Source organism: Pseudosulfitobacter sp. DSM 107133 (genome assembly GCF_022788695.1).
In the GTDB taxonomy this organism is placed as follows: domain Bacteria; phylum Pseudomonadota; class Alphaproteobacteria; order Rhodobacterales; family Rhodobacteraceae; genus Pseudosulfitobacter.
The window spans coordinates 114,406-158,961 of record NZ_CP085157.1; the positions used below are offsets into that span (position 1 = coordinate 114,406).

At 59.6% G+C, this 44,556-nt stretch carries 41 protein-coding genes and 3 pseudogenes (1 of these 44 only partly in view); 10 read left to right on the top strand and 34 right to left on the bottom strand.

What is annotated here, in order from left to right; translation table 11 throughout:
• The 3 genes in view from DSM107133_RS21705 to DSM107133_RS21715 are tightly spaced (at most 16 nt apart) and all read left to right on the top strand, a layout consistent with a single transcriptional unit that may run on beyond the window.
• Positions 1-456: the 3' portion of an enoyl-CoA hydratase/isomerase family protein gene (locus DSM107133_RS21705; RefSeq protein ID WP_053079188.1), read on the top strand. The gene continues 333 nt to the left of window position 1, outside the view; 456 of the gene's 789 nt are visible here — the last part of the coding sequence; its start codon lies off the left edge, out of view; its stop codon occupies positions 454-456.
• A 16-nt stretch (positions 457-472) separates the two neighbouring features.
• Complete coding sequence (locus DSM107133_RS21710) at positions 473-1,711, top strand: thiolase family protein (RefSeq protein WP_047998143.1); 1,239 nt, start codon at positions 473-475, stop codon at positions 1,709-1,711.
• 15 nt (positions 1,712-1,726) lie between these two features.
• Positions 1,727-2,893 (top strand): acyl-CoA dehydrogenase family protein, encoded by a 1,167-nt coding sequence (locus DSM107133_RS21715; RefSeq protein WP_114294362.1) that lies wholly within the window; start codon positions 1,727-1,729, stop codon positions 2,891-2,893.
• A 1,237-nt stretch (positions 2,894-4,130) separates the two neighbouring features.
• Here DSM107133_RS21715 and DSM107133_RS21720 read toward each other — a convergent pair.
• Positions 4,131-4,274: pseudogene (locus DSM107133_RS21720) on the bottom strand (acyl-CoA dehydrogenase); the annotation flags it as partial.
• Between DSM107133_RS21720 and DSM107133_RS21725 the strand changes: the two are divergent.
• Positions 4,269-4,631: pseudogene (locus DSM107133_RS21725) on the top strand (nitronate monooxygenase); the annotation flags it as partial. The pseudogenes DSM107133_RS21720 and DSM107133_RS21725 sit on opposite strands and share 6 nt — an antisense overlap.
• A 110-nt stretch (positions 4,632-4,741) precedes the next feature.
• Here DSM107133_RS21725 and DSM107133_RS21730 read toward each other — a convergent pair.
• The 10 genes from DSM107133_RS21730 to DSM107133_RS21775 form a co-directional block, all read right to left on the bottom strand.
• Positions 4,742-5,938, bottom strand: a complete 1,197-nt coding sequence (locus DSM107133_RS21730; RefSeq protein WP_231582207.1) for a phenylacetate--CoA ligase family protein — start codon at positions 5,936-5,938, stop codon at positions 4,742-4,744.
• A gap of 27 nt (positions 5,939-5,965) precedes the next feature.
• Positions 5,966-6,775, bottom strand: coding sequence for an enoyl-CoA hydratase/isomerase family protein (locus DSM107133_RS21735; RefSeq protein WP_047998057.1), 810 nt, complete (start codon positions 6,773-6,775; stop codon positions 5,966-5,968).
• Between the two features lie 28 nt (positions 6,776-6,803).
• Positions 6,804-7,955: an acyl-CoA dehydrogenase family protein gene (locus DSM107133_RS21740; RefSeq protein ID WP_047998058.1), complete on the bottom strand. Its 1,152-nt coding sequence runs from the start codon at positions 7,953-7,955 to the stop codon at positions 6,804-6,806.
• Positions 7,952-9,079, bottom strand: coding sequence for an acyl-CoA dehydrogenase family protein (locus DSM107133_RS21745; protein ID WP_047998059.1), 1,128 nt, complete (start codon positions 9,077-9,079; stop codon positions 7,952-7,954). Before DSM107133_RS21745 ends, DSM107133_RS21740 begins: the two co-directional genes overlap by 4 nt.
• Complete coding sequence (locus tag DSM107133_RS21750) at positions 9,066-9,515, bottom strand: MaoC/PaaZ C-terminal domain-containing protein (protein WP_047998060.1); 450 nt, start codon at positions 9,513-9,515, stop codon at positions 9,066-9,068. The genes DSM107133_RS21745 and DSM107133_RS21750 overlap by 14 nt, the downstream gene beginning before the upstream one ends.
• A complete protein-coding gene (locus DSM107133_RS21755; protein ID WP_047998061.1) occupies positions 9,512-10,231 on the bottom strand; it encodes a transglutaminase family protein in 720 nt (239 codons plus the stop codon). Before DSM107133_RS21755 ends, DSM107133_RS21750 begins: the two co-directional genes overlap by 4 nt.
• A 66-nt stretch (positions 10,232-10,297) precedes the next feature.
• A complete protein-coding gene (locus DSM107133_RS21760) occupies positions 10,298-11,434 on the bottom strand; it encodes a CaiB/BaiF CoA-transferase family protein (RefSeq protein ID WP_047998062.1) in 1,137 nt (378 codons plus the stop codon).
• Between the two features lie 10 nt (positions 11,435-11,444).
• Entirely contained in the window at positions 11,445-12,302 is an 858-nt protein-coding gene (locus tag DSM107133_RS21765) for a MaoC/PaaZ C-terminal domain-containing protein (RefSeq protein ID WP_197089319.1), read from the bottom strand.
• Between the two features lie 23 nt (positions 12,303-12,325).
• Positions 12,326-13,477 carry a thiolase gene (locus tag DSM107133_RS21770; RefSeq protein ID WP_047998063.1) on the bottom strand — a complete coding sequence of 384 codons (1,152 nt, stop codon included), beginning with the start codon at positions 13,475-13,477 and terminating at the stop codon, positions 12,326-12,328.
• 3 nt (positions 13,478-13,480) lie between these two features.
• Positions 13,481-13,864: an OB-fold domain-containing protein gene (locus DSM107133_RS21775; protein ID WP_047998064.1), complete on the bottom strand. Its 384-nt coding sequence runs from the start codon at positions 13,862-13,864 to the stop codon at positions 13,481-13,483.
• A 96-nt stretch (positions 13,865-13,960) separates the two neighbouring features.
• Here DSM107133_RS21775 and DSM107133_RS21780 point away from each other — a divergent pair, with 96 nt between their 5' ends.
• On the top strand, positions 13,961-15,127 hold the full coding sequence (locus DSM107133_RS21780; protein WP_047998065.1) for a CaiB/BaiF CoA-transferase family protein: 1,167 nt from the start codon (positions 13,961-13,963) through the stop codon (positions 15,125-15,127).
• A complete protein-coding gene (locus DSM107133_RS21785; RefSeq protein WP_047998066.1) occupies positions 15,124-16,290 on the top strand; it encodes a CoA transferase in 1,167 nt (388 codons plus the stop codon). Before DSM107133_RS21780 ends, DSM107133_RS21785 begins: the two co-directional genes overlap by 4 nt.
• A 15-nt stretch (positions 16,291-16,305) precedes the next feature.
• Here the strand turns inward: DSM107133_RS21785 and DSM107133_RS21790 are convergent, their stop codons facing one another.
• The 20 genes from DSM107133_RS21790 to DSM107133_RS21885 all read right to left on the bottom strand — a co-directional run bounded on the left by DSM107133_RS21790 (position 16,306) and on the right by DSM107133_RS21885 (position 38,579).
• Positions 16,306-17,463 (bottom strand): acyl-CoA dehydrogenase family protein, encoded by a 1,158-nt coding sequence (locus DSM107133_RS21790; protein ID WP_114294360.1) that lies wholly within the window; start codon positions 17,461-17,463, stop codon positions 16,306-16,308.
• Between the two features lie 193 nt (positions 17,464-17,656).
• Positions 17,657-18,586: an FAD-binding protein gene (locus tag DSM107133_RS21795; RefSeq protein WP_047998068.1), complete on the bottom strand. Its 930-nt coding sequence runs from the start codon at positions 18,584-18,586 to the stop codon at positions 17,657-17,659.
• Positions 18,586-19,344, bottom strand: coding sequence for an electron transfer flavoprotein subunit beta/FixA family protein (locus DSM107133_RS21800; RefSeq protein ID WP_047998069.1), 759 nt, complete (start codon positions 19,342-19,344; stop codon positions 18,586-18,588). Before DSM107133_RS21800 ends, DSM107133_RS21795 begins: the two co-directional genes overlap by 1 nt.
• 43 nt (positions 19,345-19,387) lie before the next feature.
• Positions 19,388-20,170 carry an enoyl-CoA hydratase/isomerase family protein gene (locus DSM107133_RS21805; RefSeq protein ID WP_047998070.1) on the bottom strand — a complete coding sequence of 261 codons (783 nt, stop codon included), beginning with the start codon at positions 20,168-20,170 and terminating at the stop codon, positions 19,388-19,390.
• An 11-nt stretch (positions 20,171-20,181) separates the two neighbouring features.
• Positions 20,182-20,958 carry an enoyl-CoA hydratase-related protein gene (locus DSM107133_RS21810; RefSeq protein WP_047998071.1) on the bottom strand — a complete coding sequence of 259 codons (777 nt, stop codon included), beginning with the start codon at positions 20,956-20,958 and terminating at the stop codon, positions 20,182-20,184.
• 89 nt (positions 20,959-21,047) lie between these two features.
• Positions 21,048-22,298: an ABC transporter substrate-binding protein gene (locus DSM107133_RS21815; RefSeq protein ID WP_047998072.1), complete on the bottom strand. Its 1,251-nt coding sequence runs from the start codon at positions 22,296-22,298 to the stop codon at positions 21,048-21,050.
• An 86-nt stretch (positions 22,299-22,384) separates the two neighbouring features.
• Positions 22,385-23,587: an ABC transporter substrate-binding protein gene (locus tag DSM107133_RS21820; RefSeq protein ID WP_047998073.1), complete on the bottom strand. Its 1,203-nt coding sequence runs from the start codon at positions 23,585-23,587 to the stop codon at positions 22,385-22,387.
• Positions 23,588-23,656: 69 nt separating this feature from the next.
• A complete protein-coding gene (locus DSM107133_RS21825) occupies positions 23,657-24,469 on the bottom strand; it encodes an ABC transporter ATP-binding protein (protein WP_047998074.1) in 813 nt (270 codons plus the stop codon).
• A gap of 12 nt (positions 24,470-24,481) precedes the next feature.
• Positions 24,482-25,555, bottom strand: coding sequence for a branched-chain amino acid ABC transporter permease (locus DSM107133_RS21830; RefSeq protein ID WP_047998075.1), 1,074 nt, complete (start codon positions 25,553-25,555; stop codon positions 24,482-24,484).
• A gap of 1 nt (position 25,556) precedes the next feature.
• Positions 25,557-26,444, bottom strand: a complete 888-nt coding sequence (locus DSM107133_RS21835; RefSeq protein ID WP_047998076.1) for a branched-chain amino acid ABC transporter permease — start codon at positions 26,442-26,444, stop codon at positions 25,557-25,559.
• Positions 26,445-28,364 carry an AMP-binding protein gene (locus tag DSM107133_RS21840; RefSeq protein WP_047998077.1) on the bottom strand — a complete coding sequence of 640 codons (1,920 nt, stop codon included), beginning with the start codon at positions 28,362-28,364 and terminating at the stop codon, positions 26,445-26,447. It lies immediately after the preceding gene.
• The gene (locus tag DSM107133_RS21845) at positions 28,357-29,142 is read right to left on the bottom strand and encodes an ABC transporter ATP-binding protein (protein ID WP_047998078.1); all 786 of its coding nucleotides are present in this window, start codon (positions 29,140-29,142) and stop codon (positions 28,357-28,359) included. Before DSM107133_RS21845 ends, DSM107133_RS21840 begins: the two co-directional genes overlap by 8 nt.
• 33 nt (positions 29,143-29,175) lie before the next feature.
• Entirely contained in the window at positions 29,176-30,030 is an 855-nt protein-coding gene (locus DSM107133_RS21850) for an SDR family oxidoreductase (protein WP_047998079.1), read from the bottom strand.
• Between the two features lie 105 nt (positions 30,031-30,135).
• The gene (locus DSM107133_RS21855) at positions 30,136-31,302 is read right to left on the bottom strand and encodes an acyl-CoA dehydrogenase family protein (protein WP_163025970.1); all 1,167 of its coding nucleotides are present in this window, start codon (positions 31,300-31,302) and stop codon (positions 30,136-30,138) included.
• Positions 31,299-32,510 carry a CoA transferase gene (locus tag DSM107133_RS21860; protein WP_047998081.1) on the bottom strand — a complete coding sequence of 404 codons (1,212 nt, stop codon included), beginning with the start codon at positions 32,508-32,510 and terminating at the stop codon, positions 31,299-31,301. Before DSM107133_RS21860 ends, DSM107133_RS21855 begins: the two co-directional genes overlap by 4 nt.
• Before the next feature lie 197 nt (positions 32,511-32,707).
• Entirely contained in the window at positions 32,708-35,797 is a 3,090-nt protein-coding gene (locus DSM107133_RS21865; RefSeq protein WP_047998082.1) for an efflux RND transporter permease subunit, read from the bottom strand.
• A 31-nt stretch (positions 35,798-35,828) separates the two neighbouring features.
• Positions 35,829-36,914 (bottom strand): efflux RND transporter periplasmic adaptor subunit, encoded by a 1,086-nt coding sequence (locus tag DSM107133_RS21870; RefSeq protein WP_240310591.1) that lies wholly within the window; start codon positions 36,912-36,914, stop codon positions 35,829-35,831.
• A gap of 49 nt (positions 36,915-36,963) precedes the next feature.
• Positions 36,964-37,518 carry a TetR family transcriptional regulator gene (locus DSM107133_RS21875; protein ID WP_047998084.1) on the bottom strand — a complete coding sequence of 185 codons (555 nt, stop codon included), beginning with the start codon at positions 37,516-37,518 and terminating at the stop codon, positions 36,964-36,966.
• Positions 37,519-37,660: 142 nt separating this feature from the next.
• On the bottom strand, positions 37,661-38,260 hold the full coding sequence (locus tag DSM107133_RS21880; RefSeq protein WP_047998085.1) for a TetR/AcrR family transcriptional regulator: 600 nt from the start codon (positions 38,258-38,260) through the stop codon (positions 37,661-37,663).
• Complete coding sequence (locus DSM107133_RS21885) at positions 38,247-38,579, bottom strand: helix-turn-helix domain-containing protein (RefSeq protein WP_047998146.1); 333 nt, start codon at positions 38,577-38,579, stop codon at positions 38,247-38,249. Before DSM107133_RS21885 ends, DSM107133_RS21880 begins: the two co-directional genes overlap by 14 nt.
• A gap of 153 nt (positions 38,580-38,732) precedes the next feature.
• Here DSM107133_RS21885 and DSM107133_RS21890 point away from each other — a divergent pair, with 153 nt between their 5' ends.
• Positions 38,733-39,545: a class III extradiol ring-cleavage dioxygenase gene (locus DSM107133_RS21890; RefSeq protein ID WP_047998086.1), complete on the top strand. Its 813-nt coding sequence runs from the start codon at positions 38,733-38,735 to the stop codon at positions 39,543-39,545.
• A gap of 29 nt (positions 39,546-39,574) precedes the next feature.
• A complete protein-coding gene (locus tag DSM107133_RS21895; RefSeq protein WP_047998087.1) occupies positions 39,575-40,468 on the top strand; it encodes an SDR family oxidoreductase in 894 nt (297 codons plus the stop codon).
• A 78-nt stretch (positions 40,469-40,546) separates the two neighbouring features.
• On the opposite strand, the gene DSM107133_RS21900 is transcribed toward DSM107133_RS21895, so the two are convergent.
• Positions 40,547-41,245 (bottom strand): IS6 family transposase, encoded by a 699-nt coding sequence (locus DSM107133_RS21900; RefSeq protein WP_047998088.1) that lies wholly within the window; start codon positions 41,243-41,245, stop codon positions 40,547-40,549.
• Positions 41,246-41,582: 337 nt separating this feature from the next.
• On the opposite strand from DSM107133_RS21900, the pseudogene DSM107133_RS21905 reads away from it, so the two are divergent.
• Positions 41,583-42,575 (top strand): annotated as a pseudogene (locus tag DSM107133_RS21905) (tyrosine-type recombinase/integrase).
• Positions 42,576-42,605: 30 nt separating this feature from the next.
• On the opposite strand, the gene DSM107133_RS21910 reads toward DSM107133_RS21905, so the two are convergent.
• Positions 42,606-43,007, bottom strand: coding sequence for a type II toxin-antitoxin system VapC family toxin (locus DSM107133_RS21910; RefSeq protein ID WP_067296532.1), 402 nt, complete (start codon positions 43,005-43,007; stop codon positions 42,606-42,608).
• Positions 43,007-43,249 carry a type II toxin-antitoxin system Phd/YefM family antitoxin gene (locus DSM107133_RS21915; protein WP_067296535.1) on the bottom strand — a complete coding sequence of 81 codons (243 nt, stop codon included), beginning with the start codon at positions 43,247-43,249 and terminating at the stop codon, positions 43,007-43,009. Before DSM107133_RS21915 ends, DSM107133_RS21910 begins: the two co-directional genes overlap by 1 nt.
• Positions 43,250-43,414: 165 nt before the next feature.
• Here DSM107133_RS21915 and DSM107133_RS21920 point away from each other — a divergent pair, with 165 nt between their 5' ends.
• Positions 43,415-44,299 carry a recombinase family protein gene (locus tag DSM107133_RS21920; protein WP_243253625.1) on the top strand — a complete coding sequence of 295 codons (885 nt, stop codon included), beginning with the start codon at positions 43,415-43,417 and terminating at the stop codon, positions 44,297-44,299.
• The last annotated feature ends 257 nt before the right edge of the window (positions 44,300-44,556 follow it).

Genomic DNA, 44,556 nt, shown 5'->3' on the forward strand with positions numbered 1-44,556 from the left:
GCGGGCGGGCTGGAAATGGTGATGTCCTGCGATCTGGTCTTTGCCGCCGAAAGCGCGCAGATGGGCGATGCCCATTCCAATTTCGGTGTCTTTCCCGGTGCGGGCGGCGCGGCGATCCTGCCGCGCCGGGTCGGACTGAACCGCGCGAAGTACCTGCTCTTCTCGGGCGAAAATGTCTCGGCGCGGGAGATGATGGAGTGGGGATTGGTCAACAAGGTGGTTGCGGACGCCCAGCTTCGCGAGACGGTGCAGGCCTTTGCCGACAAGCTGTCCGACAAGAGCCCGGCCGTGCTGCGCCGCATGAAGTCGGTCGCCAACCGGTCGCTGAACGTAGACGAGCCTGCCGCGCTCGCCGAAGAGATGCTAAATCTGCGCGCTCATATGCGATCCTGGGACATGCACGAAGGGCTGGCGGCGTTCAATGAGAAGCGCAAGCCTCGGTTTCGCGGATACTGATACAGGAGGACGAATGATGCAGGACATATATGTCATCGGCGTCGGCATGACGCCGTTCGGAAAGTTTCGGGACAAGTCCATCAAGGACATGACCCGCGAGGCCGTCACCGGCGCTCTTGCCGATGCCGGACTCTCGGCAAAGCGCATCGAAGGCGCGTTTTTCTCGAACGCCGTGCAGGGCCACATGGAGGGCCAACACATGATCCGCGGAGAGATAGCGCTGCGCGAGATCGGCATTCAGGGCGTTCCAGTGGTGAATGTCGAGAACGCCTGCGCCAGCGGCGCGACTGGTTTCAAGCTGGCGGTCGATTTTCTCAAGGCCGGCAACGGCGATTGCTGCCTCGCCGTGGGTGCGGAAAAGATGTATTCCGATGATCGCGCGCTGATGTTCTCGGCCTTCGACAGCGGCTGGGACGTGAGCAATGGCGAAGCGGTCGCGCAGCGCCTGGCCGATCTGGGTGCCGGGGTGGAGGAACCCGAAGGCTCGAAATCGTCCAAGCCATATAGCGTGTTCATGGATGTCTATGCCGGCTTCGCGCGGCTGCACATGAAAACCTTTGGCACGACACAGGAACACTTCGCGGCCGTGTCCGCCAAGAACCACGGGCACTCGGTACATAATCCGCTGGCGCAATATCGCGACAGCATGAGCATTGATCAGGTGCTCGCCGCGCCGCCCATCACCTACCCGCTGACCCTTCCCATGTGCGCCCCGATTTCCGACGGAGCGGCGGCGGCGGTGCTTTGTACGGGCGAGGGCCTCAAACGGCTGGGCATCGACCGGACCCGCGCGATCAGGGTCAAGGCAGCGGTCCTGCGCTCGGGCACCGACCGCGCGCCCGAGGATCACGAAAACCACCTGACCCGCCTTACCGCCCTGCAAGCCTATGAACAAGCCGGGCTTGGCCCCGATGACATGTCCCTCGCCGAAGTGCACGACGCAACCGCCGTGGGCGAGGTCATCCAGATAGAGAACCTGGGCTTTGTCCCGTTCGGCGAAGGTGGCCCGGCCAGCCTCCGCGGCGAGACAACGATCGGCGGGCGCATCCCGGTGAACACCTCGGGCGGGCTGGAATCCAAGGGCCACCCGGTGGGTGCCACCGGGATTGGCCAGATATTCGAACTGGTCACGCAACTACGCGGCGAGGCTGGCGCACGCCAGGTTGACGGCGCACAGAACGCCATCGCCGAAAATGGCGGCGGCTTGCACGGCGTCGAGGAAGCCGCCGCCTGCGTCACCATTCTGGGCCGCTGAAACAAGGAAAAGAAAATGGAAAATGTGATTGCTGCCGCACAGGCGATTTATACCGACGACCAGCGCATGTTGCTGGAAAACTTCCGCAAGATGGCCAATGCGGAATTCGCTCCGCTAGTGGAAAAATACGAAGATCTGGGCCATCCTCCGGATGCGGAAACCCTCAAGGGCTTGTTCACCAAGGTCGAGGAATTCGGGCTCATCAGCGGCTTGCTTCCCGAAGAGGACGGTGGCGCGGGGATCGACCGCTTGACCTATGGTATCCTCTACGAGGAACTGGCGCGGGTTTGGGCCGATCTGGCGATCGCCGTTCTGATTCAGGGTCATGCCGCATTCGCGCTCAACCTGATGGGCGACGCGGCGCAGAAAGAGGCTTATCTCAAACCGCTCCTGCGCAGTGAGCGCATTTGCGCCACTTGCATTTCCGAACCCTCCGTCGGCTCGAACGTGCGTGAGGTCAAGACCCGCGCGGAGCGCCACGGCGACAGGATTTTTGTCAGCGGACAGAAGCTGTGGATTTCCAACGGTGCGCAATCGGATTTCGCCATCGTTGTCTGCAATTTGGAAGGTGGCATTTCGATGGTTATCGTGGATCGCGACAAGGGCGGTTATGAAAGCCGCGAGCTGCGCAAGATGGGGCTTGTCGGCGCCTCGACCTGCGAATTGTTCTTTGACCGTGCGGAAACCAGCGCCGAACATGTTCTGGGAAATGCAGGCGGGGGCCTGTTCCAGACATTGAAGCTTTTTGAGAGCGCGCGGGTCTTTGTGGGGCTGACAAGCGTCGGTATTGCACAAGCGGCGCTGGAGTGCGCAGTCTCTTATTCGAAAGAGCGCGAGCAGCACGGCAAGCCGATCGGCGGGCACCAGTTGATCCAGGGCTACCTAGCCGACATGGCCACGCATCTGGATGCTGCGCGCCTGTTGTGCCAGCGTGGGCTGCAACTTCTGGAACTGGGCGTGCGCTGCGACACGCAGACCTCGATGGCGAAATGGTATGCGACTGAAATGGCAGTCGAAATCGCCGGCAAGGCCGTGCAGATTCACGGCGGCAATGGTATCACCAAAGAGTTTCCCGTCGAACGGCACTTCCGCAATGCCAAGGTCATGCCGATCCCGGACGGCACCACCGAAATCCAGAAGCTGGTCATCGGGCGCAACCTGACCGGGTTGAACGCGTTCTGAAATGCGCCCGGGCCGGTACGGCACACGCGGTGCAGCCACGGCGTGATCGTTCCGGCCCAATGGCGTTAAGCAGGTCGATCCAAACCTTGCCTCGACCCGAGCGGAGGGGCCAAGAGGAAGCGAATTTGTCGAATAAGCTACGGCCAGCATCGCGGACCAACTCTGCAAGCACCGTCAGGGCATCCTGATCATCGATACCGCGACAGTCGGCAGATGCTACCCGGTCAAACATCCAGACTGGACTTCCAGAGACCGGTCCGCCCGGCCGCCAGTGAGATTGCATCGAAACATCGCCACACCAGGTTTGTCGATCACTTTATGGAGATAAACCGACCGGCCAGACCATGGACGTCATCGATAGAAGAACCTCGCGCCAATCGATAACGTGGGTGTTCTAGTGTTCAGTTGTACAACGAGGAAGCCGCATTCGGGCCTCGGCTACCAGACGCCCAAGGCGTTCGCCGAGGACTTGGGCATCGCAACCGAAAGCTGCGCTGCACCATTCTAAAGTTCCGCGCATCTGTCAGTAGCTCCAGCAGCGCCAGTCGGCGTATCACTAACCGGGCTCAAATCGCGGCTGGATGAAAGTTCTGTGGCAGGTCACCTACTGCCGTGGAGCTTAAAGCCATCAAGCTGAACGGCCAGTGCTCTTCTGTGAACGCTTATCAACAAAGGAGATGAGCTATGGAACATGGAAAAACGGGCGAACTCCGTACGCGTGGCGGACTCGACGACCGTCATGAACCGCCAGTGTCGGCCGACGAACCCGTTCTCGCCGGAGATCCCGCGGAGGACGGGCATGTCCGGTACGGTGCGTCCTGCGGCGCGATATGCACTCACCACCTCATGCGCGGGCGTCAGTGGCCGCGTCGTCTGTCGGGCCGCCTATTTCGTCGCAGATGAAGGAGGCGGCATTCGGCATGGTGCCCAAGCAGTGCCCCCCCGCACCCATAAGACCTGCCGCCACTGCACCCCGAAGTTATTCGGCACACCGAGAATGGTCATCCGCGAGGCGATGGCAAAGGGGGTGAGGCCGTACGGATGATCGCGTTGGTTATCGCGCGGGTGCTTGAATTGGGTTTTTTCCCGTAGCGGTGAACTAGATCATGTCGATGAAACCCATTTCGCCGATGTCCGTCTCTACCGTCATCGACTTGCTCGGCCGAGGCCGCCAGATCGCACATACATGCGATTGCGCCGACCGAGGCCGCGGCGGCGTTGGTGCGGCGATTGCCGGTCAGTAGGACTTGGGCATCCCCAGCGCTTTCTCGGCCACGTGAGAGAGGATCAGTTCCTCGCTGACTGGGGCGATGAAGTTCAGCACGCTTTCGCGGAAATACCGCTCGACGTGGTACTCCTGTGCGAAACCGAAGCCGCCATGGGCGCGGATTTTGGCTATATCGGTTCGCTCTTCATCGCCACGACCGAAGCTGTCGCCGCCGAAAGCTACAAGCAGATGATCGTGGACAGCGCGGCCGAGGACATTCTCTACACCAGCCATTTCACCGGGGTGAATGCCAATTACCTCAAACCTTCGATCCGGTCAGTAGGCCTGGATCCGGAAAACCTGACCGGCGAAGGCAACAAGCTAAACCTCTCCACCGGCGACGTCCGCCCGAAGGCATGGCGCGACATTTGGGGCTGCGGTCAGGGCATCGGAGCGGTTCACGCGGTGACGACAACGGCGGACTACATCGACCGGGAATCCCGTGCCGCGAAGGACGCGCTCTGCAGCTGAGCGCCGGCAACTTTGCGCAAACCCGTTTCGGTCAAGACAGTCATATCAGCCGGATTTGGTCGGCCGCCTTGCGATCTGCCCGGAAAATCAGCGCGGTCCGGGTCCGCGCCTCATCCGTCCTTGTCGTTGACGATCAGATCGGCATTCTCCGGCAACTCCGGCACCACGCTCACCGCGTCGGCGCGGATCCTGGAATGCGACTTGAAGGCCTCGGCAGCGGCGATGATTGCGGCCGAGGCATCGGCACCGTCTTCCAGCACAAGCGAGATGCGGATCATGTCGCGATCGTTCTCGCGCGTTACCACGGCCTGCGCGGCCTTTGCGCCCGGCGTACCGATGACAACTTCTTCGATCACGCGCGGATAAACGAAAATCTCGCGCACTTTGACCGCTGCGCCGACTCGGCCCTGCAGTGCAGAAATTCGGCTGACGGTGCCATCCGCGTTGCTCCCCAGCGCAAAGGCGCTGTCTCCGGTGCCAAACCGAATCATCGGCCAGGTGGCATCGCGCGCGGTCACAACAACCTCACCCGGTTCCCCGTGAGCGACCTGTTCTCCACTGATCGGATCGCAGATTTGCACCACGCGGTCGGGATGAACCACATAGCCGTCGCCGCCATCCTCATAGCCGACAAGGCCCAAATCCGCAGTGGCATAGGCAGCCCAGGTCGACACGCCATAGTCTGCCTCGATCCGGCGGCGCTTGGCCATCCAGTCGCCCATCTCACCACCGAGGAAGGCCGTTTTCACCTTCCAAGCGTCGCGGCCATAGGTTTCGATCACCTTGTCCGCCAGCGTCAGGAAAAACGCGGTGGATGCGCAGATCGAAGTGACGCCGGTTTCGACGATGATCTGCGCCTGAAGCTCGGTATTGCCGACGCCGCTGGGAATTACGGTGGCCCCGGCGGCCTGTGCCGCTTCGTCGAACAAAAGCCCCGCCGGCACGAGGTGATACATCCAGGTGTTCAGAATGATGTCGCCCGCACCCACGCTGGCCGATCTGAATAGAAGGTCCAAGCCGTGGCCACCGCCGCCCGAAAGCGACGGCTCGAAGATCGGGCCGGGCGACACGTAGATCCGGCCGACATCCTTTAGATCGGCAGCGAGAAACCCGCCGAAGGGCGGATTGGCGCGCTGGAGCTTGAGAAGCTCTTCCTTCTTCATCACCGGCAGCCGTGACAGATCTGCCAAGGACCTGACGGCCGCCGGATCGAATCCGGCAGCCGCAAATCGTGATTTCAGCCCAGATGCCCTTTCGGCTGCGGCGGCATAGGCTTGAGCTATGTCCTTATAGATGTCTTCAGACATGATCATGCCTCCCTGTTCAGTCGTGGCTTAAAGCGGGCAGTCCTTGCGGAAGTTCGGCGCGCGCTTCTCGCGATGCGACAGTACCCCTTCCTTGACGTCTTCGCCCATGAACCCGAGCATTTCAAGCGCAGTCGAGGCATCGAAGATCGGGCCAGCCTGGCGCAGCCAGTTGTTCAGCGAATATTTGGTCCAGCGGATCGCGCTTTGCGAGCCGTTGGCGAGCTCGACGGCCGTATCCAAAGCGATTTGCTGCAACTCGTCATCTTCGACGCACATTGACACTAGGCCGATGCGCTCGGCCTCTTCGCCCGAAACCGGCTTACAAGTCATCAAATAGTATTTCGCCTTGGCCATCGAGGTCAGCAATGGCCAGATGATTGCCGCGACATCGCCAGCGGCAACGCCCAGACGCGGGTGACCATCGACGATCTTGGCCTTCTTACCGGCGATCGAGATGTCGGCTAGGATGGCCACCACAAGGCCGGCACCGGCGGCAGGGCCGTTGATGGCGGAAATAATCGGCTTGTTACAGTTGATGATGTTGTAGACGAGGTCTTTGGCCTCTTTCCACGTCTTCATGATCTCGTACGAATTGCCGATCATGTTTTCGATCAGGCTGAAATCGCCGCCGGCCGAGAATGCCTTGCCCGCGCCGGTGACTATGACCGCATTGATGTCGGGGTCACGATCGATATCGATCCACATATCTGTCATCTGAGTGTGGGTTTCCGCATCTACGGAATTGAAGGTCTCAGGGCGGTCGAACGTGATGCGCAGGACGCGATCAGCCGGGTAGTCGAATTTCATCTTGTGATATTTTGCGTAACGATCGGACATGGTTCTTTTCCTCCTCAGGGTATTAGGTTCAGTCAGGCAATCCGAGAACGGCCTTGGACAGGATGTTTCGCTGGATCTCGTTCGACCCTCCATAGATCGTCGTCGGTCTGGCCTTGTAGAAACTCGCAAGGACATCGACGCTTACATTGCCGACCTGAAGCGGGCCGACGGTGCCGCCATCGGGTCCGGCTGCCTCGATCATCAGCTCGGTGATGCGCTGAAAGCACTCGGTCACCCAGATCTTGAGCATCGAGACATCGGCGCCCAGCGTTTCGCCGCGCTTCAGTTGGTCGGCGAAACGGGAGTAAAGCGCCGCGTGATCCTCGACATCAAGCGCGGCTTGCGCAAAGCGGTCGCGGAACACTGGATCGTCAAAAGCGCCACGGCCCCGTGCGAAGCTCTCAAGCTGCCCCAACGCGTTCTGGGCCAGGCTGGGCGAGCCGATGAAGATGCGCTCGAAGCTCAGGAGCGCCTTGGCCATGGTCCAGCCCTTGTTCAACTCGCCCACGAGGTTTTCGCGGGGTGTACGGGCATTGTCGAAGAAAACCTCGCAAAATTCCGTTTCCCCCGAAAGCGTGGTGATCGTGCGCACCTCGACACCGGGTTGATCCATCGGCGCAAGGACAAAGCTGATTCCCTGTTGTTTTTTGGGCGCGTCCGGATCGGTGCGGACCAGCATGAAGATGTGCGTGGCGTCATGCGCCATCGTGGTCCAGATCTTCTGTCCGTTTATGACAAAGTCGTCGCCGTCAATCTCTGCGCGTGTGCGCAGGTTGGCCAGATCGGACCCGGCACCGGGTTCCGAATACCCCTGGCACCAGATGTCTTCGCAACTGAGGATTCGCGGCAGCCAATAGTTTTTTTGTTTCTGAGTGCCGAACTTGATGATCAGGGGGCCGACCATCTGCACACCCATGTCTCGACCACGATTGACACCCCAGCGCTGCTGCTCTTCGTAGAAGATCAGCAGCTTGGCGGCATTCAGCCCCATACCGCCGTATTCCGCGGGCCAGGCCGGCGCAACCCATCCCTTGGTGTGCAGCTTGCGATGCCAATGTTCAATCTCGGCGAACTTGGGGCGGTGCGGCAGATGGCGCAGCTCTTCGGGGTACTCGGCCTCGAGGAACCCGCGCACCTCTTTGCGGAATTCCGCATCGCTCATTGCGTTCCAGTCGGTCATTGTGCGGCCCCCTCTTCTTCGCGCGCGTCAAACCAGATCCGACGGTGATAGGCGTCGTCGCCCAGCCAGGCCGACAGCACCAGCGCCCGGTTCAGATAAAGCCCGATATCGAATTCATCGGTGTAGCCGACCGCGCCGTGCAGCTGGATGGCGTCGCGGGTGACTTTCCTGGCGGCCGTGACCGCCCGTGCCTTGGCCCGGCTGGCCAGACGTGCGCGGATACTTGCGTCCGTTTCGCCATCCATCCGCATCAGAACTTCGCGCACTGCGGCCTGCGCGACCTCGCACATCACGTTCAGGTCGACGGCGCGGTGCTGGATGACCTGGAAGGATCCGATCGGCTTGTCGAACTGCTCGCGCGTCTTGATGTAGTCGAGCGTAATCTCGAAGGCGCGCTGGCTCAGGCCGACAAGCTCGGCTGCGGCAAGCGCCGTTGCGTCGGCCACAGCCTCGGACAGCGCTCCCTGAACCGCGGCACCGCAGGCCAGCTCCGCAGCCGGCGTTCCTGAAAAGGAAAGCTCGCCCAAGGAACTGCCATCGGCCTGCGCCCGCCTGGTCGTAACAAGCCCATCCGCGCTGGCCTCGGCCAGAACTAGAACCGGGCCACCATCTGCTTCGGCTACAACAAGGAAATCCTGCGTTCCTCCCGCGCCAACCACCCAGGCCTTGCCGCCGGTCAGCTTTCCGTCCGCATACCGGCAAGTCGCATCAGCGGAAGCGCCGCCCGGACCACGTTCCTGCCAGGCAACCGCCAGCGATGCCTCGCCGCCGATAAGCTGTTCCAGCTTCGGATGCTCCGGGCAAAGGCGGCGCAGAAGGCCTAGGCCAAGACCAATCGTCGCCACGACCGGTTCCGGGGCGATCACGCGGCCGACCTCTTCGGCGATAACGCCACCGGCAGCCAGGCCCATGCCAAGCCCCCCCTGTTCTTCGGGCACGGCCACGCCAAAAACACCGGCTTCGCCCAATTCCCGGACCATATCCGGGTCAAATTCGCCCCCGGCATCGCGGAGCTTTCGCGACCGTCCACTTCCGCCCGCGCGGTCAAACAGCGTGCGCGCGCTTTCGCGCAGCAGGCGAAGGTCTTCTTCTTGTTCGCTGGATTGCATATCAACCTGTGTCATTTCGTTTTCGCTTCATCATCAATGGGACGTCAGCTGAAAGAACCACCTCGCCCTTGGGGTTCCTGACGCTGAGCGTATAGTGCAAAACACCTCGATCGGGCTTGCTTTTGGACGGCGTGACCGAGTTGATAGTCATTTCGATATCGAGGGGTTCATCCGGGCGGACAGGCAGCAGCCAGCGCAGATTCTCGAAGCCCATGCCGCCGATATTGGCCACCTCGACCATCAATTCCGTCACGACAGGTTTGAACACCTCAAGCACGGTCTGAAATCCCGAGGCGATCAGGCTGCCATGTATCGCGGTCGCATAGTCTTCGTCGGTGTGCAGCCGTTGCGGGTCCCACTCCTGGGCAAAGGCCTTTATGGACTGTGCGCTCATCGGGGCGCTGCGAAAGTGAAAGACTTGGCCCGACTCGAAATCGTCAAGATATTTCAAGCGGCCCCCTCCTTTGCGAAACCGGAATCATACCCGCTCGAATCTTTGGAGATTCTCACCCGGTTGAACTCTTCCAGTTTCGGGTAGGTTTCCTTGAAGGCCGTCAGGAATTCCGCCATCGGCGCATCGACATAAAGACCCCGGTCGTTCACATATTCCATGTGGCGCTGGTCCTGCTCGTCGAATTCGTGGAAAAGAGCATCATGATAGCCGTCAAAGACCAGAGGCTTGACCCCGAATCTTTCACACAGCTCTATGTTGAAAGCGGGTGTGACCTTATAGGATTCACCACCCAGCCAAAGTTGAACATAACCGTGATAGATAAAGAGATCGGTCCCCATCAGCTCCTGCAGCTTGGGAGTATTCAGGTGGTTGCGCACGTCCGCGAATCCCAAAGCGGCGGGGATACCGACGGCGCGCAGACAGGCGGCAAGTAGGATTGCCTTGGGGACGCAGAAGGCTGCCTCCGCCCCGGCGATCCGGCTGGCACGATAAGAATCTTCATCCAGCGCAAAACAATACGGGTCGTAACGGATATCGTCGCGAACCGCTTCGAACAGGCGGATCGCCTTATCTCGATTGGTCGCGTCCACAGGAAGATCGCGCAAAGCCGATGTGATGAAACCCTGCACTTCGAGGCTGTCGCTCTCGACAAAGTGCGCGGGCAAGACAAAGCGCGCAGCTTCTGTCGGCAGGTCGTCATGGGGTTGGGCCATTGGATCTGTCCATTTTTTTCTAACAAATGTTAGAATACAATCTGAAAACCTGCGGGTCAACGAGATTTATTCTGTTTTTCGCAAGTCCTGGCCAAAGCGGGTATTGTCTTCCCCCAAAGCCGCAGCACGGCCGGCCGAAGTTGCCGCACAACGGAATTCCGGAGCAATTGGCAGCGGCAGCGCCGGTACCTCCCGACCAGAAATGTTCAGCTTCCGCGCGAATACGCCGCGTGCGATAAAATGCGGATCGGCCGCAGCTTCGGCTGGCGTTTTCACGACGGAACAGCAACAGTCCGCCGCGGCCAACAAAGACTCCCAATGGGTCGAGGGCTGGTCGCCCAGACGGCGCGCCACTTCCGCAACACTGGCATTGGGGTCGGACCAGTCATCACGAAGCTCCTGCGGCAGGCCGATGACATCGCAGAACCTCTGCCAGAACTTTTCCTCGATCGCCCCGACGGCGATCTGACGGCCGTCCGCCGCGGTATAGAGACGATAGCGCGCTAGGCCGCCGGTCAGACGGCTGCTGCCGCTTGCGATGTCATTGCCGGCGATCACGCCATCTGCATGGGCCCAGTAGGCAAAGGCAAACGCCCCCTCAGACATGGCGACATCAAGATGCGTCCCCTGACCGCTTGCCTGCCGCGCAATCAGGGCCAGCAGGATATTCACCACCGCCGGATAGGTTCCGCCCCCGATATCAGCGACCAACCCGAAGGGCATGGTTGGCTGCTGATCCGGTCCCCGGCTCAGCGACAGGATCCCCGAATCGCCCACATAATTGAGATCGTGCCCGGCAGTCGAAGCCTTCGGGCCGGTCTGTCCATAGCCGGTGATCGAACAATAGATGAGACCGGGATTGATCTCGCGCACGGCCTCGTATCCCAGACCGAGCCGGTCCATCACTCCGGGGCGAAATTGCTCTACCAGAACATCGGCCTTTTCAAGCAAAGGGCGCAGAACATTCATTGCGCCCTTTGACTTGAGGTCGATAGCCACTGACCGCTTGCCGTGATTCAAAACAGCGAAGCCAATGCTCTCCCCGTCTATTTTTGGCGCGGTCAGGCGTGCGTCTTCACCCGTGCCCGGGCGCTCGAACTTGATAACCTCGGCCCCGGCTTCGGATAACATGAGCGTGGCCATCGGGCCGGGAAGAAGGGTGCTGAAATCCAGCACCAAGATATCCTTGAGCGGCTGTGTCATCCTCCCTCCCTCACGCGAAACGCGCAGCCCCATTGTTTAGAACCACCACGTCGCGGGCCGGGATCGAAGCGCGGAACCGGGCCTCGCCACCCTCTTCCCAGATCTCAAACCGCACGGTCTCGCCGGGATAGACCGGGGCGGAAAACCGCACGTCCAGCCCGACAAGCCGGGCGGCGTCATAATCGAGCAGCGATTTGAGGATCGCCCGCGCCGCCAGACCATAGGTCGCAAGGCCGTGCAGGATCGGGCGGTCGAACCCGACCGAACGCGCCACATCCGGGTCGGCATGAAGCGGGTTCATGTCACCGCTAAGGCGGTAAACCAGCGCCTGGCGCGGCAGTGTTTCGATATCGCAGACATGATCGGGCGCGCGGTCGGGCAAGGCCGCCGGGGCCGGGCCGGGCCTGTTTTCGCCACCGAACCCACCATCGCCACGGCAGAAGGCCGACATCGCCACGCGAGCCAGCTTTTCGCCGCTATCGGCATTGATGATGTCGCGGCTCTGGTAGATGACGGCACCTTTGCCCTCGCCCTTGTCGGAAATAAAGTCGATCCGGCTGCGGCCGATGATGTTGCCGTTCACCGGCAGCGGCTTGTAGATGTCTAGCCATTGTTCACCATGCAGCACCTTCTGCCAGTTCACGCCGGTCTTGGGGTCGCGCAGCCAGAAGCCCGGGTACCCCATCGTGACCGCCATTGAGGGAACCGCCCTCAGCCCAGCTTCATAGACAAAGGCCAACTCTTTCCTGTCGGTCGGATCCTCGCCAAACCCGAGGCCGAGCGCATAAAGGATCGTATCCCGCTCGGTCAGTGTCTGCTCGATCTCTTCGAAGTCCCAGTTCGATAGCGCGTCGAAATCCAATGGCATGATCTTTCCTCCCTGGTTTGTTCTTAGAGGGTGTTTTGCGAACCCAAGATTGCCGTGACCTGACTGGACAGCACACCGCCGTTCCCATGGGCCAGCGCCAGGTCGACATCCCTCAACTGAATGCCGGGCGCATCGCCACGGATCTGCCGCGCCGCCTCGATCACGGTGAAAATGCCATACATGCCGGGATGCACACAGGACAAACCCCCGCCATTGGTATTCACCGGCAAGACCCCGCCCGGCGCGATGCGCCCGCCCTCGACAAAGGCACCGCCCTCGCCCTTGGCACAAAAGCCGAGATCTTCCAGAAATAGGATCGTATTGATGGTGAACGCATCGTAAAGCTCGACCGCCTGAATGTCCGAAGGCGACACGCCCGCCGCGGCAAAGGCGCGTGCGCCCGACTCGCGGGCGGCGGTCACGGTGAAATCCTTCATCTGCGATATTTGCCGGTGCGAGCTTTCCGCCGCGCTGCCCAAAACGTAAACCGGGGCCTTAGGGAAGTCCCTGGCACGGTCGGCGCGAACCATCACGATCGCCCCGCCGCCATCGGTGACAAGACAACAATCGCGCACAGTCAACGGATCGCCCACCATACGCGCGCCCAAAACATCCGCGCGGCTGAGCGGGCCGCGCTCGAATGCCTCGGGGTTGTGCTGCGCCCAGGCCCGCGCGGCCACGGCCACATCGGCCAGCTGTTCGCGGGTGGTGCCAAATTCATGCATGTGCCGTGCCGCCGCCATCGCATAGGCGGAAATCGGATATCGCGGATTATAGGGCGCCTCATAGGCGGGCGGGCGCGAGGCCGTCACCAGCCTGCCCGACGCGGTGCGCTGGTTGGAGCCATAAACAATCAGCGCCACATCACACAGGCCAGCCTCCAGCGCCATTGTGGCGGAGGTCAGGTAATTCACGAAGGACGACCCGCCCGTCATGGTGCCGTCGATGAACCTGGGCTGAATGCCCAGATATTCGGCCGCCATAAGGGCAGGCATGCTGTCTTCCATCATGGTGCAGAACAGACCGTCCACATCGGACAGCTTCAGCCCCGCATCGCCAAGTGCCGCAAGCGCGGATTGCGCCATGACATCATAGGCCGTCAGCCCATGCGCCTCGCCGAAACCCGCGTGCCCGGTTCCCACAATGGCGGATTTTCCCCGAAGTTTGGTGGTCATGGCCTATACCTCCGCCGGTTTGAACAACACGGCCGGTTGGCCCTCGGCCCCGCCCACGAAGGCGGTCACGGCCATGTCGATGACAATGTCACCGGGGGCAATGCCCTCGACCCGGCTCATCATCCGAACGCCTTCCTCCAGTTCCACCACGCACACGTTATAGTCGCCGCCGCGCTCGGGCTTCTGACGCACGACAGTGGTGGTGTGGACCCGGCCCTTGCCGCTGGCGGGATGCCAAGAGATCGCGGTCCCATGGCAGTGCGGACACAGGACCCTTGGAAAGAAATGATAGGCTCCGCAATCATCGCACCTGGGCAGCATGATCTCCCCGTTTGTCAGCGCGCGTTGGAATATCTGGTCTGGTCCTGTGGCGTCCGGCACCGGCATTCTCCTCAAATGGCCCATTCCTGGTTAATCGTATTGATAATGTTTCTAACACCTGTTAGATTCTGTCAAGCTCCTAGGATCACGTGAGAGAACGCCATGTCAGATTCAAGTTCAGCCCCCCTTTCCGGCAAGCTCGTCATCGCGCTCGAACAGGCGGTGGCGGCGCCCTTTTGCTCTTCGCGGCTTGCCGATGCCGGTGCGCGGGTGATCAAGGTCGAACGCAAGGGCGTGGGCGATTTCGCGCGCGCCTATGATACTGCCGCCAACGGCGAAGGCGCCTATTTTACATGGCTAAACCGGGGCAAGGAATCGGTCGCACTGGATATCAAAGCAGCAGAAGATCGCGATATCCTGCTGAAAATGCTGGAAAACGCGGATGTGTTCATTCAAAATCTTTTGCCGGGCGCCCTGGCAAAGCTGGGTCTGGATTCCGCGAGTCTGCGAGAGAGGTTCCCGCGTCTCGTGACTTGCGACATCACCGGATACGGCGAAGACGGCCCGATGCGCAACGCCAAGGCCTATGACCTTCTGGTGCAATGCGAAAGCGGCCTGGCATCGGTGACCGGCACGCCGGACGGGCCGGGGCGGGTTGGCGTGTCGATCTGCGACATCGCCACGGGCATGACAGCCCATGCCGGGATCTGCGAAGCGCTGATCGGGCGTGAGCGCACCGGCAAAGGTAGCGGCGTTTCGGTGGCCATGTTCGACGTGATGGCCGACTGGATGTCGGTTCCGCTGCTCTATCACGACTATCTTGGCAAACCGACGCCCCGCGTCGGTCTGAACCACACGGTGATCTGCCCCTACGGCGCCTATGAGTGCAAGGACGGTCAGCTTGTCGTCATTACCGTGCAGCACAGCGGCGAATGGCAACGGTTCTGTGAACACATACTGGGCGATGCAACTCTGGCAGCCGACCCCCGGTTTCATGACAACACGGCGCGAATTGACAACAAGCCCGCGCTCGAAGCGCTCATCAAGACCGTGTTCGCCTCGCATGACCGCGTCGAGATGCTGAAGAGGCTCGATGCTGCGGGCATTGCATTCGCGGCAGTCAACGACGTGGCCTCCCTGTCCGACCACCCCCAGCTCGACCGGTCCGTCATCAGCACGCCCTCTGGCGAAATCAACGTCCCTGCGCCCCCGATCCGGCGCAGCGCCGGAGAGACGACACTTGGCCCTTGCCCTGCTTTTGACGCGGACGGCAAAGCCATCCGCGCCGAGTTCGACCCTCGTCATAGAACAGGATACACGCATAAATGACCGCTGCGCAGAAACCCGCGATCCTTGATGGCGTGAAGATTGTCGATCTTACTTCTGTGGTTTTCGGGCCTTTGGCCACGCAAATGCTGGGCGATCTGGGGGCCGATGTGATCAAGGTGGAAAGCCCCGAGGGAGATCTTTTGCGCCAGGTCCAGCCGTCCCGCAACAAGCTGATGGGCGCCGCCTTTCTGGGTGCAAACCGCAACAAACGCAGCGTCATTCTAGACCTCAAGACGCCAAATGATCGCGATCGGCTGCGCAAGCTGCTGGCCGATGCCGATGTGATGATCTCCAGCATCCGGCCCGCGGCGCTTGCCAGATTGTCCCTTGACCCCGAAACGTTGCGCCGCGAGAATCCGAGACTGATTACGGTATCCGCCACCGGCTTTGGGCAGGACGGGCCCTATGCGGCCAAACCTGCCTTCGACGACATCGTCCAATCGGTCTCGGGGTTGGCCAGCTTGGCATCATTGCGCGATCCCGAAGCTGCGCCGGCCTATGCCCCGACGATCCTTGCCGACAAGCTTGGCGGCGTCACTGCGGCCTATGCTGTCATGGCCGCCTTGTTCCATCGTGAGCGCACGGGCGTGCCCCAGCATGTCGAAGTGCCGATGTTTGAGACGCTGACGTCGTTCCTGCTGACCGAACATATGGATGGTGCCACATTCGAGGACAACCCGCAAGATTTCGGCTATGCCCGCATGCTTGTCCCTCATCGCCGCCCGGTTCAGACTTCGGACGGGTTTATCACTATTCTGCCCTACACCAACGTTCAATGGGCACGCTTTTTCAAGGCAGTCGGGCGGGAAGACATGCTCGGCCACTTGTGGGTGACCGACATGGACACCCGCAGCCGCAACATAGGCGCGGTTTACGATATGGTGGCGCAGCTCGCGCTGACACGGACCACAAAAGAATGGCTTGCCCTGATGGAGCAGGCCGATATTCCCGCCATGCCAGTCCGAAACCTGTCAGATCTGCCCAGCGACCCCCATCTTGCCGCCACCGGTTTCTTTCAGCAGATTGCTCATCCAACGGAAGGTGCCATCTGGACAACACGCCCGCCGGTTCGATTTTCGGCAACCCCGGCGCGACACGACCACCGACCAGCCCCTCGGTTGGGCGAGCACAGCGAAGAGATCTTGGGCCCGGCCGAAGAGTAACCCCACCCGGACCGATCAGACATCCAGCGAACGAGCGATCAGTTCCTTCATGATTTCGTTGGTGCCGCCATAGATCATCTGCACCCGGCTGTCGGCGTAAAGACGCGCGATCGGGAATTCCATCATGTAACCGTATCCGCCATGCAGTTGCAGACATTCATGCATGACTTCGTTCTGCGTCTGACTGCCCCACCATTTCGCCATTGACGCGGTGGCGGCATCAAGCTCGCCAGCCTCTATTCGGGCAATGCCGTCATTGACGAAGCTACGCAGCAGTTCGGCTTTGGTCTTGCATTCCGCCAGTTTGAACCGGGTGTTCTGGAAATCCATGATCCGCTTGCCGAACGCCTTGCGATCCTGAACGTATTTTACGGTCTCATCGATCGCGAAGTCGATGAAACCAAGCGCGGTGATTCCGATCATCAATCGCTCCCAGGGCAATTGCTTCATCAGCTGATAGAACCCCTGCCCTTCCTCAGTACCTAGCAGGTTGGCTGTGGGGACGCGCACATCCTCAAAAAACAGCTCGGCCGTGTCAGAGCCCTTCATGCCAAGCTTCTTTAGGTTCCGCCCACGCCGGAATCCTTCTGCGTCCTTGGCCTCCAGAACGATCAGCGACACACCCTTGGCCCCTGCGCTTCTGTCCGTCTTGGCCACCACTACGACTATGTCGGCGGTATGACCGTTGGTTATGAAAATCTTCGACCCGTTGATCTTGTAGTGATTGCCGTCTCGTTCTGCATAGGTCTGAACGCTCTGAAGGTCCGAGCCGGTGCCCGGTTCTGTCATGGCGATAGCGGCGACGCTTTCGCCGCTAATCAACCGCGGCAGCCACTTTTTCTTTTGCTCTTCACTGCCGTAGGTGTTCAGATAGTGAATTACGATGCTCTGGATGCCGTAACCCCAGCCGGTATCTCCGGTGCGCCCTTGTTCATAGACAGTGATCGCGTCAAACCCAATACCGCCCCCGAATCCACCATACTCCTCCGCAATGGATCCGCCCATGACGCCCTGCTCGCCGACGACCTTCCAGAACTCTCGGTCGACGATGCCTTGTGACGCCCATTTGTCGACATTTGGCGCCATCTCGGCATCAAAAAGTTTGCGGGTACTCTCCGCGAACATCTTGTGTTCATCGGAAACCCAGTTTGGGGAGTTCTTGATCAGAGACATGTTTTTTTCCTACAAAGGCGACTTGATCTGTTGAAATCTATCAGGTGTCTTGTCTTGAAAATGAGGAGGAACAGGTTCAAGCGATGCGTCAGATTAAGCAAATATCCTCCCAAGAGCCGGTTCCCCTACTGGTTGCTCCCGTTCATGATAAGCTCCGCGCAAGGCGGACCTTTCAAACGCTGTGCGCCCCGAATCAACTGAGTTTCTCGATCAATTCCGGCACCGCGGTGAAAAGATCCGCGACAAGGCCGTAGTCGGCAACCTGGAAGATCGGGGCTTCTTCGTCCTTGTTGATGGCGACGATGATCTTGCTGTCTTTCATACCGGCCAGATGCTGGATCGCGCCAGAGATGCCCACCGCGACATAAAGATCGGGGGCTACAACCTTGCCGGTTTGCCCGACCTGCCAGTCGTTGGGGGCGTAGCCCGAGTCAACGGCGGCACGGGATGCGCCGACGGCGGCACCCAGCTTGTCGGCCAGTTTCTCGATCAGGGCGAAGTCAGCTTCCGAGCCGACACCGCGCCCGCCCGACACGACCACGCCTGCGCTGGTCAGTTCGGGGCGGTCCGAGGCGGCTACCTTGTCCTCGACCCATTCGGACAGGCCGGGGTTTTCGCCCGTGGCAATCGCCTCGACCGAGGCAGAGCCGCCCATCGGGGCCAGATCGAAGGTCGAGGTGCGGATCGTTATCACCTTGACGCCATCGGTGGATTTCACCGTCTGGATCGCGTTGCCGGCATAGATCGGACGTTCGAACGTGTCCGCATCGACTACGCCCACCACGTCGGACAGGATCATCACGTCCAGCAGGGCGGCGACGCGCGGCATAATGTTCTTCGCATCCGTGGTAGAGGGGGCCACGATGTGCGAATAATTGCCCGCAAGGCTGACGATCAGGGCGGCCACGGGTTCGGCCAGGCGGTGCCCGTAGAGCGCGTCTTCGGCGACCAGCACCTTGGAGACGCCTTCGATCTTGGCGGCCTCATCCGCTGCGGCCTTGGCCGAGGCGCCGGTGCAGAGCACGGTCATATCGCCCAGTTGCTTGGCCGCGGTCACGGCCTTGGCGGTGGCATCCACTGCCAGCGTGCCATCGGTTACTTCACCAATCAGAAGAACAGCCATCACACAGCCCCCGCTTCCTTGAGTTTCGCCACAAGCTCGTCAACCGAGCCCACCTTGATGCCCGCCGCGCGCGCCGCCGGTTCCGAGGTCTTGACCACGGTCAGGCGCGGGGTGACATCGACGCCGTAATCGGCGGCGGTCTTTTCATCGAGCGGCTTTTTCTTGGCCTTCATGATGTTCGGCAGCGACGCGTAGCGCGGCTCGTTCAGGCGCAGGTCGGCGGTCACGATCGTGGGCAGTTTGACCTTGATCGTCTGCAGACCGCCATCCACTTCGCGGGTGACCAGCGCGTGATCGCCCTGAATGTCCAGATGCGAGGCGAAGGCGGCTTGGCTCCAGCCCAGCAGGGCAGATAGCATCTGGCCGGTGGCGTTCATGTCGTTGTCGATGGCCTGTTTACCCGCGATCACCAGACCGGGGTTTTCCTCGGCGATGACGGCTTTCAGGATCTTGGCCACGGCCAGCGGTTCGATGTCGTTGTGAACATCGTCCGTAGCCACGACCAGAATGGCGCGGTCGGCGCCCATGGCCAGCGCGGTCCGCAGGGTTTCCTGCGCTTGCTTGACGCCGATGGAAACCACCACGACCTCATCAGCCTTTCCCGCTTCCTTCAACCGGATCGCCTCTTCCACCGCGATCTCGTCGAAAGGGTTCATGGACATTTTGACATTGGCGAGATCGACACCGCTTCCGTCCGCCTTGACGCGGACCTTCACGTTGTAGTCGATCACACGTTTGACAGGCACGAGTACCTTCATTGGCGTGGTCTCCCTTGAGTTCTTCGATATGGTTTCGACCGACTTATCGGTCTGTGAATTGGGGTTTGCGCTTCTCCGAAAACGCTTTCATAGCTTCGGGAAAGTCATGCGCGCACAGCAGAACACTTTGGCAGTCACGCTCGATGTCCAGAGCCTCAAGATAACTACATTCCGCCGACGCGCGCATCACACGCTTGGCGGTTTGAACGCCGAACATCGGATGCTGTGCAATCTCGCGCGCGATCTCAAGCGCGCGGGCCTCGACCTGTCCGGCCGGCACACATTCCTCGACGACGCGCAGGTCGCGGGCGGTGCGCCCGTCGATCTCGCGCCCCGTGAGAACAAGCATCCGCGCCACGCCCGCGCCGGCGCGTTGCTGAAGAAGCCAGCTCGACCCGGTGTCAGGGCAGCCGCCGACACGGGCAAAAACCTCGCACAGCCGGGCATCTTCGGCCGCTACGACGATATCCGCCGACAGGGCCAGGCTCAGGCCGGCACCGAAGGCGACACCGCAGACGGCGGAGATCAGGGGTTTCCGAAAGAGATACGCGGCGCGCCCGCCATCATGAACCTTGTCCACCATTTCCGATGTGGCTCTCGCGCCTTTGGCAATCTCAGACTGAAAGCCGACCAGATCCCCACCGCTGCTGAAATGATCGCCACCGGTCATGACAACTGCGCGTAGCGTGTCGTCCCGCTCCGCCTGCCGCAGGCATGTTACGAGATCCTCGACAAACCCGATGCTGTAGGGGTTACGTTTCCCGGGCTGGGTAAAGCGTAGGATGCCGATGGGGCCGTCCCGGTCTAGGCGCATCAACTCGGTCATGCCAATCTCCCTCAGGTTCCGGTCCACACCGGGGCGCGCTTTTCGGCGAATGCTCTGGGGCCCTCGATTGCGTCATTGCTGGCGTAAACGACCTCGTGCAGGCGCTTACCTTCTTCCAGACCGCCTGCGCAGCCCAGATCCATGGTGGCGCGAACGCCGCCTTTGGCGGCGATCACGGAAAGCGGCGCGCCCCCGGCAATCCGCTTGGCGAGATCCAACGCCCGCGCGCGCACCGCGTCCGGCGTATCCTCGAGATAATTGGTGAACCCGTAATCATGCAGACGCTCAATCGGCATCAGATCGCCGGTCAGAAGGATTTCCATGAGAATGGGTTGCGGCAGCATCGACAGCGCCGGCGCCGCCCAAGGCGACCCCCGGCCAATCTTCACCTCTGTAATACCAACCTTTGTTCCCTTGAGGCCGACGCGCAGGTCGCAATTGAGGGTCAGCATCATGCCCCCCGCCATCAGCGATCCAGTCATCGCGGCGATGATCGGCTTCTTGCAGGCGCGCATGGTTTCATGAAACGGGTCACGCATTTTCGTCAGAATATCGACTCCTTCATCACGCGCTATCTGCGAAGCTTCCTTCAAATCCAGCCCGGCACTGAAGACACCGCAATCGGTCGAGGTAAGTATCGCCACGCGGACGGTGTCATCCGCTCCGATTTTCTTCCAAGCATCTGTCAGCCCGTTCGTTGCGTCCACAGACAACGCGTTCTTGCGCTCGGGCCGATTGATACAGACGGTCGCGATTCCGTCTTCAATTGTAAGCTTGATCGGGCTCATGGTTTCCACTTCGTTTCTCCAGCATCGTTTTAACTTGAACACGCGGTTGTTGCTCCCCCGCGACATGATCGCCACGGGGGAGCTGCCATCTATTCGACAGTGAACTTCGCCGAGCTTTCCTTGATCACTTCCCACACCACATCGATGTAGTCCGCGCTCCAGTCGGTCAAAGGAACCCAGTTTGCCCCGTCCCATTGTTCAATGCGTGTCTTGCCACCGCCACCGTGATCCTGGGGCGTTACGGTCACAGGGGCCATCAAGCCATTGGCGTCGAAGTTTTCTATCGCCTCGTAGCCCGATTTCATGCTCTCGGGCGTCAACGGCCAACCGTTCTCCTGGATCGCAAGCCGAGCAGCTTCGAAACCCGTCGTATAGACTGCAAGGCCGAGATTGTAGTATACGTCACGAACCAGGCTTTCCGGCCCACTGCCCTTTCCGTTTGCATAGTAGGTGTCGAGCATCGTCTTGACGATTGGCACGTCTTGCCCGCCGGCCACGTTAGTCCCGCGCAAGACACCTTTTGCCTCTTCCGCGCCGATGTTATTTATATCGACCTCGTTCATCCAGTTCACCGACAAGTAGCGGTCGATTGGGAAACCGTTACGACGCATTTCCTTGGACGCAACAACATGCCCACCGGCCAATAGCCAGCTGATCACATAGTCAGGCTTGTCTCGGCGAATCTTGCTCCATGCGCCGGACTGATCCGACCCCGGCAGCGGAACCGGATAGAGCTCCAGTTGGAAGCCTTCCTTCTCGGCAAGCGTCTTAAGAATCTCGATCGGCTCCTGCCCGAAAGGATAGTCCAGATAGATGAAGCCGATCTTGGCATCGCTCAGATCGCCCCCCATTTGGCCCTTGATGAAGGCAACATCGTTCGCCGCCTGCTGCCAATAGGTCGGACCGACAGGGAAGACCCATCCGAAAACCTCGCCGTCGACTGCGTCACCACGGCCGACGAAAGATTGCATCAAAATGTTTCCATCCTTCATGGCACGCGGCAAAGCCGCGTTCGTGACCGGCGTAGACAGGAAGTTGTAGATAAAAACGCCCTCACGCTTCAGCTGCTCATAGCATTCCACGCCCCGCTGCGGCTCATTGCCGTGGTCGCGCACGATGATTTCAACCGGGTGCCCCTCGATGCCACCGTTTTCATTGGTGTACATCGCAAGATCTTGGGCCGCCTGTGCGACCTGTGGCGAAATGAATGTGTATGACTTGCTGAGGTCAAAGCAGAGGCCGAACTTGATCGGCTCATTTTCCTGAGCTGATGCGATCGCCCCGCTGGTTGCCAACGCAGCGGCGATGGCAATAGTCCATACTTTCCGTTTGGTTTTCATGTTTCTCTCTCCCGTTGTTGAACGCAGGGCTCATAGTTCCAATACTGATTCTCAGCCCCACGCATTTTGCGTTCAGTTGCCATTCTTCATTCCCCGTACTTCGAAGAACTTTCCCTAACGACGTCCCAAACAACTTCTCCGTACGCCGCGATCCAGTCAGTCTGCGGAACCCAGGTTTCGCCATCCCACATCTCGATACGCGTCTTGCCGCCGCCGCCGTGATCCTCGGCTGTGACCGTGATTGGTGCCATCAGACCGTTGGCGTCGTAGTTTTCCAGCGACTCTAGGCCCTTTTTATAGGATTCCGCGGTGATCGGCATCCCCTCCAGGTCTGCGGCCCTGCGGGCAGCCTCGAAGATGATCGAATACATCGCCAGACCTGTGTTGTAATAGACGTCCTGCGTGTTCACGAGCGGACCGGAGCCCTCTCCCTCGTCATAGAGTTTATTGATGATCTCCAGACGCAGGGGCACGTCCTGACCACCCACGACATTTGTGCCGCGCTTGAGCCCGGTGGCGGCCTCGGCGCCAATATTGGCGATGTCGACTTCATTCAGCCAGTTTACGGAAATATACTTGTCCATCGGAATGCGATTGCGTTGCATTTCCTTCGAAGCGACGACATGCGCACCACCAAGCATCCATGAGATCACATGGTCGGGATTGTCACGACGCATCTTCGACCATGCACCGGATTGATCGCTGCCCGGCAGCGGCACGGGGTAAAGCAGTAGTTCGAAACCCTCTTTCTGCGACAGCGTTTTGAGAATCTCGATCGGCTCCTGCCCGAACGGGTAGTCGAAATAAATGTAGCCGATCTTGACGTCCGAGAGATCGTCGTCATGTAGCTGCTTGATATATCCGATATCGTTTGCCACCTGCCCCCAATATGTCGGGCCGACGGGATAGACCCATTCGAAAACGGTTCCATCCACCGCATCGCCCCGACCCACCAGTGACTGCATGAGAATCCGCCCGTCTTCCATCGCGCGTGGCAGGATCGCCAAAGATACAGGCGTCGACAGCGTGTCGAAGACGAAAACCCCTTCCCGGCTCAGCCTGGAATAACACTCGATGCCGCGCTGTGGCTCGTTTCCGTGATCACGAACGATAACCTCTACCGGCTCTCCACCGATACCACCCTGCATGTTGATCAGCTTCGCCACATCCATCGCTGCCTGCGACACCTGCGGCGTGGCGAAAGTATAGGCCTTGCTAAGATCATAGCAAACCCCGACCTTGAATGGCTCCGCCAGAGCCTGTGTTCCGGCCATCCAGCTCCCCATCATAGAAAAAACAGCTAATGCCTTGGTAAGTTTCTTCATCTTTTCCTCCCTGAACAATCTCTGTCTAGTGACTTAACTCAGCCAACGCTTGCGTCGGCTGTAATGTTTGACATTGTGAAAGTTGGCACCTTCTCCGCCGCCAAGGTAGAATTCCTGGATGTCGGAGTTGGATTTGAGCGCCTCGGCTGTACCATGCATGACCACGCGGCCGTTTTCGATCAGATAACCTTCCGAAACGATTTCCAGCGCGGCCAAGGCATTCTGTTCAACCAAAAGCACCGACAAACCCTCCTCGCGGTTGATTTTTTGAAGGATGCCGAAAATTTCAGCCACCAAGAATGGCGCTAGCCCAAGACTCGGCTCATCGAGCATCAGAAGACTCGGTTGGGTCACAAGAGCTCGGCCAATGGCAAGCATTTGCTGTTCGCCGCCCGACAGATAACCCGCCTGCGAATTACGGCGCTCGGCAAGCCTGGGAAAATAGTCGTATATTTTATCCTTTTCCACACTCAATTCAGATCTGGACATTCCCATCGGTGCGGCCGCAGTCAGGTTCTCGTCTGGAGTCAGATGCTCGAAAACGCGCCGTCCTTCGATGACGTGACAGATGCCCATTTCGACACGTTTCTGCGCCAGCATCTCTGTGATGTCGGTCCCGTCAAACTTTATCTCACCCCGGCTGATATGGCCGCGTTCTGCCTTCAGAAGACCACTGATCGCCTTCAATGTTGTGCTTTTTCCGGCTCCGTTGGAGCCCAGAAGCGCGACCATTCCGCCCTTCGGCACCTGAACAGAAACGCCTTTGATCGCCAGCATTACGTTGTCGTACAGCACCTCGATGCTATTCATCGACAGAATGGACTGGCCTTGGGCTTTCTCTTGCATCGGCATTCCTCTTTACTTTCTGAGCTGATCGAAGGGCCAGGTCATAAGATAGTCTCTGATATTGCCGTAGAGTTTTCCGAGACCTAGCGGTTCGATCATGAGAATGATGACGATCAACGCGCCGTAGACCGCATTGGGGATATGAGCGAGCGTTTCCACATTGACCTGCATGCCGAGCTCTTCGCTCGCTGTCACGACGAGCCCGTTCACCAGCCCCGGCACGAGCAGGATCAACGCAACTCCGAAATAGGACCCGATGATGCTGCCAAGTCCGCCTACGATCACCATCGCCAATACCTGGATTGATACGTTTACCGAAAACTGTTCGGGTGCGGCCAGAAAGTAGAAGGTCGCGACCAGCAGGGCCCCGCTGACACCGGCAATGAAAGACGATGCCGCGAAGGCTAGGATCTTGTAGTAGAAGCTGTTTACGCCGAGGATCGCCGCAGCAAAATCCTTCTCACGCACTGCGACAAGTGCACGTCCCAGCCCAGTGCGCTTGAGGTTTAGCATGAAGATTGTGACCAAGACGCACCAGCCAAGTGCGACATAATAATAGCCGGCATCAGAGGTGATCTGCTGTCCTAACAGCGCCAAAGTTGGAGCCTGAAGTGATGCGTGTGACCCGCCGGAAATCGTTGGGGAGTGGGTCAATACCCAGTCCATCACGAATTGCATCGCGAGGGTCGTGAGCGCGAGATAAAGACCTTTGACCCGCAATGCGGCAAAGGCGAACAGACTGCCGATCACTGATGCCGCCAACCCGCCAATGATCAAGGCGATTTCCCAAGGCACCCCGAGCCGCACGGCATGTATGGCCGAATAGGCACCAACGGCCATTACTGCGGCATATCCGAGATGGAGCTGTCCGGCCCAGCCTGTCACCAAGTTCAGTCCTAAAGCGGCGGCTGTCCAGATCAGCCAAGGCAAAATGTAACTGTTAAGGTAAAGTGACGGTAGGATAAACGGTGCCGCAAGTCCGATCAACAGAAGGAACACCGCCAAGTTCCGGTCTGCCGGAACTTTGAACATGCGGCTATCCGAGATCAAACTGGAGTGGTAGACACCCGAGAGTCGATAGAACATTTTACACCCTTTCGATGTCGTGACGGCCGAACAGTCCGTGCGGACGGATCATGACCGTAAGAATCAGGACCGCGGCGACGATGAGTTCGCGGCTGCCGCCTCCGACAAGCGGATCAAGAAATTCCGCACCGACATTTTCGATTACGCCCAGAATGATACCAGCAACGATCGCGCCTAATATGCTGTCGAGACCACCCAGAACAGCGACAGTCAGACCCTTGAGAAGCAGAAGCGACAGTGCCTGATCGACACCCTGGATTTCGCCCCAAATGACACCTGCCGCCACAGCCACCACAGAAGCGAGGGCCCAGGACAGCCCGACACCGCGCTCGACCGAAATTCCGACAGACCATGATGCCATGTAATCATCCGCGATCGCCCGCAATTTGATCCCGGTCCGGGTTCGAAAGAACACCATGAAAGCGACGAACAGGGCAAGCGCAACGCCGGCGCCGACCAGATGGATGCGGCTGATGAAGATGTCGCCCAGAAACAATGGTTCATAGCTGACACCGAGTTCCATCGAACGCGACGTCCCACCCCAGATTGCAAGCGTTGTGCCCCGCAGGAAGATGTCGAGGCCAAGTGTCAGCATCAGGATCATGACGACCGGACGGCCCGCGAGACGCCGAAGCGCCACCCTTTCAATGCCAAACCCCAGACCGAACATGACGACCGCAGCAAGCGGAATAGCTAGCCATAACGGCATTCCCAGATCGCGCGCTAGGGCAAGAACCACATAAGCCCCGACCATTGTCAGCCCGCCCTGCGCCAGATTAGGCACCGAGGATGCCTTGTAGACCAGGACCAGGCCGATGGCAAAAAGTGAATACAACAGACCCGTCAGGGCACCGTTGATCGCAAGCTCTGATAAAAAAACCCAATCCATTTAAACCTCCCTTATGGGAAGGGTTCTTTCGACCTTCCCCATTTCTCCGGTCTCGTAAGCCACCTGGGCGCTCACATGGACCTTGGTTGAACCGTCATAGAGTGCCGCGATAACATCGGCGTAGCGTTCCTCTACGACCTTGCGACGCAGTTTTCGGGTTCGAGTGATCTCGCCATCGTCCGGGTCAAATTCCTTTGGAAGGCAGACAAAGCGCTTCAGGTGCAGTGGCTCGGTGACGGCCTTGTTTACCCGTTCGAAAGCCGGGCGTATTAGCGCCGCGACTTCGTCGCGCTGAGACAAATCTGAATAGGACACATATGGCACACCGTTCACCTCGGCCCAATGACCGACAGCTTCAAAATCCACGCAGATCATCGCAGTCAGCTCATCCCGCCCCGCTCCGACAACGGCCGCATCCTTGATATACGGACTGAATTTCAGCCGGTTCTCTATATAGTTTGGCACGTAGCGTTCACCGCCCGCCGTATGCATGACCTCGGAGACGCGCCCCAGAACCACAAGCTGGCCATTCTCCTCAAGATAGCCGGCATCGCCAGTACGCAGCCACCCGTCCGTCAGGGCTTCGGCGGTCGCTTCGGGTTTGTTGAAATAGCCATTGAACACACCTTCCGAGCGCAAGAGGATTTCACCGTTCTCGTCAATCTTCGCCTCGACACCCGGCACGGGCTTGCCGACGGTATGCAGGCGCACCTCGTTGGGGGCCTGCATCGCGGTGATCGCGCTGTGCTCGGTCTGGCCGTAGAACTGGCGCAGCTTGATCCCGAGGGCGCGGTAGAACACGAAGGTATCTTCGCCAATCGCCTCGCCACCGGTAAACGCATTCCTCAGGCGGCTCATGCCGAATTGATCCTTGATCGGACCGAAAATGAGAGCCTCCCCCAGAAAACGGCCCAGTGGTTCCAACGCACCACCACTTTGGCCGTTCAGTTTGCGCGTCTCGGCGGCAATCGCCCGGTCCATGAAGAAGTGGTAGAGCCACTTCTTCAACGGGGTTGAGTTCTCCATGCCGACCTGGATTGTTGTCAACATCTGGTCCCAACTCCTGGGTGCTGCCAGGTAGAAGGTCGGTGCGATTTCCCGCATGTCTCGAACGACCGTTTCCTGCCTCTCCGGTACGTTCACCGTGAACCGGAACATCAGCGCCGCCGCCACCGTTATGGCATAATCGCCGACCCAGGCCATCGGGAGATAGGCAAGGATTTCCTCTCCCTCTCCAAACACTCCCGCTGCATGGCCATTGCGGACAGCGGCAAGAACATTCTTCTGGCTCAGTACGATACCCTTCGGCTTGCCCGTGGTGCCCGACGAATGCAGGAAGATTGCCGGGTCCTCGGGCTTCGCTCTGTTCAGAAGTTCATCGCGGCGGCGCGGATCCTCGTTGAGACTGTGCAGGCCGATTTCGATCAGGTGATCCCATGACATCAGGCCGTCGTCTTCATAGAAGCTGAGCCCGCGCGTTTCGTCGTATATGATATGCGCTATGCCGCTCGCGCTCGCGCTCCGCAGCTCGAGGACCTTGTCCACTTGCTCTTGATCTTCTGCTATGGCCGCGACGATTTCGACCTCGCTCAGGAAATGCTGAAGCTCTTCGATCGTTGCGCCAGGATAAGCCGGCATTGCATAGGCACCGAGCAGCGAAATCGCAAGCATGCCTGCATAGAGCCGCGCACGGTTGTCGCCCAGAATGAGCACAGCCTTGCCGGGCTTTACGCCGATCTTCTCAAGCCCGGCCGCGCAGGCCAGTACTTCTTCGGCGTACTCTGCCCAGGTGGTTTCCTTCCAGATTCCACGCTCTTTTTCGCGAATAGCAATATTCGACCCGTAGCTTGACGCGTTCCGTGCCAGCAATGCCCCGATCGTTTCGCTGGCGGAAAACTGCGATTTTGCTGCTTCAACCATGCGATCCTCCAATATATGCCTCGATAACCCTCGGATCTTTTACAACATCCTTCGGGATACCGCTGGCGATCATTTCGCCGTAGTTGAGTGCCAGCACCCGATCACAAATACCGATGATGACGTCCATATGATGTTCGATAAGCAGGACACTAACGCCGCGTTCATCCCGCGCGTCCAGAATGAAGCGGGACATATACCCCTTCTCCTCCTGGTTCATACCCGCCATCGGCTCGTCAAGGATCAACATCTGCGGCTCTGCCACCAGGGCCCGCGCAAGTTCGACCCGCTTTTTCAGCCCGATCGGAAGGCCGTCGACCAGTTCGTACCGGATGCTCTCGAGCTGCAGGAACTCGATCACCTCCTCGACGATTTTGCGGTTCTCGACTTCTTCAGGACGGGCCGCCCACCAATAGAACGCCGTGCGGAAAACTCCCGGGTGCATATGAATGTGCCGGCCGAGCAGGATATTATCGAGAACGCTCATCCCATTGAAGAGCGCGAGGTTCTGAAACGTCCGGGCCACACCGAGCTTTGCAACCTTGTGGGGTGCCGTGCCGGTAATGTTCTTTCCGGCCAACCGGACAGTCCCCTCGTTTGGCGGGTAGAACCCGGTGATTGCATTGGTAAGCGTCGTCTTGCCACTGCCATTCGGCCCAACAAGGCCGAAGATTTCCCCTCGCTGGATGACAAGATCGACACCGGTGACAGCAACGATACCGCCAAAACGGCGTTCGATCCCTGTGCATTCCAGTATCGGCTTATTACTTAGTGTCGTCATATGGCCCCCGTTTTCCCCCAGGCAATGCACGTATCAAGATATCCGGAAGTAATCCGGTCGACCTGTGGGCCAGGGATCTCCCCACAACTGCTGCCCACCGTCGATATTCAGAACTTCACCGGTTACGAATTTCCCCGAATTTGCCGCCATATAAACAACGCCTTCGGCGACATCCCATTCGTCGCCGGCGTGGCGCATCGGATTTGAGTCCTCGAAGGTGGCCGCGCCGTCTTCGGGATAGTTGTGAAAGCCGTTGCTTTCACAACATCCGGGCGCCACGCAGTTCACGCGAATCCCATGCGGCGCCCACTCTACCGCGACCGATTTTGACAAGTATATCACCCCTGCTCGCGCCGCACAGGTATGCGCGATGCCCGGCATGCCGCGCCAGATGTCGGCCACGATATTCACGATAGAACCGGGTCGCTTTTGCTCGACCCAGTGTCGTGCGGTGGATTGCATCATCCACCAGGTCCCGTTGAGGTTGGTGTCGATGACCGCGTTCCAGCCCTTCGGAGAAAAGTCCAACGCTGCTTGGGGAAACTGACCCCCGGCATTGTTCACCAGAACGTCAATCGATCCGAATTCACGGTTGACCTCGCCAACGAAGTCCTCGACCTGTCCGGGATCCCGGATCGTCATAGGCTTGGCAAACACCATGCCACCAAAAGTTTCGAGAAATTCCTTGGCCGAGGCCAGCTTTACCGCGTCGCGTCCATTGATCGCAAGATTGGCACCCAACCTAGCGAACAGCACCGCAATGGAAAGACCCAAGCCACCGCCGGCGCCCGTCACAGCAACGGTTTTACCCGCAAACAAGTCGCTTGCATACACGGTTGCGCGTGACGCCAAGTCTCCTCGCGAAGACCCGTACTGCGTCTTAGTCATGACGCCTCCTCCCTGTGTCCCGTTCGGGTTCGTTGCGGATAATCTAACGCGTGTTAGAAAACTATGCAAGACAAGAATGCGCTTTGCTATAGTGATCACCTCTGGTCAGTAAGACTTTGGAAGCCCTAACGCTTTTTCGGCGATGAACGACAAAAGCATCTGTGGTGTCACGGGGACGATGCGGAAAAGTAGTGCCTCTCTTACCAGACGCTCCACATGATATTCCTTGGCGTATCCAAACCCGCCAAAGGTAATCTGCGCTGCTTCAGTCGCCTCGACCGCGGCATCTGCGGCCAGTAGCTTGGCAGCGTTGGCTTCCACTCCGCACGCCTCTCCCGAATCATAGAGGGCGGCGGCATGCATCACCATGAGATTGGCAGCTTCCACCCGTGCCCATGCCATTGCCAGCGGATGCTGGATGCCCTGATTCTGGCCGATCGGCCGCCCAAAGACCACACGCTCGTTGGCGTATTGCGCGGCGCGCACCAATGCATTGCGTGCGATGCCGATGCATTCGCCGGCAACGAGGATGCGTTCCGGGTTCAGCCCATGCAGAATCTGTCGGAAACCCTTGCCCTCTTCCCCAATCAAGTCTTCGGCCGGGATTGGCAGTCTGTCGATGAACATCTCGTTCGAGTCAACGGCTTTCCGGCCCATTTTTTCGATTTCGCGAACATCCACGAAATTGCGGTCCAGATCCGTATAGAACAGGCTCAAACCCTCGGTCGGGTTAGTCACGTCTTCAAGCCGTGTCGTTCTGGCCAGAAGCAGCATCTTGTGGGCCACCTGCGCGGTCGAAATCCAGACCTTTTGACCATGAACGACGTACCTGTCCCCCTGTCGCACAGCTATGGTTTTAAGCTTGGTGGTATCCAGCCCGGTCGTCGGCTCGGTTACAGCGAAACAAGCTTTTTGATCGCCGGCGATCAGAGGGGGCAGCATGCGAGCGCGCTGTTCATCGGTTCCGAACTTGACCACCGGGTTGAGCCCGAAAATGTTCATGTGGATGGCCGAGGCCCCGCTGGCGCCAGCCCCCGATTCGGCAATCGCCTGCATCATGATGGTCGCTTCGGTGATCCCCAGACCAGCACCGCCTACGTCTTCCGGCATGGCAATGCCAAGCCAGCCACCATCTGCCATCGCCCTGTGCAAATCATGCGGGAAACCCCCGTTCCGATCCCGGTCCAGCCAGTAGTCGTCATCAAACTGCGCACATATACGCAGGATCTGATCTCGAATTTCCTTTTGTTCACCCGTCATTCGAAATGTCATTGTGTCTCGCTCCCATCCACACCTACAAACCCTGCCTCACACAGGGCAGTGATCCGGTCATCTTCATATCCAAGATTGCGCAGAATGCTTCGGCTGTCCGCGCCCGGCGGCCGCCCTAGCCAGCGCAACTCACCGGGGGTGGCGCTGAGATGCGGGATAGGTCCAATCACCTGCGTTTGCTCGCCCTCAACCGATACGATGTCGCCGCGATGACGTATCTGCTCATTCGTCATGATCTCCTCGACGCTCAGCACACGAGAGGCAACCGCATCATAGCGGGCAAACTCCGCCTCGACTTCCGCAAGCGTGTGTTGCGTGACGAAATCATTTATGGCGTCGAAGACCACGGCCATATGCTGCGACATCTCGTCGAGTGTAGCGAACCGCGGATCATCGGCCAGCGCATCTCCGCCGACCGCCCGCAACAGGCGTTGCGCTGTTTCTGCGCTACCAGCCGAAACGGTCACCCACACCCCATCAGAGGTTCGGAACATGCCCCCCGGCGCAAAATCCATCGGCTGGCGCAGCCCGTTGCGCCGCGGCGAGAGGTTCGCGCCCGTCAATGCGGGCACGGGATAGTCCATCAGTCGAAGCAGCGCCTCGAACACCGCAAGATCGACGACCTGACCACGCGCAATCCCTTTTTCCCGGGCAAACAGCGCGATCATGATCCCCAAAGCACCCATCAACCCTGTCGTGCTGTCGGCCGCTGGAAATCCGGGGTGCATCGGTGGCCCGTCCGCAAAACCAGTCAGATGGGCTAGACCACTCAACGCCTCTGCCGCGCGCCCGAAAGCGGGCACGTCCCGCATCGGGCCGTCCTGACCGTAACCCGAAACGCGCAGAATAACTAAATCCGGGTTCCACTTATGCAGGGTTTCAGTCCCGACACCCGCACGTTCAAGCACGCCTGGCCGGAAATTTTCAACAAGTACGTCGGCGCTTTCAACCAGTCTGCGCAGGATGTCCCGTCCTTCGCCCGACTTCCAGTCGAGGCTCAGAATTTTTTTGTTGCGGCCCAGAGTTTTCCACCAAACGCCAACTCCGTCCCCGGCCTTTGGTCCGAGATCGCGCATCATATCCGTCCGGTTGGGTGCCTCAATCTTGATGACGTCTGCCCCAAAATCAGAAAGCAGCGAGGTCGAGAGTGGTCCAGCAATAACATGACCGAGTTCGATGATTTTCAGCTGATGAAGTGGGGAGGTCATATGATCTCTTCGCTAATAATCTAACATCCGTTAGATTATTAGCGAAGAGGCGGACCAAATTCAAGCCGCAATTGCGATTCCAATGGCTCGGGAAAGGGTTAATGATTGCTGTCTTTTAGAAATTTGCGGTCAGACAGAGAGAATGTTTACCCACAAAGTCGTCACCTTATTCACGTGATATCGACCAGTTCGCAAAGTCAGGAAGAGATCAACTTCGAATGCAACGTGGTCGGATTCATCTCCCGCCTCGGAGGACGGATCCGAAAGAGGAGCGCGTAAAGCACCGGCACGGCCACCAGCGTCAAGACCGAAGCAAAGGCAAGGCCGCCCATGATTGTGACCGCCATAGACGCGAAAAACGCATCCGGCAGCAGTGGGATCATGCCGAAAATCGTCGTGCCGGCCGCGAGCACCACCGGGCGCAGACGGCTGACCGATCCATTCATCACGGCCTCGTAATCCGCAACACCATCTGCACGTTGCAAGTCGATCTCTTCGACCAGAACAATCGCGTTCTTCATCAGCATCCCGGATAGCGAGAGGAAGCCGAGCAAGGCCGTAAAGGTGAAAGGCAATCCGGTGAGCAACAGCCCCAGGACCATGCCCGTCACGGACATGGGGACGACAAGCCAAAGGATCAGCGGTTGGCGGATCTTGTTGAACATCAGGATCGAAATCGTCAGCATGACCAGGAAGCCTAGGGGAAGCTGTTTGCCAAGGCTTTGCTGCGCCTCCCCTGCGCTTTCGAATTCGCCACCCCATTCCATCGAGTAACCTTCCGGAAGCGGAATGGCCTCGATCTCGGCGCGGACACTGCGGAAAGCTTCATCAGCGGTGAGGTCGCTGCGCGCGCCACCAAGGGCGGTGATCGTCCGTTCGCGGTCGCGCCGGTGAATGAGCGCCTCGGCGAGGCGTGTTTCGAAGCGTTCCACCAGGTTGGCCATGGGAACATAGGATCCCGCCCCCGCGGACCAAACCGACAGGTCGCGGACGTGGCCAATGCCGTCACGTTCGCTCTCTGGAAGTCGGAGAAGAATCGGGATCACCACATCTCCCTCTCTCAGCTCGCCAACGCGCAAGCCAGAGGTTCCGAAGCGAATAGTGTCCGCGATCGCGCTGCGCGTGGCGCCGGCCAGCCGCATCCGCGACTCGTCGACGACAGGTTCAATGAGAATCTCGCGTTGGCGCCAGTTGGTGCGCGGATTAGTGATCGTACCTGCCTCCTCGAAAATGCTTGTCGCCTCATCCGCGAGCTGGCGCAGGATGACAGGATCGGGTCCCGAAAAACGAACTGCAACATCGGCACCGGCTGGCGGTCCGAACACGATCTCTTCGACGCGGATCAGAGCGTGGGGGAATTCAGCGGGCAAGTCTTCGTTGAGTCTGCTGGCGATCGCCGGGATCATCGCGGCGTCCGCAACCCGGACGATGAGCTGGCCATAGCTGGCATCCGCCTGCTCTGGGTTGTATGTCAGCATGAAGCGGCTTGCACCACGCCCCACCAGGGTCGTCACATCTGTTACACCCTCTTCGGCCAGAAACATTTGTTCCAGACGTCGCATTTCGCGTTCGGTGACATTGATGTCGGTCCCTTGCGGCATCTGGAATTGGACATAGAAAATCGGGGTGTTCGACGCCGGGAAAAAGGCCTGCTTAACCTGACCGAAGGCCATCACCGACCAGACGGTGATCCCCAAGATTGTCAGCACGACCGGGATACGGGCGCGCAGCGCCAGCCACAGAAACCCGCGATAAACCCCATAGAAAGCGCCCTTGTAGGGATCATCCGAAATGTTCTTGGGGGCCTTGAGCAGCAGCTTGCCAAGATACGGCGTGACCGTTACGGCAAGAACCCAGCTCATGAGCAGCGATATGGCGATCACCGCGAACAACGAAAACAGGAACTCGCCCGTCGCATCGGGCGACAGACCAATCCCGGAAAAGGCCATGATCCCGATCACGGTCGCGCCGAGCAAGGGGATGGATGTGGAACCTTCTGTTTCGACCGCCGCGTCTTCCGCGCTCTTTCCCCGCGCCATGCCGATTACCATTCCCTCGGTGATGACGATGGCGTTATCAACCAGCATTCCCATTGCGATGATCAGGGCGCCCAGGCTGATCCGTTCCATCTGGATCCCGAACACCGACATGAAGAACAGCGTGGAGAAAACGGTGAGCCCGAGCGTTGTCCCCACCACAAGGCCCGCCCGCCAGCCCATGGTCAGCATCAGCGCCCCGACGACGATGGCGATGGACTGCCCTAGGCTGACAAGAAAACTCGAAACCGCCTCGTCGACCACAACATGCTGTTCATAGATAGGGGTGATCTCTACCCCCTCGGGCAACGCGGCCCTCAGCTGTTCGATCCGGTCCGAGACCGCAGCGCCGACCTCGACGACGTTCCGGTTTGTCAACGCCGACACGCCGAGAGTGAAGGCTGCTGCTCCGTTCTGGCGGATGATCTGGCTTGGCTGTTCGGCCTCATCGCGAGTGACACGGGCGATGTCGTTGACCGCCACTTGTCCGACCTCTCCAGCCACGCCAAGCCGCAGTTCTTCAAGCCCTTCGGGTGTTACATAACCCGGCGGAACCGACAGGCCGATACGTGCAGGGCCCTCGGTTATCTCGCCATTGGTGAACACCTGGTTCTCGTCCGTGAGAAGACCAAGTATCTGGTTGGGCGGAATCCCAAGTCCAGTGAGGCGGGCGGATGGGATCGAAATGGTGACCAATTCTTCGGCGAGGCCCTGAACCTCGACATTTGCGACCCCGTCGACAGTGACGAGTCCGACTCGCAACGACCTCGCCAGATCACGCTGCTGCTGTGGGGTCAGACCTTCGGTCGTCACAGCGTAGAACATGCCGAAGACGTCGCCAAAGTCGTCGTTTATGATGGGTGCGCGCGCGCCCGCCGGAAGCTCCCCCTCCACATCTCGGATTCGGCGTCGCATTTCGTCCCAGACCTGCGGGATTTCGTCACGACCATAGGTGTCCACGATGTCAACAGTAATCTGCGCCATGCCCGGCATCGACTTGGATTCGACCCTGTCCAGCTGCTTCATCTGCTGCAAAGCATTCTCAATGACGTCAGCGACTTCCTCCTCGACCTCGACGGCCGTGGCGCCGGGATAGGGCACGAAGACGAGCGCGGTCTTGAGGGTAAAGCTCGGATCTTCCAGACGGCCGACCGTGTTCAGCCCCCAGTAGCCACCGAACAGGCAGAAGATGATCGCAAGCCATACCGCGACGGGACGCTTGATGCTGGCGCGTGAAATGCTGAGTGCCATGAACTAATTTCGTCCTGTTAAAAGGGTAGGATCACAAACCCGAAACGACGACTGCCTGATCGTCGCTGAGCCGCCACCAGCCGCCAGACACGACCAGTTCGTTGCCCTCCAGACCGCCCAGAATGACAACCTCGTCATCAACGGGAAGCCCAAGCTGGACCGACCTGCGCGAGACCTGGCCGGATGATTCATTGTAGACCCAAATAGAAGGATTGGGTCGGCTCGTCGTGTCCACCGCTGAAACCGGAACGATGATGGCTTGTGGGCGACTTTCTTCTGCCGCAATGGCAATGCGCACATCCGCAATCATTCCTGGCAGCAGGCGCGGGTCGATATCGCCGGTGATGGCGAATTCCAGATCATAGGTCTGCGCCGTCTGGTCGGCATCGGTCGCAAAGGACCGGAATACGAGAGGTGCCGTGTAGCCCGGCACGGCTGGGAAACTCGCCACGATGTGGAAGGCGCCGGGTGTCGCTCGCGCAATGGCCGCAAGATCCTCCGGCAGCGATATCACGACTAGCATCTCGTTGAGGTCCTGCAAGCGTGCGACTGGGGCGGCCGAAGTAATGTTGACGTATTCCTCGACGAAGGTGCGCGCCACGATCGCGTCGAACGGCGCGACGATCTGGGTCTGTGAGAGACGCCGCCGTGCCTCTCGCAGCGCGACATCTGCCTGCGCGAATTGGGCGCGCGCAGTCTCGAGCCGGGCGTCGGCCGCGACACCCCGCGCGGCGAGACCGGCCGCGCGATTAAGCTCGGACTTCGAGAGATCGAAGGACGCTTGCGCCCGGTGGACCGTAAGCTCGAAATCGACCGGATCGAGCTCGGCAATAACGTCGCCCGCGCGGACCGTGTCGCCGGGCTCCACCGCGAGCCGAACGATCTGCCCCGATATCTGAAACGCAAAATCCACTGTCCGGGCAGGTTCGACGCGACCTGCGACGGTGCGGGATTGATTGACGGAGCGACTGATCACACGGGTGACTTCGACTGTGACCGGTCGTTCCGCGTTCCCCCCAGGCCGTGTGTCAACATCTGCCTCCGTGGTGCCCGTCGCGGTCTGAGCAAGCACGTCGGTCAGGAACGACGGAGCGAACGGAATTGCAACGGCAGCCACGCCTGCGACCAAGACAACAGACATTAATTGCTTCAAACGTCGTGTCTTTCTATTCGAGTTCATTGATCATGGTCCTCAATCGTTCGATGACGCGTTCCCCGATGTCCGCGCCGCCATCCGGAAGCTTCAAAAGCTTCTGGAACCTCAGCCCTTGGATCGCAAGGACGGCAATCATGGCACCCGGAGCGTCCTTCGTGTCGGACAGGATGCGCTCAAGATCGCCGGTCAGCTCAACGCGGAGTGGATCTAGCAGCTGTGGATCCGAGGCCGCGGCGGCGAGTATCGCCATGGACAGGTCATCGTCGACATCCTTGGATCGGGTGATGGTTTCAAGATGTCCTCGCAATGTGCGCGAGGACAGCCGCTCGGGCAGATCGTTAAGGAGCACGCGATGCGCCGAGAGCATTTGGTTCAAAAGTCCGGATAGCAGGGCTTTCTTCGTCGGATAGTTGTATAGCACCCCGCCCTTGCTCAGGCCGGACTCCTTTGCGACGGCGTCAATCGTTATTTTTCCAGCACCTTCACGCGCGGCAATCGCACGCGCCGCCTCGAGGATCTTCCGCGAGGTCTTTCCTTCTCCCGCAGCGAGTAGGCGCCCTTTCATTTCTGTACCATCCGGACGGTTAGGTTCGACAGGCAGCTATGTCTCGTTACCACCTAAGTCAAGCGTCCGGTGCACATCGCGTCAAAAAGGCGTGGCGCCTGCTGTCAAGAGTACATGAAGCCACCTGGATGTCCTCCTCCCGCTAAATCGAGCTATTGCCCGCGGAATAGACGTCTAGAAAGGTGTCGGTAGCTTTCGTGGAATGTTCTGATGCATCGATCCGAGGCTCGAGCGCCAACAGTCTCGGCATGATGACGCCGGACAGGGAGAGATGAATGAACTGACCGGCAGCAGTATGGCAATCCTGCACGTGCAGAGATCCCGCGTCGCGCATGCCTTGAAGGATCCGCGCGACAATTCCGGTAGCCCGCTTCGGACCCGCTTCCATGTATATGTCGCCTGCCTCGGGCAGAACCGAAACCGCACCAATGCAGGAACGCAATAGACGAATGTAGTCATCATCCATCACAAGGTCGATCATGCGCCGTGAGAGCTCTTCCAGGACGCTTCGCGGATCTTCTCTGCTTGATAGCGGTCGAGATATTTCGGCCGAGAGCCTGTCGCACTCCGCTTGCACAACGATCAGAAAGAGCTGTTCCTTGCTTGAACAATGAGCATAAAGGGTTGCCTTGGATACTTTCGCTTCCTCGGCAATCGCATCGACGCTGGCACCTTCGAAGCCAAATTTCAGGAAAACGGTCCTGGCCCCTCTGAGCACATCGTCAACTTTACTGACCCTCATGCCGACCACCTCCCTCGCCTGCGAAGACGCCCTCGTGTTCCCAATTATGTGCAATCTCTCCCAGTGCGTCGAGAACGCTTCGCAAGTCGTTGCCGCGCGACGTCAGGCCATAGGACACCGCAGGCGGAATGGTCTCAGCCTGTTCGCGCCAGATGACACCAGCGCCTTGCAGCATCCGCAGACGCTCGGTCAACATTCGGGTTGATATCCCCGGCACAGCTCGCTTCAGCGCCCCGAACCTTTGCGGCCCCTGATCGCTCAGGACCCAGATGATGTAGGTGGTCCAGGGTCCCATGAGCAGACGCAAAATCGAGTCCATCGGGCACTGTGGCGGGACCTTGGGCATCGCTGTTCACCCTCGGGCTATGCAGTTACTTTTCCGTTCCTACTTTATTTTTCGCCATGCATCAACTATTCAGTGTCTTCACGAGACACGCGAGGTCTCCCTGCAAACCGGGAAGGACAAACGGACATGGCCCGCCAACCCACGTTCTTCATTCCCCACGGGGGCGGCCCCTGCTTCTTCATGGACTGGAACCCGCCCGATGAGTGGGACCGGCACCGGCAGTTCCTGAAGGATCTGCCGGGCACGCTGCCTGAGCGCCCCAGGGCGCTCTTGGTGATCTCGGGTCATTGGAAAGAGCCTGCCTTTACCATGCAGACCAACCCTGCCCCACCGCTTCTGTTCGACTACGGCGGTTTCCCGCCCCATACCTACGAGTTGACCTGGCCTGCCCCCGGCGATCCGGCGCTGGCGGAGCGCGTGCATGACCTGATCCGCGCCGCGGGTCTCCCCGCCGCAAAGGATGCCGTGCGGGGGTTTGACCACGGCGTCTTCGTGCCGCTCAAGGTCGCCTTTCCGGAGGCCGACATTCCCTGCGTCCAGCTGTCGGTTGCCAGCGATCTCGACCCCGGGCGCCATATCGCGCTTGGCCAGGCCCTGGCCCCCCTTCGCGACGAGGGCGTGCTGATCCTCGGCAGCGGCAACACCTATCACAACATGGGCGTGATGATGCGGAGCCTGCGCTGCGGGCCGCGGGGCGACATCGTTGGCGGCGCGTTCGACACCTGGCTGACCGAGGCGACGACCTGCCCCGATTCCGAGGACCGCAACCGCAGGCTGACGCACTGGTCGGACGCACCCGGCGGCCGGGATGCCCATCCGCGCGAAGAGCATCTCATCCCGCTGCATGTCGTGGCGGGTGCGGCGGGCGACGATATCGGTCGCAAGACGCTGGAGGATCACGTTCTTGGCGCTATCGAAAGCGCCTTTCGCTTCGGTTGAACAGAAACTTGGAACAGGAACACAAAGTCATGTCAATTGACATCAAAGGCCCCTTCATCGTGACCGGTGCCTCCGGCCAACTCGGCAGTCAAGTCATCGAGAACCTGCTGGCGCAGGGGGCCGAGCCCCTTGTTGCAATCACCCGCACGCCGGAAAAGCTCGCGGCCCTTCTGGGGCGTGGGGTCGACGTCAGGGCAGGCGATTTCAATGACCCGGCCGCTCTTGGTGCGGCCTTTGCCGGCGGCGGGCGGCTGCTGATCATCTCGACGGACGACCTTGAGCCGGGCAAACGGCTTGCCGCGCACCGTAACGCGATCGCCGCCGCGCAGGACGCCGGTGTTTCGCATATCGTATATACGTCGCTCACCAACCCGGATGAAAGCAGCCCGATAACCTTTGCCGCCGATCACCGTGAGACCGAGGCGCTGATCAAGCAGACCGGCATCCCGCACACGATCCTGCGCAACTGCCTTTATGCCGATCTCTTGTTGCAGAGCGGACAGCAGGCAATCAATGCGGGGGCGCTATACGCGGCAGCAGGCGAAGGCAAAGCAGGCTATGTCACGCGCGAAGATTGCGCCCGCGCTGCCGCCGCGGCCCTGTTGTCCGAGACCGGATCGACCCTGCGCGACATCACCGGACCCGAGGCCGTCGGCCATGCCGAGATCGCCGCGATCCTGTCCAAAGTTTCCGGAAAGAAGATCCCCTATGTCTCGATCACGCGCGATGCGCTTGTCGAGGCTATGGTCAAGAACGGCCTGCCGGAGTTCGTCGCGGATGTCTTCTCATCCTTCGACGTCGCCATTGCTACGGAAAGTCTTGATGTTGCCTCGCATGAGGTTGAAAAACTGATCGGGCAGAAGGCGGAGTCGGTCCGGGATTTCCTGCTGGCAAACAAAACCGCTTTGACAGGACAGGCGTAAACGACACGCCCAAAGGGCATTGCTAAGTTGTTGGCCGCGTGTCGTAGGGTGTTGCAGGTCTGTAAATTACGCCACCATCTAGATGGTGTATTCTGCCCAGAGGCTGAACGCGTCAGCTCGGGCGTGGCGATATGAGTTTGCGGTGAGTTGAAATCGGCGGGGACGGAAAATCAGGTTGATCTGATCGTGAGCGGATAGAAACCTCTGAGCCTGCCGATGTGACTTGAACCGGCCGAATATCTTCTCTCGCTTCCGGGTCGGCCTGTGTGATCCTTCGATGGCGTTGTTCAATCCCTTGTGGGCGCGGTGGTCAGCGTCCGGTGCCAATGTTTTGATCGGCTTGACATAGCTGCGCAGCTTGTCGGTGATCACGACCCTCGGCTCGCCGAACTGATTGATCAGCCTTTGGAGAAACCGCTTGGCTGCTTTAGCGTTTCGTCGCGTTTTCACGAGAATGTCGAGGACGTCCCCTTCCGCGTCGATGGCACGCCACAGCCAATGTTTCTTCCCTCGAATCGAGATAACGACCTCATCCAGATGCCATTTGTCATTGGGGCGAGGACGATCGCGCCGGACGCAATTTGCGAAATGTGGACCAAAGCGATTGACCCACAACCGGATCGCTTCCCGGCTTACAATCACACCGCGCTCGGCCAGCAGGTCTTCGACGTCGGCCGTGCTCATTGCGAAGCGATGGCAAGCCCAAACAGCGTATGCGATGATTTCGCGAGGGAACCGGAAGCCCTTTAGGCGCAGGATACTGGTTGGGATTTTCATGACGTTGAAATAGCCTGATCATGCAAGCTGAACAACTTGGCAATGCCGGGCGTGCCGGGTGAATGTCATGCTTCAAGCTTACGTCATCACGGCGCTTTCTTCCAGAAAATAGCACTATAAGCGCCTCGCCTTGTCGGCCGCAGCTATGCCAATAAGTTTGCCATTTATCAGACGCATAAAGATGTGCTCAGCGACAGTTCAATTTCATCGCCGGAATCAGTGGAAAATGCCCTCAGAGATCGAGAAAACGACGTCGGCGAACTCTGATAAATTTAATAATTCGCGCATCGACGAGAGCGATCAAGAGTAAAGCGACGGCATCGCCCTGCCCTCTCATATGGCCGGGTCTGGCAGCCTCGATCGGCTGGTGGATACCGCCCGGGACTATGCCCGCGCCGCCGCCTCGGATAATACGCTGAAAGCTTATGCCGAGGACTGGACCCATTTTGCGCGCTGGTGCCGGATGAAAGGCGCCAAGCCGTTACCCCCCTCGCCCGAGATGATCGGGCTTTACCTCGCTGATCTCGCCTACGGGTCGGGCCCCTCCCCAGCCCTATCGGTCAGCACGATCGACCGCCGTCTCTCCGGCCTTGCGTGGAACTATGCTCAGCGCGGGTTCGCCCTCGATCGCTAGAACCGCCACATCGCGACGGTGCTTGCTGGGATCAAGCGCAAACACGCGCGCCCCCCCCCGGTGCAAAAGGAAGCGATCCTAGCCGAAGACATCCTCGCGATGGTGGCAACCCTTCCTTTCGACCTGCGCGGCCTGCGGGATCGGGCGATCCCGCTGATCGGCTATGCTGGCGGTCTGCGCAGGTCTGAAATTGTCAGCCTCGATGTTCACAAGGACGACGCGCCGGACTCTGGCGGTTGGATCGAGATCTTCGACAAGGGCGCCCTGCTCACCCTCAATGCCAAGACCGGCTGGCGCGAGGTCGAGATCGGCCGCGGCTCCAAGGACCAAACCTGCCCTGTCCATGCGCTCGAGCAATGGCTGCACTTCGCAAAGATCGACTTCGGCTCGATCTTCGTCGGTCCCTCGCGCGATGGCAAAAGGGCGTTCGAAACGAGACTGAACGACAAACATGTCGCCCGGCTGATCAATCAAACCGTCCGCGACGCCGGGATCCGGTCGGATCTGCCAGAAGCGGAACGGCTGGCGCTGTTCTCCAGCCATTCGCTGCGTTCCGGTCTGGCCAGTAGCGCCGAGGTTGACGAGCGCTATGTCCAGAAGAAGCACCTCGGTCACGCCTCTGCCGAGATGACCCGCCGTTATCAGCGCCGCCGCGACAGATTCCGGGTGAACCTGACCAAGTCCGCGGGGTTGTGACGCCCCTGCCCTGCCGCAACAAACCGCACCCTAGAACGGATTCTCGATCGTCACCCCCGTCGGCGCGAAATCACTGACATTTCCAGTGACAACGGTTGCAGCATGCCGCAGCGCCGAGGCCGCGATCATCAGATCAGCGCCTGCGTGACCGACCTCTGCCGACAACCGGCCCCAGATGCGAGCGTCCTCGGCATCGAACGGCAGCAATCGGTCAGAAAAAAGCAGGACGGTCCGATCAAGCCAGGAGCGAAGGTCACGCGCAAAACCGGGATCGCGCCCCTCCTGCTGGCGGATGCCGCGCTCAATTTCACCCAGTGTGATAACGCTCAGGAAAAGGTCCTGCTCGGCCTTCCCGCGCAACCAGGCCGCCACCTGAGGCGCACGGTCCGGGCGGCGCACAGCCGAAATGACGTTGGTGTCGAGAATATACATCAAAAGCTTACGTCACGCGGTGCGGCTTTGGCGCGCGGGACATCCCCACCAGGAAATGCCATCAGATGCTCTGCAAAACTCTCGCGCGCTCTCACGGCCCCATCAACCAGCCTGTGGTATTCATCCGCAGACAGGATGACCACCGCCGGCTTGCCGCGTCGTGTGACTTCTTGGGGCGTCCCTGCCAGCGCGGCATCGACAACCGCACTGAACTTGTTTTTCGCATCTTGAACTGTCCACATCGCACTTCACCTAGCTAGCTATCTAGCTAGATATATCATTTGCTGGAGGTCCAATGTCAAGGTGAGAGAAAGACGATTGAGCAGCGCTAGCCCAGATATCACGACACCATCACGCGTAATCGGTCGTTTAGTAACGGTATATGAAATTGCAAACGGCCGATTTTCATGCCCCTGATAGGCTATGCGCGCGTATCCACAGAGGATCAGACCCCCCTGCCCCAGTCTGAGGCCCTGCAAACTGCGGGATGCGTCGAGATCCATGAAGAACAGGCCTCGGGCGGCAATCGTGCGCGGCCGGTGCTTGCGCGGGTGTTGGAGCGCATCGGCAAGGGCGACACGCTGGTGGTCGTGCGGATTGACCGCCTCGCGCGATCCCTGTCGCATCTGCTGGAGGTGATCGAGCGGCTGGAGGCCAAGGGTGCGTTCTTTCGTTCCATTCAGGACCCGATCGACACCGGGTCCCCGCAAGGCAAGTTCACGCTGCAGGTTCTGGGCGCCGCGGCCGAGTTCGAGCGGGCGCTGATCCGGGAACGTACCAAGGCGGGGCTGGCGAGCGCCCGTACCAAGGGCCGGGTCGGCGGGAACCCTGGACTGCGGGCCAAAGACCCTGCTGCTCTTCGCAAAGTGCGGCTGGCGCGACAAGACGGCTACATGGAGCGTCTGAACGAGACGGCACAAGATTGGGTGCCCCATGTGCGCCGGTTGCGACCCGACTTGGCCTGGGAAGACGTGGTGCGCATCATCAACGGCCCATTGCCCGAGGCGCGTCGCTGGACCCAAAGCCGTCTCTTGCGCGCTGTGAATGCCTATGTCCGCGACGGCTTCCTGCCGGCCGAGGTGCTGGCCCGCGCCGGGCGCCGCGAAACCGACGACCGTCTGCCCGCCATCGTCGCCGGCATCAAGGGCGCGGACCCCGACATCACGCTTCAGGCGATCTGTACCCGGCTGGAAGCGATGCGCGAACGCACACCACGCGGGCGGACAAGCTGGCAGCCTTCTTCGGTCAAGATGCTACTGGAGCGGGCTGAGAGGCTGGGGCTGCTCGATTGAGATTCCCGAGAATCGCCCATCCGATTCTGCCGACTGATTTCTGTACGCACTCACAATACATCTTGTGGTCACTACGTAGTTGGCAACGAGGTGTTGAAGTAGAGCGAGAGCGCAGTCGCCCAAGACGCTGATTTTTAACAGTTTACCGTCGACAGAAATCGGTGCCTTCAACGCCCCCAGGCCGCTCAACGGTTTGGTCTGGATTTATCCACAATATCTGTTAAGCTTTGCAAAACAATAAAGACTTGAGGGCAGTG

Coding starts and splice junctions, on each gene's coding strand:
- DSM107133_RS21830 (WP_047998075.1), bottom strand. CDS start 25,555: ATGTTCTATCGACTCTCGGGTGTCTACCACTCCAGTTTGATCTCGGAT.
- DSM107133_RS21860 (WP_047998081.1), bottom strand. CDS start 32,510: ATGACCTCCCCACTTCATCAGCTGAAAATCATCGAACTCGGTCATGTT.
- DSM107133_RS21900 (WP_047998088.1), bottom strand. CDS start 41,245: ATGAAAATCCCAACCAGTATCCTGCGCCTAAAGGGCTTCCGGTTCCCT.
- DSM107133_RS21710 (WP_047998143.1), top strand. CDS start 473: ATGCAGGACATATATGTCATCGGCGTCGGCATGACGCCGTTCGGAAAG.
- DSM107133_RS21790 (WP_114294360.1), bottom strand. CDS start 17,463: ATGTCTCTGATCAAGAACTCCCCAAACTGGGTTTCCGATGAACACAAG.
- DSM107133_RS21885 (WP_047998146.1), bottom strand. CDS start 38,579: ATGGACTCGATTTTGCGTCTGCTCATGGGACCCTGGACCACCTACATC.
- DSM107133_RS21775 (WP_047998064.1), bottom strand. CDS start 13,864: ATGCCGGTGCCGGACGCCACAGGACCAGACCAGATATTCCAACGCGCG.
- DSM107133_RS21770 (WP_047998063.1), bottom strand. CDS start 13,477: ATGACCACCAAACTTCGGGGAAAATCCGCCATTGTGGGAACCGGGCAC.
- DSM107133_RS21805 (WP_047998070.1), bottom strand. CDS start 20,170: ATGACCGAGTTGATGCGCCTAGACCGGGACGGCCCCATCGGCATCCTA.
- DSM107133_RS21760 (WP_047998062.1), bottom strand. CDS start 11,434: ATGACACAGCCGCTCAAGGATATCTTGGTGCTGGATTTCAGCACCCTT.
- DSM107133_RS21845 (WP_047998078.1), bottom strand. CDS start 29,142: ATGACGACACTAAGTAATAAGCCGATACTGGAATGCACAGGGATCGAA.
- DSM107133_RS21880 (WP_047998085.1), bottom strand. CDS start 38,260: ATGAGGGTCAGTAAAGTTGACGATGTGCTCAGAGGGGCCAGGACCGTT.
- DSM107133_RS21865 (WP_047998082.1), bottom strand. CDS start 35,797: ATGGCACTCAGCATTTCACGCGCCAGCATCAAGCGTCCCGTCGCGGTA.
- DSM107133_RS21740 (WP_047998058.1), bottom strand. CDS start 7,955: ATGACCGACTGGAACGCAATGAGCGATGCGGAATTCCGCAAAGAGGTG.
- DSM107133_RS21735 (WP_047998057.1), bottom strand. CDS start 6,775: ATGTCCGATCGTTACGCAAAATATCACAAGATGAAATTCGACTACCCG.
- DSM107133_RS21765 (WP_197089319.1), bottom strand. CDS start 12,302: ATGCCATTGGATTTCGACGCGCTATCGAACTGGGACTTCGAAGAGATC.
- DSM107133_RS21850 (WP_047998079.1), bottom strand. CDS start 30,030: ATGACTAAGACGCAGTACGGGTCTTCGCGAGGAGACTTGGCGTCACGC.
- DSM107133_RS21810 (WP_047998071.1), bottom strand. CDS start 20,958: ATGAGCCCGATCAAGCTTACAATTGAAGACGGAATCGCGACCGTCTGT.
- DSM107133_RS21800 (WP_047998069.1), bottom strand. CDS start 19,344: ATGAAGGTACTCGTGCCTGTCAAACGTGTGATCGACTACAACGTGAAG.
- DSM107133_RS21795 (WP_047998068.1), bottom strand. CDS start 18,586: ATGGCTGTTCTTCTGATTGGTGAAGTAACCGATGGCACGCTGGCAGTG.
- DSM107133_RS21755 (WP_047998061.1), bottom strand. CDS start 10,231: ATGGCCCAACCCCATGACGACCTGCCGACAGAAGCTGCGCGCTTTGTC.
- DSM107133_RS21890 (WP_047998086.1), top strand. CDS start 38,733: ATGGCCCGCCAACCCACGTTCTTCATTCCCCACGGGGGCGGCCCCTGC.
- DSM107133_RS21855 (WP_163025970.1), bottom strand. CDS start 31,302: ATGACATTTCGAATGACGGGTGAACAAAAGGAAATTCGAGATCAGATC.
- DSM107133_RS21895 (WP_047998087.1), top strand. CDS start 39,575: ATGTCAATTGACATCAAAGGCCCCTTCATCGTGACCGGTGCCTCCGGC.
- DSM107133_RS21835 (WP_047998076.1), bottom strand. CDS start 26,444: ATGGATTGGGTTTTTTTATCAGAGCTTGCGATCAACGGTGCCCTGACG.
- DSM107133_RS21815 (WP_047998072.1), bottom strand. CDS start 22,298: ATGAAAACCAAACGGAAAGTATGGACTATTGCCATCGCCGCTGCGTTG.
- DSM107133_RS21915 (WP_067296535.1), bottom strand. CDS start 43,249: ATGTGGACAGTTCAAGATGCGAAAAACAAGTTCAGTGCGGTTGTCGAT.
- DSM107133_RS21875 (WP_047998084.1), bottom strand. CDS start 37,518: ATGAAAGGGCGCCTACTCGCTGCGGGAGAAGGAAAGACCTCGCGGAAG.
- DSM107133_RS21910 (WP_067296532.1), bottom strand. CDS start 43,007: ATGTATATTCTCGACACCAACGTCATTTCGGCTGTGCGCCGCCCGGAC.
- DSM107133_RS21820 (WP_047998073.1), bottom strand. CDS start 23,587: ATGATGGGGAGCTGGATGGCCGGAACACAGGCTCTGGCGGAGCCATTC.
- DSM107133_RS21785 (WP_047998066.1), top strand. CDS start 15,124: ATGACCGCTGCGCAGAAACCCGCGATCCTTGATGGCGTGAAGATTGTC.
- DSM107133_RS21730 (WP_231582207.1), bottom strand. CDS start 5,938: ATGTCTGAAGACATCTATAAGGACATAGCTCAAGCCTATGCCGCCGCA.
- DSM107133_RS21840 (WP_047998077.1), bottom strand. CDS start 28,364: ATGGTTGAAGCAGCAAAATCGCAGTTTTCCGCCAGCGAAACGATCGGG.
- DSM107133_RS21920 (WP_243253625.1), top strand. CDS start 43,415: ATGCCCCTGATAGGCTATGCGCGCGTATCCACAGAGGATCAGACCCCC.
- DSM107133_RS21780 (WP_047998065.1), top strand. CDS start 13,961: ATGTCAGATTCAAGTTCAGCCCCCCTTTCCGGCAAGCTCGTCATCGCG.
- DSM107133_RS21715 (WP_114294362.1), top strand. CDS start 1,727: ATGGAAAATGTGATTGCTGCCGCACAGGCGATTTATACCGACGACCAG.
- DSM107133_RS21825 (WP_047998074.1), bottom strand. CDS start 24,469: ATGCAAGAGAAAGCCCAAGGCCAGTCCATTCTGTCGATGAATAGCATC.
- DSM107133_RS21745 (WP_047998059.1), bottom strand. CDS start 9,079: ATGACACAGGTTGATATGCAATCCAGCGAACAAGAAGAAGACCTTCGC.